The sequence below is a fragment of the Pseudomonas sp. NPDC087598 genome (assembly GCF_044743525.1).
In the GTDB taxonomy this organism is placed as follows: domain Bacteria; phylum Pseudomonadota; class Gammaproteobacteria; order Pseudomonadales; family Pseudomonadaceae; genus Aquipseudomonas.
Genome location: NZ_JBIUWQ010000006.1, coordinates 97348 through 150931 on the forward strand (window position 1 = coordinate 97348; position 53584 = coordinate 150931).

Consider the following 53584-nt stretch of genomic DNA (forward strand, 5'->3'; position numbering starts at 1 on the left):
GAGCGAATGGTGAAAGCGTGGATCATGTTGTTGCTGGCCCTGTCTCTGCCTGTGGCAGCGCTGGCCGAAGAAGCCAAAGAAGGCGAAGCGCCGAAGGTCAACTACATCACCCTGAGCCCGCCATTTGTGGGCAACTACGGGCTGGACGGGACGCCGAAGCTGAAGGTCTACAAGGCCGACGTGGCGCTGCGCGTAACGGGCGAAGAGTCGACCAAACTGGTCAAGGCCAACGAGCCGCTGATTCGCAATCAACTGGTTGCGCTGTTCACCCAGCAGACCACCGAGGCGATGGGCAGCATCGAGGGCAAGGAAAAGCTGCGTCAGGAAGCGCTGAAGCAGACTCAGCAAGTGATGAATGACGAGACCGGCAAACCGGTGGTTGAGGATCTGTTGTTCAACAACCTGATCATTCAATAAGTCATTTGTTGTCCGGGCTGGCCCTATCGCGAGCAGGCTCACTCTTACAATTGGAATGCGTTCCCCTGTAGGAGTGAGCCTGCTCGCGATGGCGATGTTTCAGGCAACATATTCTTCAGGGTTTGAGGGCGATCACCGCCGCCCATTGCTCTGCTGTCACCGGCATCACCGACAACCGCGAGCCCTTCTGCACCAACGGCATCTCGGCCAGCGCCGTCTGCTGCTTCAGATAATCAAGCTTCAACACCCGCGCAAACGTCTCGACGTGTTCGACGTCAATCGCACTCCAGGCATTCTTTTCCGGCGTAGCCTTCGGATCGAAATAATGACTTTCCGGCTCCAGTGCGGTGGGATCCGGGTACGCCGCCTCGATTATTTTTCCGATCCCGGCAATCCCGGGCTCCGGGCAGCTGGAATGGTAGAAAAAGAACTCATCTCCCAACGCCATCGCCCGCAGGAAATTGCGTGCCTGATAGTTGCGAACCCCGTCCCAGCGCGCTTTGCCGAGTTTTTCCAGACCTTTGATCGAGAGCTCGTCCGGCTCGGATTTCATCAGCCAATAGGCCATGCTTTTTGCTCCTGGAGCGTTGATTGGGCAAGTTGTCGGGCAATTTTATGACAAACCGACGGTCGGTTGACGTCAGCGTTTGCGTGCAGGTTCACGTTGCCGCAAAATGCCGGCCTTTAAAGCTTGACGCTGCTGCACGGCCTACGAATGGAAACCGCTGCTGTCATCGTGATGATGTGCCTTGAGGGGGGCAATCGATGAAACGCAAACCGGATTTGCTGTGGACTTTGGTGATTTTGTTCGGCCTCGGTGTCGTGACCACCGGTTATGCGCAGAGCCTGTGGGCCAACAAGGCCGATGCTCCGATTGAAGTGGCGCAACAGGTTCAACAGTCGACAGCCTTCAAGCGCTGAAACTGCCTTCCCGACGCCGCTGATCTGCGCGGCGTCCTATTCCGCGAAATACCATGCCTTGTCGGTGACCGTGCCTTGTAACGGTACATCCCAACTCGCCTGCGCCAGTCGTTCGACTTTCTGACATTCATGGGCCAGCCCCAGCAGCGTCGGCTTGCGCCAGTTCTGGCGCCGCGCCAGGTACGCCAGGCTGCGATCATAAAAGCCGCCGCCCATCCCCAGCCGTCCACCGACGTCGTCAAATCCCACCAGTGGTAACAACACCAGGTCCAGCGTCCAGATTTTCCGCTGGCGCGCCAATTGCGCACGCGGTTCGAGGATTCGGAAGCGATTGGGTTTGAGTTTCTCGCCGGGGCGGATGCGCTGGAAGACCATTTTGGTTCGCGGCCAGGCGCTGAGTACCGGCAAATATGTGGCCTTGCCTCGGCGCTGTGCTTCGCGCAGCAGCAGTCGCGGGTCGATTTCACCGTCGGTGGGCAGGTACAGGGAGATATGTTTTGCCCGGCGAAAATGCGGGTCTTGTGCCAGTTGCCGGAACAGGCCTTTGGCGGCCTGCCGTTGTTCACCGGGAGTCAGTGAACGGCGCGCCTTGCGCAGCAGGCGACGGAGTTGCGGGCGGGGCAGTAGCGCGGGTTCGGTCATGGTTCGGCTTCGGCAGGTTGGACGAAAACGTACGCATAAAAAATCCGATGGCGGTTTTCACCGACATCGGATTCGAATCAGGCTCCCCGGATGAACCGCTGTCAACTTAGCCCTTGAACCCGAAAGTTCAAGGTGGAAGATGCAGTAGACTTTAAGGCTTTCCGTCTGGCGGACATGCACACCAGCCCAACGTGCAACTTCCAGGGTAGTGCGAATCGGCTCAGGGACATCGTCAACTGGCAAGCACCCCAGGGAGTGCCGCGAGTATACCTCAAGCGGCCTGGCGAATCAGCCCTTGCTGATGTCCGGATCGTCGGCCAGCACCAGATCGACACGATCAAGCAAGTCGCGCACCTGTTCACGGGTCGAGCCGCTGGCCTGGATGTCCGAGCGCTCTTCTTTGTGCAAGAGGTCGTGGGTGATGTTCAGCGCGGCCATCACGGCAATACGGTCGGCACCGATGACTTTGCCGCTGCTGCGGATCTCGCGCATCTTGCCGTCCAGGTAGCGTGCGGCACTGACCAGATTGCTGCGTTCTTCCTGCGGGCAGATGATCGAATACTCTTTATCGAGGATCTGCACGGTAACGCTATTGCTTGAACTCATGAGTCTTGCTCCAGGGCCTTGAGGCGCGAAATCATCGATTCGACCTTACGCCGGGCGATTTCGTTTTTTTCAATGAGGTGCGCGCGTTCCTCGCGCCAGGTCTTTTCCTGAGCTAGTAAGAGTCCGTTTTGGCTCTTTAGTTGCTCGACTCGGCCAATCAGCAGTTCGAGTCTGGCCATCAGCGCTTGCAGGTCGTTGTCTTCCATTGTGTTCACTGTCTGATGGGTTAGCTGGCGGACAGCCTTTAATAGTCTTGGCGAGTCTGTCGATGTAGGATACAAGGCCTTCATTCTAGACATAGCGCCGTCTGGCGCCTAGCTGCCCATGACCATTGCGAATTCCCCGTACCAAGCCTTTGCCACCCTGCTGACTTCCAGCGGCCACAACGTCTCGCCTGCCGAACTGCATGGCGTGCTGCTCGGACGCAGTTGCGCCGGTGCCGGCTTCGATAACGAAGGCTGGCTGATCGACGCCGCCGAACTGCTCGAAGGCGACATCCAGGACAACGTCCGCAACGCCCTGATCGGCTTGCAAGAGATGGTCAAAGGCGAGCTGACCGGCGACGACGTCACCGTCGTTCTGCTGCTGCCGACCGATGACGCACCGCTGGCCGACCGCGCCGCTGCATTGGGCGAGTGGTGCCAAGGCTTCCTCAGCGGCTTCGGCCTGAACTGCCGCGACAGCAGCATGCTCAGCACTGAAGCCACCGAAGTGCTGCAGGATCTGGCCGCCATTTCCCAGGTGCAAGACGCCCTGGAAGAATCCGAAGACGGCGAAACCGACTACATGGAAGTCATGGAGTACCTGCGCGTCGCGCCGCTGCTGCTGTTCTCGGAAACCAAGAAAGCCGACGTGCCGCCAGCCGCCAAGCCGTCGCTGCATTAATCGCGTGCCAAGGAAAGCCATCTGCCCATGACCCATATCCCGAAAGCGGAATACAGCCGTCGCCGCAAGGCCTTGATGGCGCAGATGGAACCCAACAGCATCGCGATCCTGCCCGCCGCCGCGGTGGCGATCCGCAACCGCGACGTCGAGCACGTCTACCGCCAGGACAGCGATTTTCAGTACCTCAGCGGGTTTCCCGAGCCACAGGCCGTCATCGTCTTGATGCCCGGCCGCGAGCACGGCGAATACGTGCTGTTCTGCCGTGAGCGCAACGCCGAACGCGAATTGTGGGACGGTCTGCGCGCAGGGCAGGAAGGCGCGATCCGCGACTTCGGCGCCGACGACGCTTTCCCGATCACCGACATCGACGACATTCTCCCGGGCCTGATCGAAGGTCGTGACCGGGTGTACTCGGCGATGGGCAGCAACCCCGAATTCGACCGCCACCTGATGGACTGGATCAACGTGATCCGCTCTAAAGCGCACCTCGGCGCCCAGCCACCGAACGAATTCGTTGCCCTGGATCATCTGCTGCACGACATGCGCCTGTATAAATCGGCGGCAGAAATGAAGGTGATGCGCGAAGCCGCACGCATCTCGGCGCAAGCTCATATCCGCGCGATGCAGGCCAGTCGGGCCGGGCTTTACGAATACAGTCTCGAAGCCGAACTCGACTACGAATTCCGCAAGGGTGGGGCGAAGATGCCGGCCTACGGTTCGATCGTCGCCGCCGGGCGCAACAGCTGCATCCTGCATTACCAGCAGAATGACGCGTTGCTCAAGGACGGCGATCTGGTGCTGATCGACGCCGGTTGCGAGATCGATTGCTACGCCAGCGACATCACTCGCACCTGGCCGGTCAACGGCAAGTTTTCGCCCGAGCAGAAAGCGATCTACGAATTGGTATTGGCTTCGCAGGAAGCCGCTTTCGCCGAAATCGCGCCGAACAAACACTGGAACCAGGCCCATGAAGCTACCGTTCGAGTGATTACCAGCGGATTGCTGAGGTTGGGGCTGCTGGAAGGTGACGTCGACGAGTTGATTGCGACCGAGGCCTATAAAGCGTTTTACATGCACCGTGCCGGCCACTGGCTGGGCATGGATGTGCACGACGTCGGCGAGTACAAGGTCGGCGGCGAATGGCGCGTGCTGGAGGTCGGCATGGCGCTGACCGTGGAGCCGGGTATCTACATTGCCCCGGACAACCAGAACGTAGCGAAGAAATGGCGCGGCATTGGCGTGCGCATTGAGGACGACGTGGTAGTGACCAAAATGGGCTGTGAAATCCTCACCAACGGCGTACCCAAAACCGTCGCCGAGATCGAAGCGCTGATGGCGCAAGCACGGACACACGCAGCATGAGTCGAGTCAATCTGGCAATCATCGGTGGCGGCCTGGTCGGCGCCAGTCTGGCGTTAGCCTTGCAGGCCGGGGCCAAAGCCCGTGGCTGGAAGATCGTGCTGATCGAACCGTTCGCTCCCGGCGACAGCTGGCAGCCGAGCTACGACGCACGTTCGTCAGCGCTGTCCTTTGGCTCGCGGCAGATCTATCAACGGCTGGGCGTGTGGCAGGAGATCTCTCGCCGCGCCGAGCCGATCAAACAGATCCACGTCTCCGACCGTGGCCGCTTCTCCACCGCGCGTTTGTCGGCGATGGAAGAGGGCGTGCCGGCGCTCGGTTACGTGGTGGAAAACGCCTGGCTCGGTCAGTGCCTGTGGCAGCACATCGACAAAGACGTGATCAGTTGGCGTTGTCCGGCGGAAGTCACGCGCATGGAGCCGCTGCCGGATGGCTATCGCCTGACCCTCAACGATGAAACCACGCTTGAATGCGACCTCGCGGTGCTCGCCGATGGCGGGCGCTCAGGGCTGCGCGAGCAATTGGGCATCAACGTGCGCAAGCGTCCGTACAACCAGAGTGCGCTGATCGCCAACATCACCCCGAGTGAAGCGCACAACGGCATGGCCTTCGAGCGCTTCACCGATGAAGGGCCGATGGCGCTGCTGCCGCTGCCGGAAAATCGCTGCGCGCTGGTCTGGACGCGTCTGGGTATGGACGCGCAGCGACTGGCGGACTTGAGCGAGCGTGATTTTCTCAGCGAATTGCAGGGTGTGTTCGGTTATCGCCTTGGCACCTTGAAACAAGTCGGTGCGCGACATTTGTATCCGTTGTCGCTGGTCGAAGCTGAAGAACAAGTGCGCTCGCATCTGGCCGTGCTCGGCAACGCAGCACATAGCCTGCATCCGATTGCCGGGCAGGGTTTCAACCTGTCTCTGCGCGATGCCGATGCCTTGGCCGTCGCTCTGTTGACCAGCGACAAACCGCTCGGCGATTTCGCCACGTTGCAGGCGTATCGCGAGCGTCAGCGTCTCGATCAGGACCTCACCGTCGGCTTCTCCGATCAGGTCACGCGGCTGTTTGGCAGCACGCAGCCGCTGGTCTCGCTGGGCCGCAACATCGGGCTGCTCGGCCTCGATCTGCTGCCGCCGGCCAAGCGCTGGTTTGCGCGTCAGGCCATGGGGTTGGGAACACGTCCGGATGCGTAACTGGTTGATGCGTTCGTTCGGCAAGGCGCGGTTGATGCGCTGGGTGATGACTTTCTATCCGCCATACCTTGGCGCCGGTGTGCGGGTGCGGCACATCAGTGATGACTTCCGCGACATTCAGGTGTCGATGGGGTTGGGCTGGTACAACCGCAATTACGTCGGCACGCAGTTCGGCGGCAGTCTGTATTCGATGGTCGATCCGTTTTTCATGCTGATGCTCATGGAAAACCTCGGCTCGCGTTACATCGTCTGGGACAAGGCCGCCGATATCGACTTTATTGCACCGGGCAAAGGCCCGGTGTTCGCCCGCTTCACCATCGACGACACCTTGCTCGACGAGGTCCGCCGGCAAACTGCCAGTGGAGAGAAATACCTGCCGCAGTTGCAGGTCGACATTCATGACGGCGCCGGCAACCTTGTGGCGCGGGTCGGTAAAACCCTTTACGTGCGGCTCAAGCCGCAAGCGAGACAGGCTTAAAGCATGGAAATGCGCGCAGATCTGCTGATTGTCGGAGCCGGAATGGTCGGCAGCGCCCTGGCGCTGGCGTTGCAGGACAGCGGGCTGGAAGTGTTGCTGCTCGACGGCAGTCCGTTGAGCGTCAAGCCGTTCGATGCCGACGCGGCGTTTGAACCGCGTGTCAGTGCGCTGTCGGCGGCCAGCCAGCGAATCCTCGAACGTCTCGGCGTCTGGGATGGCATCGCCAAGCGCCGCAGCAGTCCGTACACCGACATGCACGTGTGGGACGGCAGCGGCACCGGGCAGATTCACTTTTCAGCAAGCAGCGTGCACGCCGATGTCCTCGGCCATATCGTCGAGAACCGCGTGGTCCAGGATGCTTTGCTCGACCGTTTGCACGACTGCGATCTGGGCATGCTGGCCAATGCGCGGCTGGAACAGATGCGTCGTTCCGGCGATGACTGGCTGCTGACCCTGGCCGATGGTCGGCAATTGCGTGCGCCGCTGGTGATTGCTGCGGATGGCGCCAATTCGGCCGTACGCCGTCTGACCGGCGTGGCGACCCGCGAATGGGATTATCTGCATCACGCCATCGTCACCAGCGTGCGCAGCAGCAAACCGCACCAGATGACCGCATGGCAGCGCTTCACCGATCACGGTCCGCTGGCGTTTCTGCCGCTGGAGCGCGACGGCCAGCAGGATTGGTGCTCGATCGTCTGGTCGACCACACCGAGCGAGGCCGAGCGTTTGATGGCGCTGGATGAAGCGGATTTCTGCCGTGAACTGGAGCGCGCCTTTGAGGGGCGTCTCGGCGAAGTGATCAGCGCTGATCCACGGCTGTGTGTGCCGCTGCGCCAGCGCCACGCCAAGCGTTATGTCGCCGAAGGGCTGGCGCTGATTGGTGACGCCGCGCACACCATTCACCCGTTGGCGGGGCAGGGTGTGAACCTCGGTTTCCTTGACGCCGCCGTTCTGGCCGAGGTGCTGCTGCAAGCCGCTGAACGCGGTGAGCGTCTGGCGGACGTGAAAGTGCTGAGCCGCTACGAGCGTCGGCGCATGCCACACAATCTGGCGCTGATGGCGGCGATGGAAGGGTTTGAGCGGTTGTTCCAGGCGGATCCGCTGCCGCTGCGCTGGTTGCGTAACACTGGTTTGAAACTGGTCGAGCAGATGCCGGAGGCCAAGGCTCTCTTTGTGCGTGAAGCTCTCGGGTTGACCGGTGATCTTCCAGCTCTCGCCAAACCCTGAGATCGACAGGGCCTTGTGGCGAGGGAGCTTGCTCCCGCTGGGCTGCGCAGCAGCCCCAAATTCAGCGCTTGCCAAAATGGGGAGTCCTTCGGCCTCCAGCGGGAGCAAGCTCCCTCGCCACAGAGGCCGGTGATTTCAGGCTGTGCAACATCTGGTAACTCCTTCAAAAAGTGTTCGATTGAGATGGTAAATGTGAGTCCTTATCATTTGGCCCACATTTCCCGACCGAGAGACCACTCCCATGTTGGCACCCAAGCGTCTTCTGACCGCACTGGCCTTGACCCTGATCGGCAGCACCACGGCCCAGGCCGCGGATGAGGTGGTGGTTTACTCGTCGCGCATCGATGAGCTGATCAAACCGGTGTTCGATGCCTACACCGCCAAGACCGGGGTGAAGATCAAGTTCATCACCGACAAGGAAGCGCCGCTGATGCAGCGCATCAAGGCCGAAGGCGAGAACGCCACCGCCGACCTGCTGCTGACCGTCGATGCCGGCAACCTCTGGCAGGCCGAGCAGATGGGCATCCTCCAGCCGTTCACCTCGAAGACCATCGACACCAACATTCCCGCTCAATACCGCTCGTCGAGCCATGCCTGGACCGGCTTGAGCCTGCGCGCGCGGACCATCGCCTATTCCACTGATCGGGTGAAGCCGGGTGAGTTGACCACCTACGAAGCGCTGGCCGACAAGAACTGGGAAGGGCGCCTGTGCCTGCGCACGGCGAAGAAGGTCTACAACCAGTCGCTGACCGCAACCATGATCGAAGTCCATGGTGCCGAGAAGACCGAGAAGATCCTCAAGGGCTGGGTCAACAACCTGTCCACCGACGTGTTCTCCGATGACGTCGCGGTGCTTGAAGCGATCAACGCTGGCCAGTGCGACGTCGGCATCGTCAACACTTACTACTACGGTCGTCTGCACAAGCAGAAGCCGGATCTGCCAGTGAAACTGTTCTGGCCGAATCAGGCGGATCGCGGCGTTCACGTCAACCTGTCGGGTATCGGCCTGACCAAACACGCGCCGCACCCGGAAGCCGCCAAAGCTTTGGTTGAGTGGATGACTACGCCTGAGGCGCAGAAAATCTTCGCCGACGTAAACCAGGAATTCCCGGCCAACCCGGCGGTGAAACCTTCGGAAGAAGTAGCGGCGTGGGGCCAGTTCGTGGCGGATACCTTGCCGGTGGAAGTGGCGGGCAAGCGTCAGGCCGAGGCGATCCGCATGATGGATCGGGCGGGTTGGAACTGAGTCTGCTGTTGTAAAGATCAAAAGATCGCAGCCTTCGGCAGCTCCTACATGAGATCACCTGTAGGAGCTGCCGGAGGCTGCGATCTTTTTGCTTTTTTCCCTACACTCCACGATTTTCCCGCGAGACCTTCGAAGTGGCCCACCCCGCCCAACGCCGCTGGTACCCCATCGTCTTCGCCATCGCCGCGTTGGTGCTGTTACCCCTGAGCGTCCTGCTGCTCTCCTGGCAGACCATCGATCAGCAGATCTGGTCACACCTGTGGGAAACCCAGATGCCGCGCCTGCTCGGCAACACCTTGACGCTGGTCGTCGGCGTCGGTGTCGGCGTGACGCTGCTCGGCGTCAGTCTTGCCTGGCTCACCAGCCTCTGCGAATTCCCCGGGCGGCGCTGGCTCGACTGGGCGTTGATGCTGCCGTTCGCCATCCCGGCCTACGTGCTGGCCTTCGTCTTCGTCGGCTTGCTGGATTTCGCCGGCCCGGTGCAAACGCTGCTGCGCGAATGGTTCGGCTCAGGCCTGCGGCTACCGCGAGTGCGCTCCACTGGCGGGGTGATTGTGGTGTTGGTGCTGGTCTTTTATCCCTACGTCTATCTGCTGGCGCGCACCGCGTTCCTTGCACAGGGCAAAGGCCTGATGGAAGCCGCACGGGTGCTCGGGCAATCGCCGTGGCAAGCGTTCTGGCGCGTGGCGTTGCCGATGGCGCGACCGGCGATCGGCGCGGGTGTAGCGCTGGCACTGATGGAAACCCTGGCGGACTTCGGTGCGGTTTCGGTATTCAATTTCGACACCTTCACCACGGCGATCTACAAAACCTGGTACGGCTTCTTCAGCCTGCCGAGCGCGGCGCAACTGGCCAGCCTGTTGTTGCTGGTGGTGATGCTGGTGCTGTACGGCGAGCGCCGAGCGCGCGGGGCCAACCGGGCGAGCAACGAGCGGCCACGGGTCAAGGCCCTGTACCACTTGCGCGGGCTCAAGGCGTTCGCGGCGATGAGCTGGTGCGGTCTGGTCTTCGCTTGCGCGTTCGTGATTCCGCTGCTGCAACTGATTGTCTGGTTCTGGCAGCGTGGGCGCTTCGATCTGGATGAACGCTACGCCGGGCTGATTCTGCACACCCTGTATCTGGGCGGCATGGCGGCGCTGATCACGGTCAGCGTCGCGTTGTTGCTGGCGTTTGCCCGACGGTTGGCGCCGACACGGGCGATCCGCTCCGGGGTCAGTCTGGCCAACCTCGGTTATGCCTTGCCGGGCTCGGTGCTGGCGGTGTCGATCATGCTGGCGTTCAGTTATCTGGATCGCGAACTGGTGATCCCGCTCTCGGGCTGGCTCGGTGGCGCCGGCAAACCCTTGCTGCTGGGCAGTCTGGCGGCGCTGCTGATGGCTTATCTGGTGCGATTCATCGCTGTTGCCTACGGGCCGCTGGAAAACAGTCTGGCGCGTATACGGCCATCTTTGCCCGAAGCGGCACGTAGCCTGGGTGTCAGTGGGCCGCGACTGTTTTTCAAAGTGTATCTGCCACTTTTGCTGCCCGGCACGTTGAGCGCTGCGTTGCTGGTGTTCGTCGATGTCCTCAAGGAAATGCCCGCGACCCTGCTGATGCGCCCGTTTGGCTGGGACACGCTGGCAGTACGCATCTTCGAAATGACCAGCGAAGGTGAATGGGCGCGGGCGTCGCTGCCGGCATTGACGCTGGTATTGGTCGGGTTATTGCCAGTCATTGGCCTGATCCGCCGCTCGGCGCATCGAAACACTTAGTCGTCAGTCCTGAATCATGCGGCTACAATGCGCGGCATTCGGTGCGGTTCGTCTGACAGATCCATTCGCTGGAATCGGCTGAGAGCCTTCTATTTCAAGGCTTTCAGCCGTGCAGCGGCTGTCCGCACCTTCGCCACGCCCGGAAGGAGAAACCCATGGGACAGCGTACGCCTCTGTATGACCTGCATCTCGCCCTCGGCGCGAAGATGGTCGATTTTGGCGGTTGGGACATGCCACTGCATTACGGCTCGCAGGTCGAGGAGCACCACGAAGTGCGCCGCGATTGCGGGGTGTTCGATGTTTCCCACATGACCGTAATTGATGTCACCGGTGTTCAGGCCAAAGCCTGGCTGCAGCATTTGCTGGCCAATAACGTCGAGCGCCTGCACCGCCCCGGCCGTGCGTTGTACAGCACCATGCTCAACGAGCGCGGCGGCATCGTCGACGACATGATCGTCTACCGTCTCGAGGACGGTTATCGGCTGGTGGTCAACGCCTCCACCCGTGATCAGGACCTGGCCTGGATGAACGCGCAACTGGGCGGTTACGACGTGCAACTGCACGAGCGCTCCGAGCTGGCCATGCTCGCCATTCAAGGCCCGCAGGCCCGGCACAAGATTGCCGAACTGGTCACCCAGTCTCGCGCCTCGCTGATCCAGCACCTCAAACCTTTCGAAGCGCACGTCGACGGCGACTGGTTCATTGCCCGTACCGGTTACACCGGTGAGGACGGTCTGGAAATCGCCTTGCCGGCGGATCAGGCTCCGGCGTTCTTCAACGATCTGGTCGGTGCCGGCATTTCACCGATCGGCCTCGGTGCCCGCGACACCCTGCGCGTTGAGGCCGGGATGAATCTCTACGGTCAGGACATTCATCAGGACGTTTCACCGCTCGCCTCGAACATGGCCTGGAGCATTGCCTGGGAACCGGCCACGCGCCAGTTCATCGGCCGCGCCGCGCTGGAAGCGGAAAAAACCGCCGGGGTTGCGCACAAACTGGTCGGTCTGGTGCTGGAAGAACGCGGTGTTTTGCGTGCTCATCAGGTGGTTCGCATCGCCGATGTTGGCGAAGGAGAGATCACCAGTGGTAGTTTCTCTCCTACGCTAAGCAAATCGATTGCCCTGGCGCGTGTTCCGATGGCAACCGCCGACCGCGCCGAAGTGGAAATCCGTGGCAAGTGGTATCCGGTACGTGTGGTCAAACCGACCTTCGTACGCCATGGCAAAACTTTGATCTAACCTTTTTCGGCGGGCTCGACCGCTGACCTATTTCCTGAGGACACCGAACATGAGCAATATCCCCGCTGAACTGCGTTTTGCCGAAAGTCATGAATGGGCACGTCTGGAAGCCGACGGCACCGTCACCGTGGGCATCAGCGATCACGCGCAAGAAGCGCTGGGTGATGTGGTGTTCGTCGAGTTGACCGAAGTCGGCAAGGTATTCGCCGCCGAAGATCAGGCCGGTGTGGTTGAGTCGGTGAAAGCCGCTTCCGACATCTATTCGCCGATTGGCGGTGAAGTGATTGCAGTCAACGAAGAACTGAGCGCTTCGCCAGAGCAGCTGAACTCCGACCCGTATGGCGCGTGGATCTTCAAGCTCAAGCCAGCTAACGCAGCTGATCTGGACAAGCTGCTCGACGCCGCTGCCTACAAAGCCGCTATCGGCGAATAACCCTGTGGCGAGGGGATTTATCCCCGATGGGGGGCGTAGCCGCCCCCAAATGCTGCTCGCGGATTATCCAGCAGACCCAACGCGGTGGAATACGACGGCTACGCCGCCGATCGGGGATAAATCCCCTCGCCACAGTTGGGTGTGCCTGCCTGTCAGGCTTCGCGCAGGACGGTTTTTACTGCGGCCACCGAACGCTCGACATCGTCCTTGTTCATCGCGGTGAACATCGGCAGTGACACGATCAGCCGACCGACACGCTCGGCCACCGGCAACATCCCTTCTTTGAAACCGCGCTCTCGGTACAAACTCAGCAAGTGAATCGGCGGGTAGTGATAGCCGATGCCGATACCCTGCGCCTGCATTTGCTCCATGAACGTCGCCCGTGCCGGCCGACCGTCCTTGCGCTCCGGCAGCACCAGTTGGAACAGATGCCAGTTGCTGTTGGTGAAATCCGCCGGCGGCAGTTGTGCGCCATAAACAGCTTCGAAATCCTCGCCAAAGCATTTGAAGTAGTGCCGGGCCAGTTCACGGCGATGAGCGGTCAGCGTTTCAATGTGAGCGAATTGCCCGAGGCCGATGGTGGCTGCAACATCGGTCATGTTGAACTTGCCGCCCAACACATCGACGTCCAGACCATCAAAACCGTTACGGGTAACGCCTTGCAGACGGTACTTCTCGGCCAGCCCTGCCTCCTCAGGCGTGTTCAACACCAGGCATCCGCCTTCGGAACAGGTGACATTCTTGTTCGCCTGAAAACTGAACGACACGAAGTCGCCGGTGGCGCCAATGCGCTGGCCGTTCCAGCTCGATCCCAAGGCTTGAGCGGCGTCTTCGACAATGCGCAGATTGTGTTTGCGGGCAATGGCGTAGAGACGATCCATGTCCACCGGTAATCCGGCGAGGTACACCGGAATCAGCGCTTTGGTGCGTGGCGTAATCACCGCTTCCAGCTTGTTCAGATCGATGTTGCGGGTGACCGGATCGATATCGGCAAACACCGGCGTCGCGCCGACTTCCAGGATCACGTTGGCGGTGGCGACCCAGGAAATCGGCGTGGTGATGACCTCGTCCCCCGGGCCGACGCCGGCGATGCGCAAGGCGATTTCCATGGTGCAGGTGCCGGAATTGAACGTGCGCACCGGACGGCCGCCGAAGTATTCCGAGAGCTGCGCTTCAAAGGCCTGCACCTTCGGCCCGCTGGTGATCCAGCCGGAGCGCAGCACGTCGCCCACAGCGGCAATCGTGGCTTCATCGATAACAGGTTTGGAAAAAGGCAGGAATGGCAGTTGGCTCATGAAATTTCAATCATCCGTGCGTTGGACGCCTGAAGCAGGCGCTACAGCATGGCCCGGAACAGCCTCCGCCGCCAAGCCGTGCGCGCCGGCATCGGCTGCTATGCTGGTTTGACCGTGTTGCATTGACGCCGAGCGCCAGCCAAGAGAGAGCCCGTCATGTCCCAGTTGCCGTCCCTGAGCCAGTTACGCGATCCCGATGCCTTCCTGCGCCGCCACCTCGGCCCCGATGCCGCCGAGCAACAAGCCATGCTCGACAGTCTCGGCCTCGGCAGCCGGGTCGAACTGATCGAGCAGACCGTGCCGCCGGGCATTCGCTTCAATCGCGCGCTCGATCTGCCGCCGGCGCTGGATGAGCAAGCCGCACTGGCCAGACTGCGCGGGTACGCCGAGCAGAATCAGGTCTGGACCAGCCTCATCGGCATGGGCTATCACGGCACCCTCACACCGACCGTTATCTTGCGCAACGTCCTGGAAAACCCCGGTTGGTACACCGCGTACACGCCCTATCAACCGGAGATCGCCCAAGGCCGGCTCGAAGCCTTGCTGAATTTCCAGCAAATGACCATCGACCTCACCGGCCTCGAACTGGCCAACGCTTCGTTGCTCGATGAAGCCACCGCCGCTGCCGAAGCCATGGCATTGGCCAAGCGTGTCGCCAAGTCGAAGAGCAATCTGTTTTTCGTCGACGAGAACTGCCACCCGCAGACCATTTCCGTGGTGCAGACCCGTGCGGAAGGCTTCGGCTTCGAGTTGATCATCGATGCTGTGGATAACTTGAAGCAGCACCAGGTGTTCGGCGCGCTGCTGCAATATCCCGACACCCACGGCGAAATCCGTGATTTGCAGCCGTTGATTGATCATCTGCACGCGCAGCAAGCGCTGGCCTGCGTCGCCACTGATCTGTTGAGTCTGTTATTGCTGACCCCGCCGGGGGAATTGGGCGCCGATGTGGTGTTCGGCTCCTCCCAGCGTTTCGGCGTGCCCATGGGCTACGGCGGCCCACATGCGGCGTTTTTCGCCAGTCGCGAGGAATACAAACGGGCAATTCCCGGGCGGATCATCGGCGTGTCGAAAGACGCTCGGGGCAACGTCGCATTGCGCATGGCCCTGCAAACCCGCGAGCAGCATATCCGCCGCGAGAAGGCCAACTCGAACATCTGCACCGCGCAGGTGCTGCTGGCCAATATCGCCAGTTTCTACGCGGTGTATCACGGGCCGGAAGGCTTGAAACGGATCGCCCAACGAGTGCATCGACTGACCTGCATTTTGGCTGCGGGTCTTCAGCGTCACGGGATCAACCGGATCAACGCGCAGTTTTTCGACACCCTCACCCTGGATGTCGGCGGCGCACAAACGGCGATCATCGAAAGCGCCCAGGCCGCACGGATCAACCTGCGGATTCTCGGCCGTGGTCGTGTCGGTCTGAGCCTTGATGAGACGAGTGATGAAAATACCGTGGCGAAGCTGTTCGATGTCCTGCTCGGCGCCGATCATGGTTTGAACGTCGACGATCTCGACGCTGAAGTTTTGGCGTCGGGCATTCCCGACAATCTCCAGCGCAAGACGCCCTACCTGCGCCATCCGGTGTTCAACGCTCATCACAGCGAAACCGAGATGCTGCGTTATCTCAAGCAACTGGAGAACAAGGACCTGGCGCTGAACCAGTCGATGATCCCGCTGGGCTCCTGCACCATGAAACTCAACGCCACCAGCGAAATGATCCCGATCACCTGGCCGCAATTCGCCAATCTGCATCCGTTTGTGCCCCGAGAGCAGGCAGTCGGCTACACCTTGATGATCGAAGAACTCGAGCGCTGGCTCTGCGCGATCACCGGGTTCGACGCGATCTGCATGCAGCCCAACTCCGGTGCCCAAGGGGAGTACGCCGGACTGCTGGCGATCCGCAAATATCACGAGAGCCGCCAGCAGGGTGCGCGGGATATCTGCCTGATTCCGTCCTCGGCCCACGGCACCAACCCGGCCTCGGCGCAGATGGCCGGGATGCGCGTGGTGATCGTCGAGTGCGACGAGGCCGGCAACGTTGATCTCGATGACCTGAAAAGCAAAGCCGCCGAGTCGGGGGATAGGTTGTCGTGTCTGATGGCGACCTATCCGTCGACTCATGGCGTCTATGAAGAAGGCATCAGCGAGATCTGTGAAGTTATCCACAAGCATGGCGGTCAGGTGTACATGGATGGCGCCAACCTCAACGCGCAGGTCGGGCTGGCGCGGCCGGCGGACATCGGCGCCGACGTGTCACACATGAATCTGCACAAGACTTTTTGCATTCCTCACGGCGGTGGCGGGCCGGGCATGGGGCCGATCGGCATTCGCGCGCATCTGGCGCCATTTGTTGCCAACCATCCGGTGGTACCGATTGACGGGCCGTTGGCGCAGAACGGTGCGGTCAGCGCGGCGCCGTGGGGCAGCGCAAGTATTCTGCCGATCAGCTGGATGTACATCGCCATGATGGGCCCGCAACTGGCGGATGCCAGCGAGGTGGCGATTCTGGCGGCTAACTATCTGGCGCAACATTTATCCGGCGCGTTCCCGGTGCTGTACACCGGGCGCAACGGGCGAGTGGCGCATGAATGCATTCTTGATCTGCGGCCGCTGAAGGCGCAGACCGGGATCAGCGAGGAAGACGTCGCCAAGCGTCTGATGGATTACGGTTTCCATGCCCCGACCATGTCATTCCCGGTGCCGGGGACATTGATGGTCGAGCCGACAGAGAGCGAATCCAAGGCAGAACTGGACCGCTTTATCGGCGCGATGCTAAGCATCCGTGCGGAAATCACCGAGGTACAGAACGGCAACTGGCCGGCCGAAGACAACCCGCTCAAGCGTGCGCCGCATACGTTGGCGGATGTCACCGGGGTGTGGGAGCGGCCTTACAGCATCGAGCAGGGTATTACCCCGGATGCACACACCAAGGCACACAAATATTGGCCGGCGGTGAATCGGGTGGATAACGTCTATGGCGATCGCAATCTGTTTTGCGCCTGCGTCCCGGTGGACGATTACCGCTGATCTCCCTATGCACCCCAGTCCAAATGTGGGAGCGAGCCTGCTCGCGAAAGCGTCGTGTCAGAAGGCATACATGTATCTGACCCACCGCATTCGCGAGCAGGCTCGCTCCCACAGGGTTATGTGGTGGATTTGAAATTACGAACAAAAAAATGCCGCTCATATGAGCGGCATTTTTGCCGGTGAGAGGCTTATTCGGATTCCACCGCGTTCTTCGCCAGAATCGCGTTGGCCAATTCCATGTCCGTCGCCTGCAGGCCCGGGTTGTCGGCGCGGACTTTCTGCATCGCCGCTTCCAGGTACGGGCCACGAATACCGCCATCACTGGCTACGAAACTGCCGGCATCGTCCTGTGCGGCGACGATCAGCTTGTGATCCTTGAAGGTCAGGTAAGTCGAGCCGGTGGTAGCGCCGGACGAAATGACGTTACGCCAAAAGCTGTCGGCCATCGCTGAACCAACAGGGAGGGACAGCAAGGCAAGGGTGGCGACAGCAAGTTTGAGACGCATGATGAGATGACTCCTGGGGGTTAACTACGGCGTTGGATCGTTATTTCCCCGATCCGGTTCCGTACCGGGCTATTCGGCGTGTTCCACTAGCAAAACCGCGCCCTGCTGCCCGGTCACGCGCACGCGTTCGCCGAGCGCTGTGTCCGGCCCGCGAGCGATCCACACGCTATCGGCCACCTTGATCTTGCCGCGACCGTCGACAATCGCCTCACTGACCACGAACACTTTGCCGATCAATTCCTGACCGCGCAGGTTCAGCAGTGGTTGATCGCTGCTGCGCACTGCCGTGCGCTGACGGCGCCACCAATACAGCGCCGTGAGAATTGAAAACACGGCAAACAGCAGCAGTTGAATCTCCCACGGCAGGGTTGGCAACACGAACGTAGTGACGCCCACAGCGGCCGCTGCCATGCCGATCCACAACAGGTAGCCGCCCGCCCCGAACACTTCGAGGATCAGCAACACGGTGCCCAGCCCCAGCCAGCTCCAGAAGGTGAACAGTTCGGTTGGCATGACTCAGGCCTTCTTGCCGTCGAAGGTCGCCTTGACGATTTCGCCGATCCCGCCCACGGCGCCGATCATCGAACTGGCTTCCAGCGGCATCAGGATCACTTTGCTGTTGTTGGCCGACGCCAGTTTGCCCAGCGCGTCGATGTATTTCTGTGCAACGAAATAGTTGACCGCCTGAACGTTACCGCCAGCGATGGCCTCGGACACCACTTTGGTCGCCTGAGCTTCGGCTTCGGCCTGACGCTCACGGGCTTCCGACTCGAGGAATGCGGCCTGACGACTACCTTCGGCTTCGAGAATCTGTGCCTGCTTCTTGCCCTCGGCGGTGAGGATCGCCGAGGCGCGCAGGCCTTCGGCTTCGAGGATTTGCGCGCGTTTGATCCGCTCGGCTTTCATCTGCCCGGACATTGCCGCCATCAGATCGGCAGGCGGGCTGATGTCCTTGATTTCGATCCGGGTGATCTTGATGCCCCACGGCGCGGTGGCTTCGTCGACGGTGCGCAGCAGACGTTCGTTGATGTTGTCACGCTGGCTGAGCATCGCATCGAGTTCCATCGAGCCGAGAACGGTGCGGATGTTGGTTTGCAGCAGATTACGAATGGCGTGCTCAAGGTTGTTCACCTCGTACGCGGCCTGGGCGGTGTTCACTACCTGGAAAAAGCACACCGCATCGATCTGCACCGTGGCGTTGTCGGCGGTGATGACTTCCTGCGGCGGGATATCCAGCACGCTTTCCATCACGTTGATCTTGCGCCCGATCCGGTCCATCACCGGAATGATGATGTTCAGCCCAGGCTTGAGGGTGTTGGTGTAGCGACCGAAGCGCTCGACCGTCCACTCGAACCCTTGCGGCACGACTTTGAAGCCCATGAACAGGATGGCGACGGCCAGGGCCACAAACAGTAAAAGTACACTTCCGGTCTGCATAACGATTCCTTGTTGGATAGATCAGTGGCGCAAGTGTAACGGCGTGGCTCGGGGTTAAGAACTGATTGATGGCAATTTGCTCATTTCTGCTCGCTCTGCGGCGTTACGCGCAGCACTTCTTCAACGGTCGTCAGCCCCGCCGCGACTTTCTGCGCACCGGACAGGCGCAGGCTGCGCATGCCTTCCTTGAACGCTTGCCGGCGGATGGCCGTGAGGTCGGTGTCGGGGGTAATGAAAGCCTTGAGGCTGTCGGTCAGTTGCATGATTTCGTAGACCCCGGCGCGACCGCGATAACCGGTATCGCGGCATTCCAGACAGCCAATCGCGCGTTGCGCATTAGTCGGCAACGGTGCTTGCCAGGGGCGGGTCAGGGTTTGCCAGTCTTGCTCTTCCAGTGTCAGCGGCGCCTTGCAGTGCGGGCATAAGGTGCGCACCAAACGCTGGGCCATGACACCGAGCACGGTGGCCTTGATCAGGTAATGCGGCACGCCAAGTTCGAGCAAACGGCTGATCGCGCTGGGCGCATCGTTGGTGTGCAGCGTCGACAGCACCAGGTGCCCGGTCAGCGCTGCCTGAATCGCCATTTCGGCGGTTTCGAGGTCGCGGATCTCGCCGATCATGATGATGTCCGGGTCTTGCCGCATCAACGCACGTACCCCGGCGGCGAAGCTCAGGTCGATGTTGTGCTGCACCTGCATCTGGTTGAAGGCCGGTTCGACCATTTCGATCGGGTCTTCGATGGTGCAGAGGTTGACCTCCGGCGTCGCCAGTTTTTTCAGCGTGGTGTAGAGCGTGGTGGTCTTGCCCGAACCGGTCGGCCCGGTGACCAGAATGATGCCGTTGGGCTGGCGGGTCATGTCCTGCCAGCGGCGCAGGTCGTCAGCGGAAAAGCCGAGCTGATCGAAATCCTTGAGCAGCACTTCCGGGTCAAAAATCCGCATGACCATTTTCTCGCCGAACGCAGTGGGCAAGGTCGACAGCCGCAACTCGACTTCGCCGCCGTCCGGGGTCTTGGTCTTGACCCTGCCATCCTGGGGTTTGCGCTTCTCGGCGACATTCATCCGGCCGAGGCTTTTCAGGCGACTGACAATCGCCATGGTCACCTGCGGCGGGAATTGATAGACGTTGTGCAGCACGCCGTCGATGCGAAAACGCACGGTGCCTTGCTCGCGGCGCGGCTCTATATGGATATCACTGGCGCGCTGCTGAAAGGCGTACTGGAACAGCCAGTCGACAATGTTGACGATGTGCGCATCGTTGGCGTCCGGCTCCTGATCGCTGGCGCCGAGGTTGAGCAGTTGTTCGAAGTTGCCGAGGTTGCCACCTTGCTGATCGGCATTGCTGGCGCCGCTGACCGATTTGGCCAGGCGGAAGAACTCGACACTGAAACGCTGGATATCCGCCGGGTTGGCCACCACTCGCTTGATCGGCAGCTTCAAGACGTGGGTCAGATCGGCTTCCCAGCCGTTCACATAGGGCTGGGCACTGGCCACTGTCACCGAGTCGCGGTCGACCGCGACCGCGAGAATCTTGTGCCGTTGGGCAAAGGCGTAGGACATCAGCGGGGTGATGGCGGCGACGTTGATTTTCAGCGGGTCGATGCGCAAATACGGCTGCCCGGCCTGCTGTGCCAGCCACAACGTCAGACTTTCCAGATCGAGGTGTTTGCCCGGACGGCTGAGGTCGTCGAGCTGTTGGCTGGCGATGAATTCCAGTGGATGCATCTGGCCGTGGGCGGCGTGGCGACGACGCGCGTTCAGCGCCTGTTCTGCCGAGTCCTGGCAGATAAAGCCTTGGGCGACCAGTTCGCGCAACACATCGTTGAGTTCCAGCCAGCGGTCCTGAGTGGCGAGTTGAACGGACATGCGGGCTCCTTTTGAACGACTGTGCGCAAAGGATAGTCGTGGCCCCGCAGACTGTTGGGCCACTACCCGACGAAGCCGTTGCCGGATTTGTCAGCCGGCCGCTTGCGCCTGTGCATCCCACGCCGAGTCGGCGTTTTGCAGATGCACCGAGCAGACGCTGATCAGGTTACGAAGTTTTTCCGCAATCACTTGCGCGCGATGCCAGCTCAGGCCGCCCATGACAAGGTCGATGGACAGCAGATCATTCATTCGCTGCACGTTGACCTGCTCGGGCGTCAGGAACTGCAGCGCAAACAGGTTCAGCACCCGCACCAGCAAATCCGGCTCGGCCTCGGCGAGGATTTGATACTGCGCCAGGCAATGGGCATTGCTGACGTTCCAGACGTCGGCGCGGGTGGGGGCGCTGTTCACGGCTTCAAGGGGCGGCATGGCTTGTCTCCAAAATTACTGGAGGAATTTTTACATTCGCTGGCGGGTATTTCTTGGCTATGATCGGCGTTATTCAAGGGTTGGCGAATAGATCAATTCGCCAAGTTATCTGTTTGAGGTTTTTCTATGCATAGCGAACTGGACAGCTACGACCGCAAGATTCTCGCCCTGCTGCAAGAGGATGCGTCGTTATCAAGCGCACAGATCGCCGAACAGGTGGGCTTGTCGCAATCGCCGTGCTGGCGGCGGATTCAGCGGATGAAGGAGGAGGGCATCATTCGCGGGCAGGTGACGTTGCTGGATCGCAAGAAGATCGGCCTGAACACGCAGATTTTTGCCGAGATCAAACTCAACGCGCACGGACGTTCGAACTTCACCGAGTTTACCGAGGCGATTCGAGGCTTTCCGGAAGTGCTGGAGTGTTATGTGCTGATGGGCGCGGTGGACTTTTTGCTGCGCATTGTCGCGGCTGACATCGAGGCGTATGAGCGGTTCTTCTTCGAGAAGCTATCGCTGGTGCCGGGAATTCAGGAAGTGAACTCGATTGTGGCGTTGTCGGAGATCAAGTCGACAACCAGCCTGCCGGTGTAGCGCTGATTCGCTTTTTGTGGCGAGGGAGCTTGCTCCCGCTGGGCTGCGAAGCGGCCCCAAACCGGTGTTTGCCGGAATCGGGAGTTCTTCGGCCTCCAGCGGGAGCAAGCTCCCTCGCCACAGTTTTCAGGTGCTGCTGACAATTACATGCGCAGAAGCATTTTCCAGGCGCGATTCTGGTAAACCGCAATCGCCTGCTGCTTGCGCGCATCGAGCAGTTCGTCAGTGATCGTCGGCTCGTTGGCCAGTTGCGCCAGTTTGTTCAGCTCGCCGTACAGGCGATCCATTTCAGGGATCTCCAGCACGTTACGCGCGTGGTGCAACCAGACCTGAATACGCTCGATACGCGGCAGCTGTTCGGCCAGATCTTCCGGCTGCTGCTGGTAACGCTGCAATTGCAGCGCCGTGGCTTCTTCGCCCAGCAGACGCGGCAACCAGCTGTGCAACTGCGCGCCGCCCTGACGGTTGCCACGAACGTTGCGCTCGGCGGTCCAGCTGCGAGCCAGCAGCCAGCGCGAAGCGTTCAGCGAGAACAGGCCCCAGCGCGGGTCTTCCAGTTCTTCGAGGAACTGCTCCGGCGCGGCTTTGCGCACGTCTTCGTCTTCGATGCCGACCTGCACCAGCGGGCGCCAGTCTTCCAGCAATGCATCCAGCGCCACGCGCAGGTCGTGGGTCGACGGACGCGGCGCGGCCTGGCCGAGACTGCTGAGCAGGGCGCGCATTTCAGCGAGGTTCTCGACCCAGTCCAGCAACAGGCGCCAGTGACCGTTGAAACGGTACTGTTCGGCCAAGCGCTGGCTGCTGCCGAGCAAGTGCCAGCACAGTGCGGCGAAGGCGTCGTCGAGTTGGGTTTCCGGCGTCAGCTCCGGCGCCGGCAGGCTCAGCGAGTAGCTGTTGGCGTCGTACAGACGATAACCGCGCTCGGCCTTGCTGATGTCACACGGCATCAGTGCCAGGGTTTCGGCCAGTTCAGCGGCCAGTTCCAGCAGCGCGGCAGGCTCGCCTTCGCGCAATTCCAGTTCCAGCTCGCAGATTTCTTCCTTTTGCTTGCCGACCACCACGTGGCCCAGGTCCAGCGCGGCTTCGATGACCACTTTGGCCTTGCCACGGCCCCAAGCGATTTCGGCGCGCTCGCGGACGAAATCGGTGGTGAAGATCGGCTTCAGGGTTTTCTTGTCCAGCTCGGCCAGCGACTCGGGCCAGCATTCGCCGTCGAGTTTCTTCACGTCGAGTTTGGCTTTCGGCAGTTTCCAGTCGTACTCGTTACGCTCGGACAGACCGGCGACGCTCTGGCCGCGAGTCTTGAGGGTCTGAATCACTTCGTCGCCATCCTTGCGCAGGCGCAGGGCCACTTTGGCCTGAGCCAGATCGCGCTCAGGGGTGTCGAAGTACTGGTTCATCAACTCACGGCGTTCCCAGCCATTTTTGTTGCGTTTTTTCAGGAGCGGGTGCTCGCGCAGGGCGGCGAGGGTTTCGCGGCTGACGCGGAGTTTGATTTCGGTTTCTTTCTGCATGGCCGGAAAATCCAGGATCGGGAGCGCAGCCGGGGGAATGTGTGGCTGCCAAGGTCGTGCAGTGTACAGGACTCAAACTTCCTACGCCCTGCGGCGGTTTATTCCTGACGCCGGATGGCTCTATGATGGACTTCAAATCGGGAGTGGGAGTCAGCGATGCCTTTGCCGTCCATGAAAGACCAGTTCGCTGCGCTGATTGCCGCGCCGTCGGTCAGCTGTACGCAACCGAGCCTGGATCAGTCCAACCGGGCGGTAATAGATCTGCTCGCCGGATGGCTCGGTGATCTGGGTTTCAGTTGCGACATCCAGCAGGTCAGCCCCGGCAAATTCAATCTGCTCGCCAGCTTCGGCAGCGGCCCCGGCGGGCTGGTGCTGGCCGGGCATAGCGATACGGTGCCGTACGACGATGCGTTGTGGCAGACCGATCCGCTGAAACTCACCGAAGTCGATGGTCGTTGGGTCGGGCTCGGCAGTTGCGACATGAAGGGCTTTTTCGCCCTGATCATCGAAGCCGTGCAACCGCTGCTTGACCAGCCGTTCAAGCAACCGCTGCTGATCCTCGCCACCTGCGACGAAGAAAGCTCGATGTCCGGCGCCCGTGCGCTGGCTGAGGCCGGGCGCCCGCTGGGCCGTGCGGCGGTAATCGGTGAGCCGACCGGGCTCAAGCCGATTCGTATGCACAAAGGCATCATGATGGAGCGCATCGACATTCTCGGGCAGAGCGGCCACTCGTCGGATCCACGCCTGGGCCACAGCGCTCTCGAAGCCATGCACGACGCCATCGGCGAGCTGCGTGGCTTGCGTCTGTTATGGCAGCGCGAGTTCAACAATCCACAATTCAGCGTGCCGCAGCCGACGATGAACTTCGGCTGCATCCATGGCGGCGACAACCCCAACCGCATTTGCGGCCAGTGTTCGCTGGAGTTCGACTTGCGCCCGTTGCCGGGCATGGACCCGAAAGTCCTGCGTGCGGAAATTCTGCGCAAGCTCAACCCGGTTGCCGAGCGGCATCAGGTGAAAATCGACTACAAACCGTTGTTCCCGGAAGTGCCGCCGTTCGAGCAGTCCGAAGACGCCGAACTGGTGCGCATCGCCGAAAAGCTCACTGGTCATGCGGCCGAAGCAGTAGCGTTCGGCACCGAAGCGCCTTATCTTCAGCGCCTTGGCTGCGAAACCATTGTGCTCGGCCCCGGCGACATTGCCTGTGCGCATCAGCCGGGCGAGTACCTTGAAATGTCACGTTTGCAGCCTACCGTGCATCTATTGCGACAGTTGATTGAACATTACTGCCTGAAGAATTGAACGCATCCCTTGTAGGAGCTGCCGAAGGCTGCGATCTTTTGATCTTGTTTTTTGAAGTCAAAGTCAAAAGATCGCAGCCTGCGGCAGCTCCTACAGGGGGTTGCACTTAAATCGCAGATGCCCAAACCCGTATTCATGAGGAGAGCGCGCGTGTCGCCAAGCCTGTTCCGACGATAACCATCAGCCCGCTGTGCGTTTTCCGTTTCGCCCCTTTTTAGGCTGCTATTTATTACAGGCCCAGGTTCATGCCCGAATACGTTAACTGGCTTCGTCACGCGTCTCCTTATATCAATGCCCACCGCGACTGCACCTTCGTCGTCATGCTGCCCGGCGACGGCGTGGAGCATCCGAATTTCGGCAACATCGTCCACGACATCGTCTTGCTGCACAGCCTCGGCGTGCGCCTGGTGCTGGTGCACGGTTCGCGCCCACAGATTGAAACCCGCCTCGCTGCCCGTGGCCTGACGCCGCATTACCACCACGGCATGCGCATTACCGATGCTGCGACGCTTGAGTGTGTGATCGACGCCGTCGGCCAGTTGCGCATTGCCATCGAGGCTCGGCTGTCGATGGACATGGCTTCTTCGCCGATGCAGGGCTCGCGTCTGCGGGTGGCCAGCGGCAACCTCGTCACGGCGCGGCCGATCGGCGTGCTTGAAGGTGTCGACTATCACCATACCGGCGAAGTGCGCCGGGTCGATCGCAAAGGCATCAACCGTCTGCTCGACGAGCGCTCGATTGTGCTGCTGTCGCCGCTGGGCTACTCGCCGACCGGTGAAATCTTCAACCTCGCTTGCGAAGACGTCGCCACCCGCGCCGCCATCGACCTGGGCGCCGATAAACTACTGCTGTTCGGTGCCGACCTCGGCCTGATCGACGAAAACGGCAGGCTGGTGCGCGAACTGCGTCCGCAACAAGTGCCGGCGCACCTGCAGCGTCTGGGCAGCAACTATCAGGCGGAGCTGCTGGATGCCGCTGCCGAGGCTTGCCGTGGTGGTGTGGCGCGTAGCCACATCGTCAGTTATGCCGAGGATGGCGCGCTGCTGACTGAACTGTTCACCCGTGACGGTGGCGGTACGCTGGTGGCCCAGGAGCAATTCGAGCTGGTGCGCGAAGCGGCGATTGAAGACGTCGGTGGCTTGCTCGACCTGATCAGTCCGCTTGAAGAGCAGGGGATTCTGGTGCGCCGTTCGCGTGAAGTGCTGGAGCGTGAGATCGAGCAATTCAGCGTGGTCGAGCGTGAGGGGATGATCATCGCCTGTGCGGCGCTGTATCAGATTGCCGATTCGGATGCCGGTGAACTGGCGTGTCTGGCGGTGAACCCGGAGTACCGCCACGGCGGTCGCGGCGATGAGTTGCTGGAACGCATCGAAACCCGTGCCCGCGCGCAGGGCTTGAAGACGCTATTCGTGCTCACCACCCGCACCGCGCACTGGTTCCGCGAGCGTGGATTCGAGCCGAGCAGCGTCGAGCGTCTGCCAGCGGCACGGGCGTCGCTGTACAACTATCAGCGCAACTCGAAGATCTTCGAAAAGACCCTCTGAGATTATGTGAGGAGCCTTTGTGGCGAGGGAGCTTGCTCCCGCTGGGCTGCGAAGCGGCCCCAAAACCTGTGGTTGCAGGAATAGGGAGCCCTTCGGCCTCCAGCGGGAGCAAGCTCCCTCGCCACAGAGACTATTCAGTGATGAATTTCGCGCTGACGTACGGCGAATAATCCGGCAGCACCGTTTCAACCTTGCCCTGTTCCTTCAAAAACTTCGCCGTCTCCCCAATAGCCTTCGCCGTGCCGCCGTCCAGCAGCGCGGTGGTCTGTTGCGCCTTGGCGTCCGGGAATGCCGAACCGGCCAGTAATTCCGGTACATCGGCGGCATTGGCACCGGTCAATTTGGCGATTTTTTGCACAGGCTCGGAATCGGCGGTCCAGCTGTCTTTATGGCTGGCGTAATCGGCGAACGCGTCTAGAGTGACCTTGGCAAATTTGGCCACGACGTTCGGATGCTTCTCGGCGAAGTCCTTGCGCGCCACCCAGACTTCGAAGGTGGGAGCGCCCCATTGGCCAACCTGTGCGGCATCGGTCAGGGTCTTGCCGGTCTTGCGGATTTCACCGAGGGCCGGTGACCAGACAAACGCTCCGTCAATGTCGCCACGCTTCCACGCCGCTGCTATTTCCGCTGGTTGCAGGTTCACCACTTTGACTTTCGAGGTGTCCAGGCCCCAGTGCTTGAGCGCGCCGAGCAGGCTGTAGTGGGAGGTGGAAACGAAAGGCGTGGCGATGGTTTTGCCGACCAGATCCTGTGGCGTGTTGATCCCGCTGCCATTGCGCACCACCAGTGCTTCGGCGGCATTGATCTGTGCGGAAACGATGAACGCCACAATTGGCAGGTTTCGCGAAGCGGCAGCGGCCAATGGGCTGGAACCAAGGTTGCCGATCTGTACATCACCGGAAGCAATGGCTGTCACAACTTCCGGGCCACTGTTGAAACGGCGCCAGTCGATTTTCTCGCCGATGGTTTTCTCGTAGATGCCATCGGCCTGGGGCACTTTGCTTGGGTCGATACCGGTTTGATAACCAACGGTAAGGTTTGCCGCGTGGGCGGAGAAAGAAATCAGAGCTGACACACAAACTGTAACAAATTGACTAGATAGTGCGCGTTTGGCCATCATGGCGTCGCCTTTTTGATAGGGTTTGACGAATCGGGGTTGCGCCAAAGCTAATCGATCTAAAAAAAGGCTCACAAATACCATTTAGGAATGAGCTTAGTCGCCGATACGCTTTATCCCGGCGGAGATGGCCAGATGATGGCTATATTTCGAAATGATATGAAAAAGAATGAATAAATTCTTTTTGGATTTATCAGGAAATCTTTACTCTGCACGGACCAAATAACTGCGATTAGACCTTGGTCGTAGACACACAAGGTTACGATTGACTTGTCAGTCACGAACTGGCGCTAATCGCGCATCTTAGGATCCAGGCATTCGACCCGGACCAGGAATACAAAAATTAGAAACGAGAGGAGCTTTACATGAACAAGTCCACCTTGGCCCTGGCTGTGGCCGTAGGGGTTTTGGCGCAGCAGGCAGGCGCCGCCGGTTTCATCGAAGACAGCAAAGCTACTTTGGGGCTGCGTAACTTCTACATCAACACTGATAACCGTGACGGCGACGTCAACGCTCCTGCCAACAAGCGCGCTGGTGTTCAGAGCAAGCAAGAAGAATGGGGCCAAGGCTTCGATCTGCGCTTCATCTCTGGTTACACCCAAGGCACCGTAGGCTTCGGTATCGATGCTATCGGCCTGTTGGGCGTGCGTCTGGACTCCGGTGGTGGCACTAACGGCGCTTCTCCAGCGACCACAACCAACTACGGCTCCTACGGCGGTACTGTTTTCCCAAGCAAACACAATGGCGAAGCGGTTGATAACTTCTCCAGCCTGGGCCTGACTGCCAAGGCCAAGATCTCCCAGACCGAACTGAAGCTGGGTACTTTGCAGCCGAAGAACCCTGTGATCATCACCAACGATGGTCGTTTGCTGCCGCAAACCTTCCAGGGTGGCCAGATCACTTCGGGCGAGATCAAGGATCTGACCCTTGTTGGTGGCCAGATCGAGCACGTAAAAGGTCGTAACTCCAGCAACAACGAAGAACTGTCGATCGCAGGTGCCAACGGCCGTACTGCGTCTGGCCGCGACAGCAACAAGTTCATCTATGCCGGTGGTGACTACAAGATCACCAAAGATCTGACCGCTCAGTACTACTACGGCAATCTGGATCAGTTCTACAAGCAACACTTCCTCGGTCTGGTTCACAACTGGGCAATCGGCCCGGGCGTGTTGAAGTCGGACTTCCGTTATTTCAACAGCCGTGACGACGGTGCTAACGGTCACGATGCCAACTATTTCACCACCGGTGATTACGGTACTGGCATCACCAAAGGCAAAGTCGACAACAACCTGTACAGCGGCCTGTTCCTGTACACCGTTGAAGGTCACACCTTCGGTGGCGGTTACCAGGTTTCCAACGGTAACAGCGACTTCCCGTGGCTGAACCAGGGTGACGGTTCGTCGAACTACACCATTACCGACATGCAAATCCAGAAGTTCGGCCGTGCTGGCGAGCGTACCTGGCAGGCTCGCTACTCCTATGACTTCGCTAAAGTGGGCATTCCTGGCCTGACCGCCGGTATGGTTTACCTGCGTGGCGATAACATCGACACCACTGGCAAAGTCGGTTACAGCCAGGTTTCCGTCAACGCCACTGGCCGCTCCGAGTGGGAACGCGACCTGACCGTTGGTTACGTCGTACCTGAAGGCCCGCTGAAGAACCTGGGCCTGATGTGGAAAAACGCTACCTGGCGCAACGACATCCCAGGTCAGCGCGACCAGGATGAAAACCGCCTGATCGTCAGCTACTCGATCCCGCTGCTGTAATAGCGCGCTCCTGCACCTGATGTAAAAAAAGCCCCGTCCGGCATCGCGCCGGACGGGGCTTTTGCGTTTCCGAGTCAGACTCACCCCCGTAAGTCCTCCCCGAATTTCCCTCTTTGCAGCAACTCAAGGCCTTCTCGAACCTTGCGGCCGATGTTCGTCGCGATGGCGCCGAGCGTCCAGTGAACAGATGTTTAATATTCTTTATAGATCTAAATATCTATTTATTTATTCTTTTTCATGATGGCAAAACCCGAGCTACAGTTGAGTTCTCCAACAACTCATCAGGAGCAGCACCATGAGCCTCAGACTCGGCGACATCGCCCCCGATTTCGAACAGGATTCCAGCGCCGGCAAGATTCGTTTCCACGAGTGGCTGGGCGATAGCTGGGGCGTGCTGTTCTCCCATCCGGCGGACTTTACCCCGGTGTGCACTACCGAACTGGGCTTCACCGCCAAGCTCAAGGATGAATTCAGCAAGCGCGGCGTCAAAGCCATCGCGCTGTCGGTCGATCCGGTGGATTCGCACCACAAGTGGATCGAAGATATCAACGAAACCCAGAACACCCTCGTCAACTTCCCGATCCTGGCCGATGCCGATCGCAAGGTGTCCGACCTCTACGACCTGATCCACCCGAACGCCAGCGACACGCTGACCGTGCGTTCGCTGTTCGTGATTGATCCGAACAAGAAGATTCGTCTGACCATCACCTATCCGGCGAGCACCGGGCGCAACTTCCACGAAATCCTGCGGGTGATCGATTCGCTGCAGCTCACCGACAACTACAAGGTGGCCACCCCGGCCAACTGGCAGGACGGTGACGAGGTGGTGATCGTGCCTTCGTTGAAGGATGAGGAAGAGATCAAGCAGCGCTTCCCGAAAGGCTATCGCGCCGTGAAGCCGTACCTGCGCCTGACGCCACAGCCCAACAAATAAAGTTCTCGGTGTAGCCACCACCGTCATCGCGAGCAGGCTCACTCCTACATTTGAAATGCATTGCCCTGTAGGAGTGAGCCTGCTCGCGATGGCGTTAGTCCAGTCACTAAAGAACCACGATGCAGGGGATTTCAGGCCGTTTCGACGGCCTTTTTTTCGTCCGAAAAAACGTGACTCGTATATCTCTTAATCGAATAACCAAATGAATAAATATGATTTATGGATATATAAATCAGCTGGTAAGGTCACTTCCATCGAAGCGAGATCGCAACCCGCGAATCGCCTGTAACGCTTAAGGAATTGTCTCAATGCTGGTCGTCTCACTCGGTGGCAGTCCCAGCCTGCGCTCCCGTTCCGGGGTGCTGCTGGAGCGCTCGCAACGCTGGTTGCAGGAGCAAGGGGTGGAAGTGGTGAGTTATCAGGTACGGGATTTCCCGGCCGAAGACTTGCTCCACGCCCGCTTCGACAGCCCGAAGGTGCTCGACCTGCTGGCGCAGATTGAAAATGCCGATGGCTTGTTGATTGCCACCCCGGTTTACAAGGCCTCGTTCTCCGGCGCGTTGAAAACCGTGCTGGATCTGCTGCCGGAGCGCGCCTTGAGCCACAAGATTGTTCTGCCGATGGCCACGGGCGGCAGCATCGCCCACATGCTGGTGGTCGATTACGCCCTCAAGCCTGTGCTGTCGGCGTTGAAGGCCCAGGAAATGCTCCAGGGGATTTTCGCCGAGGACAGCCAGATCGCTTACGGCGAAGGCAGCGCGGCGGCGCAATTGGCGCCGGCACTGGAGCAACGCCTGCATGAAGCGCTCGACCAGTTTGTCAGTGCCATGGCCCGTCGGCCGAAACCGCTGGAACCGGGCCTGTTGAACGAACGTTTGTTGAGTGCTCGCTGGAGCATTTAAGCCTCACCGAAACTTGAAGTACTGGCCTTACTCGCCCGCCAACGGGCAAGCAGGTGCAGCCAAAACCCAACAGCAAAAAGGAGAGCGCTATGCGCACTGTATTTTTGCGTCGTGGTCTGGTCGCTCTGTTTGCTGCGGCTGTCACCTTCGGCGCCATCACTCAAGCTCAAGCCGAGACATTGCGAATCGGTTATCAGAAGTACGGCACGCTGGTGCTGCTCAAAGCCAAAGGCACCCTGGAAAAACGTCTGGCTGCCCAAGGCGTCGACGTGCAATGGACTGAATTCCCCGGTGGCCCGCAACTGCTCGAAGGCCTGAACGTCGGCTCGATCGATTTCGGTGTCACCGGCGAAACCCCGCCCGTGTTTGCCCAGGCTGCTGGCGCTGATCTGCTCTACGTTGCCTATGAACCGCCAGCGCCGAACAGCGAAGCGATCCTCGTGCCGAAAGATTCGCCGATCAAATCGGTGGCCGATCTCAAAGGCAAGAAAGTCGCCTTGAACAAAGGCTCCAACGTCCACTACCTGCTGGTGCGCGCACTGGAAGACGCCGGCCTCAAATACACCGATATCCAGACTGTATTCCTGCCGCCGGCCGATGCCCGCGCCGCGTTTGAACGTGGCAGCGTCGATGCCTGGGTCATCTGGGACCCGTACCAGGCCGCCGCCGAGCAACAACTGCAAGCGCACACCCTGCGCGACGGCAAAGGCATCGTCGACAACCACCAGTTCTATCTGGCGACCAAACCTTATGCACAGAAAAATCCCGAGGTCATCAAGACTCTCGTCGAGGAAGTGCGCGCCGTTGGCGAATGGTCGAAAGCCAACCCTGAAGACGTGACTCAACAAGTCGCGCCACTGCTCGGCCTGCCGGCGGACATCACCCTGACCTCGGTGAAACGCCAGGGCTATGGCGCGCTGTTCCTGACTCCGGAAGTGGTCGCCGCGCAACAGAAAATCGCTGACACGTTCTTCCAGCTCAAGCTGATTCCCAAGCCGCTGAGCATCAAGGATGTGATCTGGACACCACCGGCCGCTGTGGCTAAAGCGCAGTAATTCGAATCCCCAAGGAGACCACTCCATGAGCCTCAATATCTTTTGGTTCCTGCCTACCCACGGTGACGGCCATTACCTTGGCACCGCCGAAGGCGCCCGCGCCGTCGACCACGGTTATCTGCAACAGGTCGCGCAAGCGGCTGATCGTCTGGGCTTCGGCGGTGTGCTGATTCCCACCGGGCGCTCCTGCGAAGACTCGTGGCTGGTGGCGGCGTCGCTGATCCCGGTGACCCAGCGTCTGAAATTCCTCGTCGCCCTGCGCCCCGGGATCATTTCCCCGACGGTGGCGGCGCGGCAGGCGGCGACCCTGGATCGTCTGTCCGGTGGTCGTGCGCTGTTCAACCTGGTGACTGGTGGCGATCCGGAAGAATTGGCCGGCGACGGTCTGTTCCTCAGTCACGAAGAGCGCTATCAGGCCTCGGTGGAATTCACCCGCATCTGGCGTCGCGTGCTGGAAGGCGAAACCGTGGATTACGACGGTCAGCACATCAGCGTGAAGGGCGCAAAATTGCTCTATCCGCCGATCCAGCAACCGCGTCCGCCGCTGTACTTCGGTGGCTCGTCGGAAGCGGCGCAGGATCTGGCTGCCGAACAAGTGGAGATGGTTCTGACCTGGGGCGAACCGCCCGCAGCGGTGGCCGAGAAGATCGAGCAGGTGCGCGCCAAAGCCGCCAAGCTCGGCCGCACCGTACGCTTCGGCATTCGTCTGCATGTGATCGTCCGTGAAACCAACGCCGAAGCCTGGCAAGCGGCGGATCGCCTGATCTCGCATCTGGATGACGACACCATCAAGCGTGCGCAAGCCTCGCTGGCGCGCTTTGATTCGGTCGGCCAGCAACGCATGGCCGCGTTGCACGGTGGCAGCCGCGACAACCTCGAAGTCAGCCCGAACCTCTGGGCTGGCGTTGGTCTGGTGCGTGGCGGCGCCGGCACTGCGCTGGTCGGCGACGGCCCGACCGTGGCTGCTCGGGTCAAGGAATACGCCGATCTGGGCATCGACACCTTTATCTTCTCCGGTTATCCACACCTCGAAGAGTCCTATCGCGTCGCCGAGCTGCTGTTCCCGCACCTCGATATCGAGCGCCCGGAGCTGCCGAAAAGCGCCGGTTATGTCAGTCCGTTCGGCGAGATGGTCGCCAACGACATTCTTCCCAAAGCCGCGTCGCAGAGCTGAGGCGCGCCATGAAGAAGATTATCCACAGCCTCGCGCCTTGGGCGTTGCCGGTGCTCTTGCTGGCGGTGTGGCAGTTGTCGGTGTCGGCGGGCTGGTTGTCGACGCGGATTCTGCCGGCACCAGTGGCGGTGATCGAGGCCGGCGTCAGCCTGGTGCGCAGCGGCGAGATCTGGACGCACCTGGCGATCAGCGGCTGGCGCGCGGCGCTGGGTTTCACCATCGGTGGCAGCATTGGTCTGGCGCTGGGCTTTATCACCGGCCTGTCGAAGTGGGGCGAACGCCTGCTCGACAGTTCGGTGCAGATGATCCGCAACGTACCGCATCTGGCGCTGATTCCGCTGGTGATCCTGTGGTTCGGCATCGATGAGTCGGCGAAGATTTTTCTGGTGGCGCTGGGGACGTTGTTTCCGATCTACCTGAATACCTATCACGGCATCCGCAACGTCGATCCGGCGCTGGTGGAGATGGCGCGCAGTTATGGACTCAGCGGTTTCAGCCTGTTCTGGCAGGTGATTCTGCCGGGCGCGCTGCCTTCGATTCTGGTCGGCGTGCGCTTCGCGCTGGGCTTCATGTGGCTGACGTTGATCGTCGCGGAAACCATTTCGGCCAGCTCCGGCATCGGCTATCTGGCGATGAACGCCCGGGAGTTTTTGCAGACCGACGTGGTGGTGCTGGCGATCCTGCTTTATGCGGTGCTGGGCAAACTCGCTGACCTCGCGGCTCGCGGACTTGAACGTGTGTGGTTGCGCTGGCATCCGGCCTATCAGGTTGCCAAGGGAGGTGCGGCATGACCGCTCAACAACCTCCACGCCTGCTGCGCGGGATTCCGCTGGCGGTGCGCAATCTGCAAAAGACTTTCGGTGCGCGGCAAGTATTGCGTGATATCGACCTGCACATCCCGGCGGGGCAATTCGTCGCCGTGGTCGGGCGCAGCGGTTGCGGCAAAAGCACTTTGCTGCGGCTGCTCGCCGGTCTCGACCAGCCGACTGGCGGTGACTTGCTGGCCGGCGCCGCACCGCTCAGCGATGCGCGGGAAGACACCCGATTGATGTTCCAGGAAGCACGGCTGCTGCCGTGGAAAAAGATCATCGACAACGTCGGCCTCGGTCTCAAGGGTAACTGGCGTCCGCAAGCACTGGACGCACTGGAAGCGGTCGGTCTGGCGGATCGCGCCAATGAATGGCCGGCGGCGTTGTCCGGAGGCCAAAAGCAGCGAGTCGCGCTGGCCCGGGCGTTAATCCATCAGCCGCGTCTGCTGTTGCTCGACGAACCGCTCGGCGCACTGGATGCGCTGACCCGAATTGAAATGCAGCAACTGATCGAACGTCTCTGGCAGCAACACGGTTTCACCGTGCTGCTGGTGACCCACGACGTCAGCGAAGCGGTAGCGATTGCCGACCGGGTGATTCTGATCGAGGACGGCGAAGTCGGCCTCGACCTGCATGTGGAGCTGCCCCGCCCGCGAGTGCGCGGATCGCATCGACTGGCGGCGCTGGAAACCGAAGTGCTCAACCGTGTTCTGTCCCTGCCCGGCGAGCCGCCGGAGCCGGAACCTGTTTCACCACTGCCTACGCAACTGCGTTGGGCGCAATAACTCAAGTTCTATCAACGACAGGAATCAATGCCATGACTATCAAAGCCATCAACGTGCGCAACCAGTTCAAAGGCTCGATCAAGGAAATCGTCCTCGGCGACGTGCTGTCGGAAATCGACGTGCAGACCGCTTCGGGCATCGTCACTTCGGTGATCACCACCCGTTCGGTCAAGGAGCTGGAACTGGTGGTCGGCAGCGAAGTGATCGCCTTTGTGAAATCCACCGAGGTGTCGATCGCCAAGTTGTAATCGATGCTGTACACAAGGCCCCGGACGGCTTGAGCCCTCCGGGGTTTTTTCATGCGCGCTTTTCAACAGGTATTCGGGTAGACGGTTGTCGGTTTGGAGGCGCCGGGCAGATCTGCTATGTTCCGGCTTTTGTCAGGGCGCCTACAGGAAGATTATGACGACGAAGCAGAATGCCGCAGGGCATTCGCCCGCTCACCGCGAGTACCGGGAATTCACTCGCGAGCAATGGTCTGCCTTCCGGGACGATGCGGCGCAGAGCCTGTCGTCTGCGCAAATGAATGCGCTGATCAGTCCGACCCAGCCCATGACGCGTGAGGAGGTAGAAACCATTCTGCTGCCTTTGGCGCGCCTGCTGAATCTGCACGCAGCCGCGGCGCGGTCGCTGGGTCAGGTGCATAGCGAGTTTTTGGGCGAACCGGCGCACAAACCACCCTTTGTCATTGGCATCTCCGGCAGTGTCGCGGTGGGTAAAAGCAGTTTTGCCCGAGTATTGTCGGCGCTTCTGTCGTCGTGGCCGGGTTCGCCTGATGTACAGCTGGTGACCACTGACTCGTTTCTGTTGCCGCTGGCGACCCTCGAAAAGAACAACCTTTTGCACCGCAAAGGCTTTCCCGAGTCCTACGACCGGGCACTGCTTCTCGACTTTTTGCACGCCGTGCGCAACGAAGGAAAACCGGTGCAGATTCCGGTCTACTCGCACGTCCAGTACGACATTCTTGCCGATGAAACGCAGACCATTCAGTCGCCCGATATCATCGTTCTGGAAGGCCTGAATGTGCTGCAAGAGGACAAGCGCGACAGTTTGAACGTCCTCGATTTCGTCGACTTTTCGATCTACGTCGATGCCGCGCAAGAGGACATCAAGAAGTGGTACCTCGAACGCTTTGTCTACTTGAAGAACACCGCGTTCCAGTCTGACGAGTCGTACTTCAACAAGTACAAAACCCTGTCGAACGACGAAGCGCTGTCAGTGGCGTCCGGCACCTGGGACCGGGTCAACCTGAAAAACCTCGTCGAAAACATCCTGCCCACCCGCGACAAGGCCAGCCTGATTCTCAACAAGTCGGCCGATCATTCCATCGACAGGATTCTGCTCCGGGCGATCTGAACAGGTCGCCCTGAAATGCGCGGTTGTCGGTCAGACGGCAGTTGTGCGCTTGGGCAGGTAAAGCGGCAGGTACAAACCCAGGTAGGCATCGAATACGCGCATGCCTTCCTCCGCCATGCGCGGGGTGATCTGCCCGTGTTGCTGGACTGATCGAGCGTAGACGCGGTCGCCCAGTTCCATCGCCAGCGCAAAGACATCGACGTCGGTTGGCAGTCGCGGCAATTCGAAATGGTGGTCGAACAGCTTGTGCATCAGGTCGCCCAGCTCGATGTCGTGCTGACGGTCAGCCTGCGTCACTTCGGTGAGCCCGTGCTGGGCAAGGATCAACTGGCGGGCGGCGGTGTCTTCGTCGTAGATCTCCAGCATCCGCCGTTCGACCAGTCGCGACAGATCACGCCAGTCACGCAAGGCCTCGTGATCGATCGGCGCTTGCAGGCAGGCGCGAAACGCGGCGTGAACGTCTGCGGTTAGCGCTTCGAGCAATGCCGGGACGCTGGCGAAGAAGTGATACACGGAGGAGGGCGGAATCTGCGCGCGCTCGGCCACGCTGTAGATCGACAGACTGGCCACACCCTCGGAGGCCAGCAGCGTACGCGCGGCGTCGAGTATCGAATCAATTCGCGCCTGACTGCGGGCACGGGGTTTGCGGACGGGGGCGGGACGCGTCATGAAAGTCTCCTGCGGGGCAGCGGGCATTGTACGAGCCGGCTGGTGTGTTGTCTGCCATGGCGCTTTCGCGAGCAGGCTCGCTCCCACAGGGAGTTTCTGTGAACGCAGCATTCATGTTCACTGGAGATCAACTGTGGGAGCGAGCCTGCTCGCGATCCGCCACAGAGGCCATAAAAAAACGCCGCTGGCTGAATCAGCCAACGGCGTTTTTTTGCAGCTGCAATCCGCTTAAACGGTATGCAGATACCAGTTGTACTCAAGGTCGGAGATGGAGTGTTCGAACTCCTCCAGCTCGCTTTCCTTACAGGCAACGAAGATATCGATGTATTTCGGATCGATGTACTTGGCCATGACCTCGCTGTCGTCCAGCTCACGCAGGGCGTCGCGCAAGTTGTTCGGCAGGCTTTGCTCGTTCTGCTCGTAGCTGTTGCCTTCGACCGGCGCGCCCGGTTCGATCTTGTTGGTCAGACCGTGATGCACACCGGCCAGGACCGAAGCCATCAGCAGATACGGGTTGGCATCGGCACCGGCAACGCGGTGCTCGATACGCACGGCATCGGACGAGCCGGTCGGTACGCGAATTGCCACGGTGCGGTTGTCCAGGCCCCAGCACGGCGAGTTCGGCACGTAGAACTGTGCGCCGAAACGACGGTACGAGTTGACGTTCGGGCAGAGGAAAGCCATCTGCGCGGGCAGGGTCTCGAGCACACCGCCGATCGCGTGACGCAGCGCGGCGTTCTGCTCGGGATCCTCGCTGGCAAAAATGTTTTTGCCATCTTTATCCAGAATCGAAATGTGTACGTGCAGACCATTACCTGCCTGGCCCGGGTACGGCTTGGCCATGAAGGTGGTGTCCATTTCATGGTCGTAGGCGATGTTCTTGATCAGACGCTTGAGCAGTACCGCGTAGTCGCACGCCTTGATCGGGTCGGAGACGTGATGCAGGTTGACTTCGAATTGCGCCGGGGCGCTTTCCTTGACGATGGCGTCAGCCGGGATGCCCTGCTCTTTCGCACCTTCGAGGATGTCTTGCAGGCAGTCGACGTACTCGTCGAGGTCGTCGATCAGATAAACCTGAGTCGACACCGGACGCTTGCCGGACACCGGTGAACGTGGCGACTGCGGACGACCGTTCACGTTGTCCTGGTCGATCAGATAAAACTCGAGTTCGAACGCTGCGCAAATGGTCAGGCCCAACTCGTCGAACTTGCGCACGACGTTGGCCAGCACTTCACGCGGGTCAGCGAAGAACGGCTCGCCCTCGATTTCGTGCATGGTCATCAACAATTGTGCGGTTGGGCGCTTCTGCCACGGCTCGATGCTCAGGGTGCCGGGGATCGGGTAGCAAATGCGGTCAGCGTCGCCGATGTCCAGACCCAGGCCGGTGCTTTCCACCGTGGAGCCATTGATGTCGAGAGCGAAGAGCGAGGCCGGCAGGTTGATGCCTTTCTCGTAAACCTTATGAAGACTGGTGCGTTCGATGCGCTTGCCGCGCACCACACCGTTCATATCCGCAATCAGAAGGTCGACGTACAAAACCTCAGGATATTTCTTAAGGAATGCGTTTGCTTCGTTGAGTTGAACGGTACGCAGAGGGACCGACATGATGCACCTATTTAGCTGTTAATTATTATGTTCACTGCTGTTTCGCCGAGCCAGTCAACCCGAACGGCAAAGTGAAGTCAATAGCGAACAGCTGGCCGCTCAGCCTTTATTTTTGCGGTCTTTTTTAACACTCTTGTGCCAACACAGGCGCTAGACGCACGGAAACCATGAAGATTTGATGAACGGCGTTTAGAATTTTTTACATGGCAGTTGTTAATTAAAATCAACGAGGCTAAGCTCCGGAAAAGCTCGTTCAAGTGTCAAACTTCGAGGTGAATAAAAATGGCATTCAAGCCATTGATCGGCGTTACTGCGTGCGTCAAACAGATTGGCCTGCACCCCTATCACATCAGCGGCGACAAATACGTTCGCGCTGTCAGCGTTGCGGCGCTGGGGTTGCCAGTGGTCATTCCTTCCCTTGGCAACCTGACTGAAATCGAAGACCTGCTCGGTCAACTCGACGGTCTGTTGCTGACCGGCTCGCCATCGAATGTGGAACCCTTCCACTATCAAGGCCCGGCCAGCGCCCCCGGCACGGATCACGATCCGGCGCGGGATGCCACTACCCTTCCTTTATTGCGTGCAGCCATCACGGCGGGCGTTCCGGTGCTCGGCATTTGCCGTGGTTTCCAGGAAATGAACGTCGCGTTCGGCGGCAGCCTGCACCAGAAGGTGCATGAGCTGCCGGGCATGCTCGATCATCGCGAAGCCGACAGCCCGGATGTCGCCGTGCAGTACGCACCGGCTCACGTCGTTACCGTGCTGGGCGGCGGCGTATTCGAAGCGCTGGCGTTGCCGGGCGAGTTCCAGGTCAACTCGATTCACAGTCAGGGCATCGACCGCCTCGCTCCCGGCCTGCGCGCCGAAGCGGTGGCGCCGGACGGTCTGATCGAAGCGATCTCGGTCGAGCACAGCCCGACGTTTGCCCTCGGCGTGCAATGGCACCCGGAATGGCAAGTACTCGACAACCCGAACTACCTGAAAATTTTCCAGGCATTCGGCGAGGCTTGCCGGCAAAGGGCGGCGCGACGCAACAAGCGCTGACACCACCCAGGATTTCATCACTGTTTACTGCCCCCACGGGGTCGGCGGCTGCGCGTGTGCGCATCCGTCATCCGTGAAAACAACAAACCGTAATAACAACAAGTACGACCCAGGCAGCCAGGACGGCGGCGCCGACCAAGCCGGATCGATGAGTGCAATACCTGTCAGAACAATGCAAAACCCTGTGGGAGCTGGCTTGCCAGCGATGAGGCCGTCACCTTCAACATTAATGGTGACTGACCCACCGCCATCGCTGGCAAGCCAGCTCCCACAGGGGATGTGATCCGACCGGGAATGCACTTACAGGCTTGCAATCCACTTAAGCCCGGCCACATTGGCCGCGCGACTGAAACCTGTTGGGAGTTTCACATGGCTAACGCCTCCAGCACTTACAGGAAGGCACTTGAAGGTCATCAGCAACCGAAAAAGGTTCTGGTGAAAGTCGATCGTGTCACCAAGAAGTTCGACGAAACCACAGCGGTGGACGATGTGTCCCTGGAGATCCATCAGGGCGAAATCTTCGCGCTGCTGGGTGGCTCCGGTTCGGGCAAATCGACCCTGCTGCGCATGCTCGCCGGTTTCGAGCGGCCGACCGAAGGGCGGATTCTGCTCGACGGCGTGGACATCACTGATATGCCGCCGTACGAGCGGCCGATCAACATGATGTTCCAGTCCTACGCGCTGTTCCCACACATGACCGTCGCGCAGAACATCGCCTTCGGCTTGAAGCAGGACCGTTTGCCGGCCAGTGAAATCGACGCCCGCGTCGAAGAGATGCTGCGCCTGGTGCACATGACCCAGTACGCCAAACGCAAGCCGCATCAGTTGTCCGGCGGTCAGCGTCAGCGCGTCGCCCTCGCCCGCTCGCTGGCCAAGCGGCCGAAGCTGTTGCTGCTCGACGAGCCAATGGGTGCGCTGGATAAAAAACTGCGTTCGCAGATGCAGCTTGAGCTGGTTGAGATCATCGAGCGCGTTGGCGTGACCTGCGTGATGGTGACCCATGACCAGGAAGAAGCCATGACCATGGCCGAGCGCATCGCGATCATGCACCTCGGCTGGATCGCGCAGATCGGCAGCCCGGTCGATATCTATGAAGCGCCGGTCAGCCGTATGGTCTGCGAGTTCATCGGCAACGTGAACGCCTTCGACGGCACGGTTGTTGAAGACCTTGAAGGTCACGCCATCATCCACAGCCCGGACTTGCAGCAGAAGATCTACGTCGGCCACGGCGTCAGCACCTCGGTGCAGGACAAGTCGATCACCTACGCGATCCGTCCGGAAAAAATGCTCGTCAGCACCCTCAAACCCGAGCACCGCTACAACTGGTCCGAAGGCAAGGTGCATGACATCGCCTACCTCGGCGGTCACTCGGTGTTCTACGTCGAACTGCCCGGCGGCAAGATCGTCCAGTCGTTCATGGCCAACGCCGAACGCCGTGGTGCGCGTCCGACCTGGGACGACAAGGTTTACGTCTGGTGGGAAGACGACAGCGGCGTGGTACTGCGCTCATGAGAACCTTCAATCAGCAATTCCTGCGCCTGGTGCCCAGCGGACGAAAACTGGTGATCGGCATCCCGTTCATCTGGCTGTTCCTGTTCTTCATGCTGCCGTTCTTTCTGGTGATGAAGATCAGTTTCTCGGAAGCCGCGCTGTCAATCCCGCCGTATTCGGAGATCTACACCTACGCCGAACAGAAATTCCAGCTGCTGCTGAACATCGGCAACTACACCATGCTCGGCGAAGACGAGTTGTACCTGTCGGCCTACCTCGGTTCGTTGAAGGTTGCAGCGCTGAGCACGCTGATGTGCCTGGTGATCGGTTTCCCGATGGCCTACGCGATCACCAAAACCGGCAAGGAAACGCAAAACGTCCTGCTGCTGTTGATCATGATGCCGACCTGGACCGCCATCCTGATCCGCGTATATGCGTGGATGGGCATCCTCAGCAACAACGGTTTGCTCAACGCATTCCTGATGTGGACGGGGCTGACCGATCACCCGATCGAGATCCTCAACACCAACACCGCGGTGTACATCGGCGTGGTTTATGCGTATCTGCCGTTCATGGTGCTGCCGCTGTACGCCAACCTCGTGAAGCACGACGGCAGCCTGCTGGAAGCCGCGTCGGATCTGGGCTCGAGCAACTTCAACAACTTCTGGAAAATCACCGTGCCGCTGGCCAAGAACGGCATTATTGCCGGCTGCATGCTGGTGTTCATTCCAGTGGTCGGCGAGTTCGTGATTCCGGAACTGCTGGGTGGCCCGGAGACCTTGATGATCGGTCGCGTGCTGTGGCAAGAGTTCTTCAATAACCGCGACTGGCCGGTGGCGTCCGCGCTGGCGGTGGTGATGCTGTTGATCCTGATTGTGCCGATTCTGCTGTTCAACCGCAGCCAGGCCAAAGAGATGGAGGCACGGGGATGAAACGCTTCGGTTTTGCTAAGTTCATGCTGGTCTTCGGTCTGGTGTTCATCTATCTGCCGATGCTGATCCTGGTGATCTACTCGTTCAACGCATCCAAACTGGTGACGGTGTGGGGCGGCTGGTCGGTGAAGTGGTACGTCGGTTTGCTCGACAACACGCAACTGATGGGCTCGGTGGTGCGCTCGCTGGAAATCGCCTGCTACACGGCCGTCGCTGCGGTGGCACTGGGTACGCTGGCGGCGTTCGTGCTGACCCGTGTTACCCGCTTCAAGGGTCGCACGCTGTTCGGTGGTCTGGTGACGGCGCCGTTGGTGATGCCGGAAGTGATCACCGGTCTGTCGCTGTTGCTGCTGTTCGTGGCGATGGCGCAACTGATCGGCTGGCCGCAGGAGCGTGGCATCGTCACGATCTGGATCGCCCACACGACGTTTTGTGCAGCCTATGTGGCGGTGGTAGTCTCCGCCCGCCTGCGTGAGCTGGACCTGTCGATTGAAGAAGCGGCGATGGATCTGGGCGCGAAGCCGTTCAAGGTTTTCTTCCTGATCACCATTCCGATGATCGCGCCGTCACTGGCAGCGGGCGGGATGATGTCGTTCGCGCTTTCGCTGGATGATTTGGTGTTGGCGAGCTTCGTCTCCGGCCCGGGTTCGACCACGTTGCCGATGGAAGTGTTCTCGGCGGTGCGTCTGGGCGTGAAACCTGAGATCAACGCCGTGGCCAGCCTGATTCTGCTGGCGGTGTCGCTGGTGACTTTCCTCGTCTGGTACTTCGGCCGCAAGGCAGAGGCCAGCCGCAAGAAGGCGATTCAGGAAGCGATGGATCAGACGGCGAACGAGTCGTGGCAGCCTCAGCGTGCCGCCACTGTTTAAGCACCAACGATGAACAACTGTGGCGAGGGAGCTTGCTCCCGCTGGGCTGCGCAGCAGACCCAAAAAGTTTGTGAGCGCTGCGCACTCAAGCGGGAGCAAGCTCCCTCGCCACAGGGTTTTATGTACATCTGTAGGAGCTGTGTTAGTCGATAAGGTTTTGGCTTTGTGTTTTTGAATAAGAAGAATGGAGTTTCACCGATGAAAATGTTTGGCAGGACTCTGCTGACACTGTCCTTAATGGGCGCAATCGTCATGGGCGCCCAGGCCAACGACAAGGTGCTGCGTGTTTACAACTGGTCCGATTACATCGCGCCGGACACCGTCAAGAAGTTCGAAGACGAGACCGGCATCCGCGTGACCTACGACGTCTTCGACAGCAACGAGACCCTTGAGGCGCGTTTGCTGGCGGGCAAATCCGGCTACGACCTGGTCGTGCCGTCCAACAGTTTCCTGGCCAAGCAGATCAAGGCCGGCGTCTATCAGACGCTGGACAAATCGAAGCTGCCGAACTGGAAGAATCTCAACCCGGTGCTGCTGAAAAACGCCGCCGCCAGTGATCCGGACAACGCTCATGCGTTCCCGTACATGTGGGGCTCGATCGGCATCGGCTTCAACCCGGCCAAGGTCAAGGAAGTGCTCGGCGCCAATGCCCCGACCAATTCCTGGGACTTGCTGTTCAAACCGGAAAACGCTGAAAAACTCAAAGCCTGCGGCATCAGTTTCCTCGATTCGCCGACCGAGATGATCCCGGCCGCCCTGCACTACCTGGGCTATCCGGTGAACGACAAGGACACCGCGCACATCAAGGAGGCCGAGGCGCTGTTCATGAAGATCCGCCCGAACGTGGCGTACTTCCATTCCTCGAAATACATCTCGGATCTGGCCAACGGCAACATTTGCGTGGCGGTCGGTTACTCCGGTGACGTGCTGCAGGCCAAGGCTCGCGCCGTGGAGTCGGGCAACAACGTGGTGATCGACTACAGCATTCCGAAGGAAGGTGCCGGCAGCTTCTACGACATGGTCGCCATCCCTCGCGATGCAGCGAACGTCGAGAACGCTTACCTGTTCATGGACTTCCTGATGCGCCCGGACATCATCGCCGAAATCACCAACAGCAACGGCTACAGCAACGCTAACTCGGCGGCCACGCCATTGGTGGACGAAGCGATCCGCAACGACCCAGGCTCGTACCCGTCGCAAGCGGTGATGGCAACGTTGTATGCGGTGCCGGATCAGCCGATCGCCACCCAACGCATCATGACCCGTGGCTGGACCCGAGTGAAACTCGGCAAGTAATCCCAGCACAAATCGGAAATGTGGGAGCGAGCCTGCTCGCGAAAGCGATACGTCAGGCAGTGAAGATATTGGATGTTCCGACGTCTTCGCGAGCAGGCTCGCTCCCACAATAAAGAGATGCAGTGCTCAAGGTTTCCCGTTCAAGTAGCGCCTTACCACCGCTGCACCCTGCAGATGAACGGCCTCACCTGGCTCCCTCGGCTCAGGTGAACTTCAGGCGCCCTCGGGCGCCTTTTTTTGTTTCTTCAGATCAGCGGCCAATCCTGCAGGATCCGGTAGCGGCCCTTGTGTGATTCGAACAGGGCAAAACGTTCGGCACGCAGGAAAAACTCTGGCGGCGTCGCCGATTCCGGCTCCGGCGCGCGGTAGTCACGCGCCAATGTCAGATGCGGGCGAAACTCGCGGGCCGTCTCTTCAAAACCGAAAGGCAACATGGCCTGCTCCAGCGCGTAAACCAGACGCAGCAACTCCGGCGGCGCCTGCTCGGGTGCCAGTGACAACACCCCGGCACGGTGCCAGACCTGCAAGCGATCCAGTGAAATGCGCAACGCCTGCCCCGGCGTGCGCACTTTGCCGGCGGCTTCGCAGACTTCGCCGATCTGCGCCAGCGGCACGGCGCCGAGGAACAATAGCGTCAGATGAAAATTATCCGCCGGTACCGGTTTGCCGGTCCGCAAACCCAACTCCGCACGCCACTGAGCAATTGCCTTGCGTTGCGCCGTTGGGCAGTCCAGTGCAAAGAACAGCCGCTTGAACGGTTCATCCCTGTGCGTTTCAACGGTCATGGCCTGCTCCTTCACGGGTTGATCGGCAGATTCTACACAGCCTGATCTGACGACTCGCAACGCAGGTCTATAGTTCAAGGATTGCTATCAACCGGAGGTCGCCATGCGCGAGATCCTCAGCAAAGAGCCATGGTGGGCCCGGCCACCGAATCCCGGGCAGGATGAACAGGAACTGGAATGGGGCTGGCTGGTGCATTACAGCGAGGGGGAGCCGCGTTTCGAATTCATCCGTGAGCGGCCGACGGACGAACAGATCCGCCAGCGCAAAAGCTGCCGGATTACCCCCCCATCTGAGTGAACACAATACCTGTAGGAGTGAGCCTGCTCGCGATGGCGGTGGGTCTGACTATGAGGTTTTGAACCTGCAGACGCCATCGCGAGCAGGCTCACTTCTACAAGAGATTTGTGCGGGGTTCAGGGTTCAAGGAGGTTCTTGAAGCCACCAAAGATCATGCGTTGGCCATCAAATCCCATCGGGTTGACGTCCGGTTGCATGCGCGGATCTTCCATCATCTTCGCCATGCCGGCGTCGCGCGTGGCTTTGTCTGGCCAGATCAACCAGCCGGATGAAACCGTCTCACCCTCCTTGAGTTTCACGGCCATCGGGAATGACGTGATCTTGCCATCCGGCACGTCATCGCCCCAACACTGAACCACGTCCTTTGCACCGTATTCCTTGAACAGCCTGGCAGCAATTTCACAGTGTTTTTTGTACTGTTCGCGATTGGCAGTCGGCACAGGCGCTACGAAAATATCGATGTAAGCCATGTTTATTCTCCTTTTACGGTGGGTTCGATCTGCTGATTAGTCGATTGCGGTGGCTGCCATTCGACACGATTCACGCCCAACCCGACCGACGGTTCCTCGCCCTCACCCAGATTGCGCTCGACCTGCCCGGCGATGTGCAGTGTGCCGGCCATGACACCGGTGGTCGGGTTCTGCACCAGTTTCAGCCAGGCCTTGTCGAAGGTGTTGCCGAGGCTGCTGCGGATCAATGCTTCGCTGTCGGGCCGGTCGTTGGCCTGGAGGATGGCGCGGATACCCACCACGCCCACCGATATCAGCCTGCCGACCAGTTTGCCGGCGGCTGCGGCCACAGCGCTGGCCGCACCGCGCGGGGCCATTTCCGCCTCCATGCGTTGGCTGGCCCGTTTGGCGACAGGGGCCATGCCCGCGTCAGTCGACGCGATCCCCTTGGCGCCACCGTCGGTATGGATCTTGTCGATCAGGGCGGCATAAGCCGGCAGTGTGTTCAACGGCTCAGTGCTGATTATTTGATACAGCGACGCGTCCCGAGCGCTGGGCGGGCCGAGTGCGATTGCGGGAATTTTCTGTAAATGTCCATTGAGTTGTGCGACCGGCACGCCGTGGCGCTGGGCGATGAGCGGCATCTGTTTGGCCATTTGCTGCGCGTAGAACTCCGTCGACTGGCCGAGGATCGCGTCCGGATCGATCTCGACCGCCACTGGCGCCAGCACTCTTTCCTGATATTGCTCAAGCAGATACGCCGCCAGACGCTTGGCCGATGCGTCCTGTTCACCGCTGGCGCTGATCGTGTACCAGCTGACCTTCATCGACAGCCATTCCTGGGTCCAGTAGCTGCTGAACCACGGGATGAAATTTTCTTCAGTTTGCTGATAGACGCGAGTGCGCCAATGTTCCATCGAGCCACGGGCGAAAAGCTTGACCTGCTCAGTGGACTGTTGCGAAGCACTGACGATCTCGCGGTCGATCTGCTGCCAGGTTGCGGGCGACACCACCACTGCCGGCGCTGGTGCAGGGGCCCGCACCGAGGAGGCGCAGCCGGCCAGCAGAAACAGTGCGGCAAGGGCTAGCGCACGCAGGGTCACGGTGGCGGTTTCCTTCAAATCAGGAGATAGGCAGATTTGAGTATAGGTGGATCAGTAGAGCCTGATGGTGGAGGTACCGGCCCCATCGCTGGCAAGCCAGCTCCCACAATGATCTCCAGCGAACGTGGATTTTGCGAGCACCCGCGCTTCCTGTGGGAGCTGGCTTGCCAGCGATGGGGCCAGCAAATCCACCACCGAACTCGCAACCATCAATGCCGTCGATATTCACCATCGCGACGATTGCCTTCCACCCGCCGCTCACGAAAGGCACGATTGCCCCATCCGAGACGCAACGAGGAGTTCACATCATGATTCACACCATCGCACTCTCCGTGAGTTTCCCGGTGTTCGGCAGCAACTACTACGAACAACACGTCGTTAACCGCAAGGCGCAGGCACTGGTGTTCAACGAAGATTTCGAAGATCTGCTGATGCCCGCCGCCACCAATCATTTCAGCAATGAAGTGGTCGGCATCAACGATCAGTTCCGTTTTCTGAGCGACATTCTCGCCACCCATTTGCTGGACATCGAGGCCTCTGTGCCTGCGCGATCCAGCGTCCGGGCGAGCGCTCACTTTTCTTGAGTGGTCGAGGGCGTTCCTTTGCGGGAACGCCCTCTATGTTCAATCAGTCATCATCGCGATCACGGTAGTAGCGACGCCCGTCGCGGCGGTCGTCATCGCGGTCATCCCAGCGTCGGTCATGGTCGTAATTGCGCCCATGATCGCGGTCGTAATGCCGACCGTGGCGGTGGTCATCATCAAAATCCGCCACACAGCCACCGAGCATTACGGCGGCGGTCACGGTCAGCAACATCGTTGTAGCGCGCTTCATTCAACACTTCCCTAAAACCAAGGTCTTGACGACGGAACGGCCAACGCTGCCTGCGCCTTCAGGACGCAGTGCGCGCAGCCGCCCATACGACCGGGTAAAAGCGCTTTGATTCAGTGGCCATCGATGACCGTTTATCGCCTCAATCGCCCTGGCCGAACAGCGGCGTAATGCCACCTATACTGCTTCTTGACGACACCCACGCAACGGACCTGCGCCCTCAAGAATAAAAAGCAGAGGTGCACCATGGTCTGGCAGCAAATCTATGATCCGTTCGGCAACCCGGTGATCTCCACGCTCATGGCCGCCGTGCCGGTGGTGGTGATGCTCGCGGCGCTGGCCTTCTTCCACGTCAAGGCGCATCTGGCCGCCCTGCTCGCCCTCGGTTCGGCGCTGCTGATCTCGATTTTCGCCTTTGGCATGCCGGCGAGCATGGCCGGTTCCGCGGCGTTGTTCGGCGCGGCTAACGGCTTATTGCCGATCGGCTGGATCGTGCTCAACATCATCTTCCTGCATCGCCTGACCACCGAAAACGGCTCGTTCAAGGTGCTGCAGGATTCACTGGCGCGGATCACCGACGATCGACGCTTGCAGTTGCTGTTGATCGCCTTCTGCTTCGGGGCGTTCTTCGAAGGCGCGGCAGGCTTCGGCACACCCGTGGCGGTGACCGGGGCGATTTTGATCGGCCTCGGTTTTTCGCCGCTGGCCGCGTCAGGCCTGGCCCTGATCGCCAACACCGCACCGGTGGCGTTCGGCGCGCTCGGCACGCCAATCATCACCCTGGCCAAAGTCACCGGCCTGGATGAAATGGAACTGTCGATGATGGTCGGTAGGCAACTGCCGTTCTTCTCCGTGCTGGTGCCGTTCTGGTTGATCTGGGCCTTCGCCGGGTGGCGCAAGATGCTGGAAATCTGGCCGGCGATTCTGGTGGCCGGGGTCAGCTTCGCCGTGCCGCAATTCCTCGTGTCCAACTACCACGGGCCGATGCTGGTGGACGTGATCGCCGCGCTGATTTCCATGGCGTGCCTGACGCTGTTTTTGAAGGTGTGGAAACCGGCGACGATTCACACCTCGGCGGCGCTGTCGGGGCGCGTCGACAACTCTAAAGTCGAGGAAGAAAAAGTCACCGCGAGCGCTGCGTTCAGCGATCAGGCGCGTCCGGCAGTGATGCGTGCGTGGATGCCGTGGATCATCCTCACCGTATTTGTGTTTGCCTGGGGCACCCAAGGCTTCAAGAATATTTTCGACGTGCGCCCGGCCATCGATCCGGTCACGCATTCGGCCAAACTCGATCCGCAGGGCAAACCGCTCAACGAGGCCAACCCGATTTTCGCCCCGGCCGTGACCTTCACCACACTGCACCTGCAAATCGAAAAAGTCCCGCCTGTGGTTCCCGCGCCGAAAGCCGAGGAAGCGGTGTACAAATTCACCTGGTTCACCGCCACCGGCAGCGGAATTCTGCTGGCGGCGATTGTCGGTGGATTGCTGATGGGCTACTCGATCCCGCAACTGATCAAGCAATACCTGCGCACCCTGTGGGTGGTGCGCTTTTCGCTGATCACCATTGCGGCGATGTTGGCGCTGGGGTTCCTCACGCGCTACTCGGGGCTGGACGCGACCATGGGCCTGGCGTTTGCGGCGACGGGGATTTTCTATCCGATGTTCGGCACCTTGCTCGGTTGGCTCGGCGTGGCGTTGACGGGTTCGGATACCGCCTCGAACGTGCTGTTCGGTGGCTTGCAACGAGTGACATCGGAGCAGCTCGGGATCAGCCCGATCCTCATGGCGGCGGCGAACAGTTCGGGCGGGGTGATGGGCAAGATGGTCGATGCACAATCGATTGTGGTCGCCTCCACCGCGACCCGCTGGTATGGGCATGAGGGCGAGATTTTGCGCTATGTGTTCTTCCACTCGATTGTGCTGGCAATACTGGTTGGCGGGTTGGTGACCTTGCAGGCCTACGTCGCACCGTTCACCTCGATGGTGGTTGGCGGGCATTGAGGCTGGATGTTCTGGCCTCATCGCTGGCAAGCCAGCTCCCACAGGTTTCTATGTTGTGAACCAGATTGTGTTTACAGCATAAGCCCCTGTGGGAGCTGGCTTGCCAGCGATGAGGCCCTGTCATTCAACACTTATATTGGCTGACACCCCGCCATTGCGAGCAGGCGAAGGCCTACATTGGATATGTGTCGGCCAGACCATTGATGAACCCTGCGCATAACTCTATAGCGCAAATCAGCAAAAACCTTTTGCTCTTCCCAGCGGTCACTCCTTAACGAGACCGGCGATCACGCTGGCTGCCCGTTTGGGCCGTGCAACCACCGCTGCCCTGATGAAGAGAAAAGGAATCGAACCATGACGATTTCCCGACGCAGATTTCTGATCCTCGGCGCCGTGACCGCGACCGCGTTTGCGATGCCACCGTTTATCAGTCTCAGGGCCTACGCCGCCAACCTGGAGCAACCGGCCATGAACAAAGTAACCCTGCAAATCAATGGCAAACCCCGCGCCCTTGAAGTCGACAACCGCACCACCCTGCTCGACGCCTTGCGCGAACATCTGCAACTGACCGGCAGCAAAAAAGGCTGCGACCACGGCCAGTGCGGAGCGTGCACAGTCATCGCCGACGGCCGACGGATCAACGCCTGTCTGACCCTGGCGGTCATGCACGAAGGCTCCGAGATCACCACCATCGAAGGCCTCGGCATGCCGGACAACCTGCACCCGATGCAAGCCGCATTCATCAAGCATGACGGCTATCAGTGCGGTTATTGCACGCCGGGGCAGATCTGCTCGGCGGTTGCTGTCATCAAGGAAATCCGCGACGGCATCCCCAGCCACGTCAGCCCTAGCCTGACCGAATCACCACAACTGATCGGTGCCGAGTTCCAGGAACGCATGAGCGGCAACATCTGCCGCTGCGGGGCCTACTCGAACATCATCGAAGCCATCAGCGAAGTCGCGCAGGTGCAATCATGAGACCGTTCAACTACAGCCGCGCCGACTCCCCTGCCGCCGCAGCACAAGCGGCGCAGATCGAAGGCGCGAAGTTCATCGCCGGCGGCACCAATCTGCTCGATCTGATGAAGCTCGACATCGAAACCCCGTTGCATCTGATCGACGTCAATCATCTCGGCCTGGATCAGATCGAGGCCACGCCCGAGGGTGGTCTGCGCATCGGCGCGCTGGTGCGCAACACCGATCTGGCTGCCGACGCCCGCGTGCGCAAGGACTACGCGCTACTATCTCGCGCCCTGCTCGCTGGTGCCTCGGGACAATTACGCAACATGGCGACCACCGCCGGCAACCTGCTGCAACGCACGCGCTGCCCATACTTCTACGACACCCATCAGGCCTGCAACAAACGCAATCCTGGCAGTGGTTGCGCGGCGATTGGCGGGGTCAGTCGGCAGTTGGGAATCATCGGCGTCAGCGACGCGTGCATCGCCACGCACCCGAGCGACATGGCGATTGCGATGCGCGCACTCGATGCGCAGATTGAAACGGTGAAACCCGACGGCAGCACACGCAGCATCGCCATGGCAGATTTCCATCAATTGCCGGGCACTACACCGAACATCGAAACCAGCCTTACGCCAGGCGAATTCATCACCTCGGTGACACTGCCCGCTCCGCTTGGCGGCACGCACATTTACCACAAGGTGCGCGATCGTTCGTCTTACGCGTTTGCACTGGTGTCGGTCGGTCTGATCCTGCAAAAGGACGGCAGTGGCCGCATCGCCGTCGGTGGCATCGCCCCAAAACCCTGGCGCGTCGAAGCGGCTGAAGCACTGCTGCCCAAGGGTGCGAAAGCTGTCAGCGAACGTTTGCTCGACGGCGCCACGCCAACCCACGACAACCAATTCAAACTGACGCTGGTCGAGCGCACGCTCGGTTCGGTGTTGGCGCAAGCGAGGGATGAAGCATGAAATTCGACACGCCCGCCGCCACCAACCCGATCGACCAACTGAAAGTTATCGGTCAACCCACCGACCGCGTCGAAGGCAAATTGAAAACCTGCGGCCAGGCGCCTTACGCCTACGAGCAACATGAAGCGGTGGCCAATCAGGCTTACGGTTTCATGGTCGGTTCGGCCATCGCCAAGGGGCGCATTACCAACATCGATCTGGAAGCAGCCAAAGCCGCGCCCGGTGTCCTGGCAATCGTTACTGCGGCCAACGCCGGCAAGCTCGGCAAGGGCAAATACAACGCCGCGCATCTGCTGGCAGGGCCCGAGGTGCAGCACTATCACCAGGCCGTGGCATTGGTCGTCGCCGAGACCTTTGAACAGGCGCGCGCCGCTGCGCAAATGGTCAAAGTCGATTATGTCGCGGCCAAGGGCGAGTTCGATCTGGCCAGCGTGCGCAATCAGGGCGTCGAGCCGAAAGACGAACTGCCCGACGTCAAACACGGTGATTTCGCTGCAGCGTTTGCTGCCGCGCCGGTGCAGTTCGACCAGACCTACACCACCCCGGATCAGTCCCACGCGATGATGGAACCGCACTCGACATTGGCCGCGTGGAAAGGCGATCAACTGACCTTGTGGACGTCCAACCAGATGATCGCCTGGAGCGTCGGCGACATCGCCACCACCCTTGGCTTGCCGAAGGAAAAAGTCCGCTTGATCTCGCCGTACATTGGCGGTGGTTTCGGCGGCAAGCTGTTTATCCGCGCCGACGCGATCCTCGCCGCCCTTGGCGCACGCATGGCAAGCAGACCGGTGAAAGTCGCCCTCGCCCGCCCGCAGATCGCCAACAACACCACCCATCGCCCCGCAACTATCCAGCGTATCCGCATGGGTGCAACGGCGGACGGCAAACTCACCGCCATCGCTCACGAAGGCTGGTCCGGCAACCTTGAGGACGGCAAGGTCGAGGTCGCGGCGCAACCGAGTCAACTGCTTTACGCCGCACAAAATCGGTTGGTCAGCATGCGTCTGGCGCCGCTGGATCTACCCGAAGGCAACGCCATGCGCGCTCCGGGTGAAACGCCGGGGTTGATGGCGCTGGAAATCGCCATGGATGAAATGGCCGAACAGCTCAAACTTGATCCGATCCAGTTTCGCATCCTCAATGACACTCAGGTCGACCCGGTAAAAACCGAACGGCCGTTCTCCCAGCGGCGCTTGATCGAATGCCTGCAAACCGGCGCCGATAAATTCGGCTGGGACCAGCGCAATGTCAAACCCGGCAGCCGCCGCGAGGGTCGCTGGCTGATCGGCATGGGCGTCGGTGCGGCGATCCGCAATAACCTGTTGATCAAGTCCGGCGCACGGGTGCGGCTGGAGCGCGACGGCAAGGTCACGGTGGAAACCGACATGACCGACATCGGCACCGGCAGCTACACGATCATCGCGCAGACGGCCGCCGAGATGATGGGCATTGGCATCGACGACGTGGTGGTGCGGCTGGGCGACTCCAGCTTCCCGGTATCGGCGGGCTCCGGTGGCCAGTTCGGCGCCAACTGCTCGACCGCAGGCGTCTATGCCGCGTGTGTGAAACTGCGTGAAATGGTCGCCCACAAACTGGGCATGACGGCGGACGAGGTAGCGTTCGCCGACGGTCAAGTACGCGCCGGCGGCAAAACCCTGCCCCTGCGCAATGCCACGCACGACGGTGCCGTGCAAGCGGAGGACAGCATCGAATTCGCCGACCTTGCCAAGCAGTATCAGCAATCGACGTTTGGTGCGCACTTCGTTGAAGTCGCCGTGGATGCAGCGACTGGCGAAGTTCGCGTGCGGCGCATGCTCGCCGTCTGTGCAGCCGGACGGATTCTCAATCCGAAAACCGCGCGCAGCCAGGTGATCGGCGCGATGACCATGGGGGTTGGCGCGGCGTTGATGGAGGAATTGGCGGTAGACAAAAAGCTGGGGTTCTTCGTCAACCATGATCTGGCCGGATACGAGGTGCCGGTGCATGCCGACATTCCGCATCAGGAGGTGATTTTCCTCGATGAGACTGACCCGATTTCTTCGCCGATGAAGGCCAAGGGTGTCGGTGAGTTGGGGATTTGCGGGGTGAGTGCGGCGGTGGCGAATGCGATTTACAACGCCACCGGGGCACGGGTTCGGGAGTATCCGATCACGCTGGACAAGATCCTCTCGTCGTTGCCGGAGATGATTTGATGCATTGAAAAGCTAGAAGCCCCTCACCCTAACCCTCTCCCAAAGGGAGAGGGGACCGATTGGGGGATATTCAAGGGCTGCACCGATTTGAACGTGCGGCTGTGAATCCATGATCGATATGATTTTTCAGGTCGATGGATAGCGTCAGACACCTCAGTCGGCTCCCTCTCCCGTCGGGAGAGGGCTGGGGTGGGTAAAGACCGGGTACATCCTTTACGTTTGAGACCGGGGACATGGTTTACAGGTATCAATCATGGTCAGGAGGTGCTGACCATGCCCTGGAATCA

Annotated in this window: 52 protein-coding genes, 1 other RNA gene and 1 pseudogene; 35 read left to right on the forward strand and 19 right to left on the reverse strand. The window is 60.1% G+C overall.

Going from position 1 to position 53584, the window contains the following annotated elements:
• Positions 1 to 9: 9 nt before the first annotated feature.
• Positions 10 to 417 (forward strand): flagellar basal body-associated protein FliL, encoded by a 408-nt coding sequence (locus tag ACIOWE_RS05635; protein WP_201236357.1) that lies wholly within the window; start codon positions 10 to 12, stop codon positions 415 to 417.
• A 115-nt stretch (positions 418 to 532) separates the two neighbouring features.
• Here ACIOWE_RS05635 and ACIOWE_RS05640 read toward each other — a convergent pair whose 3' ends face one another.
• Positions 533 to 985, reverse strand: a complete 453-nt coding sequence (locus tag ACIOWE_RS05640) for an EVE domain-containing protein (RefSeq protein WP_401388394.1) — start codon at positions 983 to 985, stop codon at positions 533 to 535.
• A gap of 197 nt (positions 986 to 1182) precedes the next feature.
• On the opposite strand from ACIOWE_RS05640, the gene ACIOWE_RS05645 reads away from it, so the two are divergent.
• Positions 1183 to 1338: a hypothetical protein gene (locus ACIOWE_RS05645; RefSeq protein ID WP_007911192.1), complete on the forward strand. Its 156-nt coding sequence runs from the start codon at positions 1183 to 1185 to the stop codon at positions 1336 to 1338.
• A gap of 36 nt (positions 1339 to 1374) precedes the next feature.
• On the opposite strand, the gene ACIOWE_RS05650 is transcribed toward ACIOWE_RS05645, so the two are convergent.
• From ACIOWE_RS05650 to ACIOWE_RS05665, 4 genes are all read right to left on the reverse strand, one after another.
• Positions 1375 to 1980 (reverse strand): 5-formyltetrahydrofolate cyclo-ligase, encoded by a 606-nt coding sequence (locus tag ACIOWE_RS05650; protein ID WP_166221688.1) that lies wholly within the window; start codon positions 1978 to 1980, stop codon positions 1375 to 1377.
• Between the two features lie 79 nt (positions 1981 to 2059).
• Positions 2060 to 2238, reverse strand: a non-coding RNA gene (gene ssrS / locus ACIOWE_RS05655) — 6S RNA.
• Between the two features lie 30 nt (positions 2239 to 2268).
• On the reverse strand, positions 2269 to 2586 hold the full coding sequence (locus ACIOWE_RS05660) for a cell division protein ZapA (RefSeq protein ID WP_401388397.1): 318 nt from the start codon (positions 2584 to 2586) through the stop codon (positions 2269 to 2271).
• Positions 2583 to 2792 carry a TIGR02449 family protein gene (locus tag ACIOWE_RS05665; RefSeq protein ID WP_103302507.1) on the reverse strand — a complete coding sequence of 70 codons (210 nt, stop codon included), beginning with the start codon at positions 2790 to 2792 and terminating at the stop codon, positions 2583 to 2585. The genes ACIOWE_RS05660 and ACIOWE_RS05665 overlap by 4 nt, the downstream gene beginning before the upstream one ends.
• A gap of 118 nt (positions 2793 to 2910) precedes the next feature.
• Here ACIOWE_RS05665 and ACIOWE_RS05670 point away from each other — a divergent pair, with 118 nt between their 5' ends.
• The 9 genes from ACIOWE_RS05670 to gcvH all read left to right on the forward strand — a co-directional run bounded on the left by ACIOWE_RS05670 (position 2911) and on the right by gcvH (position 12390).
• Positions 2911 to 3471: a YecA family protein gene (locus ACIOWE_RS05670; RefSeq protein WP_007911199.1), complete on the forward strand. Its 561-nt coding sequence runs from the start codon at positions 2911 to 2913 to the stop codon at positions 3469 to 3471.
• Positions 3472 to 3498: 27 nt separating this feature from the next.
• A complete protein-coding gene (gene pepP / locus ACIOWE_RS05675; protein WP_401388400.1) occupies positions 3499 to 4833 on the forward strand; it encodes a Xaa-Pro aminopeptidase in 1335 nt (444 codons plus the stop codon).
• Positions 4830 to 6017, forward strand: a complete 1188-nt coding sequence (ubiH, locus tag ACIOWE_RS05680) for a 2-octaprenyl-6-methoxyphenyl hydroxylase (RefSeq protein WP_401388403.1) — start codon at positions 4830 to 4832, stop codon at positions 6015 to 6017. The genes pepP and ubiH overlap by 4 nt, the downstream gene beginning before the upstream one ends.
• Entirely contained in the window at positions 6010 to 6495 is a 486-nt protein-coding gene (locus tag ACIOWE_RS05685) for a DUF4442 domain-containing protein (protein WP_401388405.1), read from the forward strand. The genes ubiH and ACIOWE_RS05685 overlap by 8 nt, the downstream gene beginning before the upstream one ends.
• A 9-nt stretch (positions 6496 to 6504) precedes the next feature.
• Positions 6505 to 7722, forward strand: coding sequence for a 2-octaprenyl-3-methyl-6-methoxy-1,4-benzoquinol hydroxylase (locus ACIOWE_RS05690; protein WP_401388500.1), 1218 nt, complete (start codon positions 6505 to 6507; stop codon positions 7720 to 7722).
• Between the two features lie 241 nt (positions 7723 to 7963).
• Positions 7964 to 8968, forward strand: a complete 1005-nt coding sequence (locus ACIOWE_RS05695) for an extracellular solute-binding protein (RefSeq protein ID WP_401388408.1) — start codon at positions 7964 to 7966, stop codon at positions 8966 to 8968.
• 134 nt (positions 8969 to 9102) lie between these two features.
• Positions 9103 to 10719: an ABC transporter permease gene (locus ACIOWE_RS05700; protein WP_401388411.1), complete on the forward strand. Its 1617-nt coding sequence runs from the start codon at positions 9103 to 9105 to the stop codon at positions 10717 to 10719.
• Between the two features lie 155 nt (positions 10720 to 10874).
• Complete coding sequence (gene gcvT, locus ACIOWE_RS05705; RefSeq protein WP_401388414.1) at positions 10875 to 11957, forward strand: glycine cleavage system aminomethyltransferase GcvT; 1083 nt, start codon at positions 10875 to 10877, stop codon at positions 11955 to 11957.
• Between the two features lie 49 nt (positions 11958 to 12006).
• Positions 12007 to 12390, forward strand: coding sequence for a glycine cleavage system protein GcvH (gene gcvH / locus ACIOWE_RS05710; protein ID WP_401388417.1), 384 nt, complete (start codon positions 12007 to 12009; stop codon positions 12388 to 12390).
• A 152-nt stretch (positions 12391 to 12542) separates the two neighbouring features.
• Here the strand turns inward: gcvH and ACIOWE_RS05715 are convergent, their stop codons facing one another.
• On the reverse strand, positions 12543 to 13685 hold the full coding sequence (locus tag ACIOWE_RS05715; RefSeq protein ID WP_401388420.1) for a DegT/DnrJ/EryC1/StrS family aminotransferase: 1143 nt from the start codon (positions 13683 to 13685) through the stop codon (positions 12543 to 12545).
• Between the two features lie 156 nt (positions 13686 to 13841).
• On the opposite strand from ACIOWE_RS05715, the gene gcvP reads away from it, so the two are divergent.
• Positions 13842 to 16715, forward strand: coding sequence for an aminomethyl-transferring glycine dehydrogenase (gcvP, locus tag ACIOWE_RS05720; protein WP_401388422.1), 2874 nt, complete (start codon positions 13842 to 13844; stop codon positions 16713 to 16715).
• 188 nt (positions 16716 to 16903) lie between these two features.
• Here gcvP and ACIOWE_RS05725 read toward each other — a convergent pair whose 3' ends face one another.
• The 5 genes from ACIOWE_RS05725 to ACIOWE_RS05745 form a co-directional block, all read right to left on the reverse strand.
• Positions 16904 to 17221, reverse strand: a complete 318-nt coding sequence (locus ACIOWE_RS05725) for a DUF2388 domain-containing protein (protein ID WP_207197094.1) — start codon at positions 17219 to 17221, stop codon at positions 16904 to 16906.
• Between the two features lie 69 nt (positions 17222 to 17290).
• The gene (locus ACIOWE_RS05730; protein ID WP_401388425.1) at positions 17291 to 17734 is read right to left on the reverse strand and encodes an NfeD family protein; all 444 of its coding nucleotides are present in this window, start codon (positions 17732 to 17734) and stop codon (positions 17291 to 17293) included.
• Between the two features lie 3 nt (positions 17735 to 17737).
• Positions 17738 to 18658, reverse strand: coding sequence for an SPFH domain-containing protein (locus ACIOWE_RS05735; protein ID WP_016983812.1), 921 nt, complete (start codon positions 18656 to 18658; stop codon positions 17738 to 17740).
• 80 nt (positions 18659 to 18738) lie between these two features.
• The gene (locus tag ACIOWE_RS05740) at positions 18739 to 20523 is read right to left on the reverse strand and encodes a GspE/PulE family protein (RefSeq protein ID WP_401388429.1); all 1785 of its coding nucleotides are present in this window, start codon (positions 20521 to 20523) and stop codon (positions 18739 to 18741) included.
• A 90-nt stretch (positions 20524 to 20613) separates the two neighbouring features.
• A complete protein-coding gene (locus ACIOWE_RS05745) occupies positions 20614 to 20952 on the reverse strand; it encodes a hypothetical protein (RefSeq protein WP_401388432.1) in 339 nt (112 codons plus the stop codon).
• A 126-nt stretch (positions 20953 to 21078) separates the two neighbouring features.
• Here ACIOWE_RS05745 and ACIOWE_RS05750 point away from each other — a divergent pair, with 126 nt between their 5' ends.
• On the forward strand, positions 21079 to 21543 hold the full coding sequence (locus ACIOWE_RS05750; protein ID WP_016983809.1) for an Lrp/AsnC family transcriptional regulator: 465 nt from the start codon (positions 21079 to 21081) through the stop codon (positions 21541 to 21543).
• Positions 21544 to 21686: 143 nt separating this feature from the next.
• Here ACIOWE_RS05750 and ACIOWE_RS05755 read toward each other — a convergent pair whose 3' ends face one another.
• Positions 21687 to 23057: an inorganic triphosphatase gene (locus tag ACIOWE_RS05755; RefSeq protein WP_166221662.1), complete on the reverse strand. Its 1371-nt coding sequence runs from the start codon at positions 23055 to 23057 to the stop codon at positions 21687 to 21689.
• Between the two features lie 156 nt (positions 23058 to 23213).
• On the opposite strand from ACIOWE_RS05755, the gene argE reads away from it, so the two are divergent.
• Positions 23214 to 24359, forward strand: coding sequence for an acetylornithine deacetylase (argE, locus tag ACIOWE_RS05760; protein WP_401388435.1), 1146 nt, complete (start codon positions 23214 to 23216; stop codon positions 24357 to 24359).
• A gap of 245 nt (positions 24360 to 24604) precedes the next feature.
• On the forward strand, positions 24605 to 25903 hold the full coding sequence (argA, locus tag ACIOWE_RS05765) for an amino-acid N-acetyltransferase (protein ID WP_166221659.1): 1299 nt from the start codon (positions 24605 to 24607) through the stop codon (positions 25901 to 25903).
• 130 nt (positions 25904 to 26033) lie between these two features.
• Here argA and tauA read toward each other — a convergent pair whose 3' ends face one another.
• Entirely contained in the window at positions 26034 to 27023 is a 990-nt protein-coding gene (gene tauA / locus ACIOWE_RS05770) for a taurine ABC transporter substrate-binding protein (RefSeq protein ID WP_401388439.1), read from the reverse strand.
• Between the two features lie 362 nt (positions 27024 to 27385).
• Between tauA and ACIOWE_RS05775 the strand changes: the two genes are divergently transcribed.
• The 9 genes from ACIOWE_RS05775 to coaA all read left to right on the forward strand — a co-directional run bounded on the left by ACIOWE_RS05775 (position 27386) and on the right by coaA (position 35801).
• Positions 27386 to 28786 (forward strand): OprD family porin, encoded by a 1401-nt coding sequence (locus ACIOWE_RS05775; protein ID WP_401388442.1) that lies wholly within the window; start codon positions 27386 to 27388, stop codon positions 28784 to 28786.
• 295 nt (positions 28787 to 29081) lie between these two features.
• Positions 29082 to 29720, forward strand: coding sequence for a peroxiredoxin (locus tag ACIOWE_RS05780; protein WP_401388445.1), 639 nt, complete (start codon positions 29082 to 29084; stop codon positions 29718 to 29720).
• Positions 29721 to 30028: 308 nt separating this feature from the next.
• Positions 30029 to 30622, forward strand: coding sequence for an NADPH-dependent FMN reductase (gene ssuE / locus ACIOWE_RS05785; protein WP_201236374.1), 594 nt, complete (start codon positions 30029 to 30031; stop codon positions 30620 to 30622).
• Between the two features lie 89 nt (positions 30623 to 30711).
• Positions 30712 to 31677, forward strand: a complete 966-nt coding sequence (locus ACIOWE_RS05790; protein ID WP_201236375.1) for a sulfonate ABC transporter substrate-binding protein — start codon at positions 30712 to 30714, stop codon at positions 31675 to 31677.
• Positions 31678 to 31702: 25 nt separating this feature from the next.
• Positions 31703 to 32851: an FMNH2-dependent alkanesulfonate monooxygenase gene (ssuD, locus tag ACIOWE_RS05795; RefSeq protein WP_064589716.1), complete on the forward strand. Its 1149-nt coding sequence runs from the start codon at positions 31703 to 31705 to the stop codon at positions 32849 to 32851.
• Between the two features lie 8 nt (positions 32852 to 32859).
• Positions 32860 to 33642: an aliphatic sulfonate ABC transporter permease SsuC gene (ssuC, locus tag ACIOWE_RS05800; protein WP_093429771.1), complete on the forward strand. Its 783-nt coding sequence runs from the start codon at positions 32860 to 32862 to the stop codon at positions 33640 to 33642.
• Entirely contained in the window at positions 33639 to 34445 is an 807-nt protein-coding gene (ssuB, locus tag ACIOWE_RS05805; RefSeq protein ID WP_401388450.1) for an aliphatic sulfonates ABC transporter ATP-binding protein, read from the forward strand. The genes ssuC and ssuB overlap by 4 nt, the downstream gene beginning before the upstream one ends.
• Before the next feature lie 32 nt (positions 34446 to 34477).
• A complete protein-coding gene (locus ACIOWE_RS05810; RefSeq protein ID WP_003229256.1) occupies positions 34478 to 34693 on the forward strand; it encodes a molybdopterin-binding protein in 216 nt (71 codons plus the stop codon).
• Positions 34694 to 34847: 154 nt separating this feature from the next.
• On the forward strand, positions 34848 to 35801 hold the full coding sequence (coaA, locus tag ACIOWE_RS05815; protein ID WP_201236377.1) for a type I pantothenate kinase: 954 nt from the start codon (positions 34848 to 34850) through the stop codon (positions 35799 to 35801).
• A 30-nt stretch (positions 35802 to 35831) separates the two neighbouring features.
• Here the strand turns inward: coaA and ACIOWE_RS05820 are convergent, their stop codons facing one another.
• Together ACIOWE_RS05820 and ACIOWE_RS05825 are read right to left on the reverse strand one after the other, a co-directional pair.
• Positions 35832 to 36470, reverse strand: a complete 639-nt coding sequence (locus ACIOWE_RS05820; protein WP_401388454.1) for a TetR/AcrR family transcriptional regulator — start codon at positions 36468 to 36470, stop codon at positions 35832 to 35834.
• A gap of 228 nt (positions 36471 to 36698) precedes the next feature.
• Entirely contained in the window at positions 36699 to 38075 is a 1377-nt protein-coding gene (locus tag ACIOWE_RS05825) for a glutamine synthetase family protein (protein WP_401388457.1), read from the reverse strand.
• Between the two features lie 282 nt (positions 38076 to 38357).
• On the opposite strand from ACIOWE_RS05825, the gene ACIOWE_RS05830 reads away from it, so the two are divergent.
• From ACIOWE_RS05830 to ACIOWE_RS05850, 5 genes are all read left to right on the forward strand, one after another.
• On the forward strand, positions 38358 to 39119 hold the full coding sequence (locus ACIOWE_RS05830) for a gamma-glutamyl-gamma-aminobutyrate hydrolase family protein (protein WP_401388460.1): 762 nt from the start codon (positions 38358 to 38360) through the stop codon (positions 39117 to 39119).
• A 369-nt stretch (positions 39120 to 39488) separates the two neighbouring features.
• Positions 39489 to 40631, forward strand: coding sequence for a polyamine ABC transporter ATP-binding protein (potA, locus tag ACIOWE_RS05835; protein WP_201237793.1), 1143 nt, complete (start codon positions 39489 to 39491; stop codon positions 40629 to 40631).
• 29 nt (positions 40632 to 40660) lie between these two features.
• Positions 40661 to 41542: an ABC transporter permease subunit gene (locus tag ACIOWE_RS05840; RefSeq protein WP_401388503.1), complete on the forward strand. Its 882-nt coding sequence runs from the start codon at positions 40661 to 40663 to the stop codon at positions 41540 to 41542.
• Complete coding sequence (locus tag ACIOWE_RS05845; RefSeq protein ID WP_401388464.1) at positions 41539 to 42411, forward strand: ABC transporter permease subunit; 873 nt, start codon at positions 41539 to 41541, stop codon at positions 42409 to 42411. The genes ACIOWE_RS05840 and ACIOWE_RS05845 overlap by 4 nt, the downstream gene beginning before the upstream one ends.
• 198 nt (positions 42412 to 42609) lie before the next feature.
• Entirely contained in the window at positions 42610 to 43707 is a 1098-nt protein-coding gene (locus ACIOWE_RS05850) for a polyamine ABC transporter substrate-binding protein (protein WP_315447327.1), read from the forward strand.
• A 245-nt stretch (positions 43708 to 43952) separates the two neighbouring features.
• Here the strand turns inward: ACIOWE_RS05850 and thpR are convergent, their stop codons facing one another.
• Complete coding sequence (gene thpR, locus ACIOWE_RS05855) at positions 43953 to 44492, reverse strand: RNA 2',3'-cyclic phosphodiesterase (protein ID WP_401388468.1); 540 nt, start codon at positions 44490 to 44492, stop codon at positions 43953 to 43955.
• 103 nt (positions 44493 to 44595) lie between these two features.
• Here thpR and ACIOWE_RS05860 point away from each other — a divergent pair, with 103 nt between their 5' ends.
• Positions 44596 to 44790: a hypothetical protein gene (locus ACIOWE_RS05860; protein WP_401388471.1), complete on the forward strand. Its 195-nt coding sequence runs from the start codon at positions 44596 to 44598 to the stop codon at positions 44788 to 44790.
• Between the two features lie 116 nt (positions 44791 to 44906).
• Here ACIOWE_RS05860 and ACIOWE_RS05865 read toward each other — a convergent pair whose 3' ends face one another.
• The gene (locus ACIOWE_RS05865; protein ID WP_401388474.1) at positions 44907 to 45260 is read right to left on the reverse strand and encodes a DUF1428 domain-containing protein; all 354 of its coding nucleotides are present in this window, start codon (positions 45258 to 45260) and stop codon (positions 44907 to 44909) included.
• Between the two features lie 2 nt (positions 45261 to 45262).
• Positions 45263 to 46342, reverse strand: coding sequence for a hypothetical protein (locus ACIOWE_RS05870; RefSeq protein WP_401388476.1), 1080 nt, complete (start codon positions 46340 to 46342; stop codon positions 45263 to 45265).
• A 308-nt stretch (positions 46343 to 46650) separates the two neighbouring features.
• Between ACIOWE_RS05870 and ACIOWE_RS05875 the strand changes: the two genes are divergently transcribed.
• The gene (locus ACIOWE_RS05875; RefSeq protein ID WP_201237786.1) at positions 46651 to 46926 is read left to right on the forward strand and encodes a hypothetical protein; all 276 of its coding nucleotides are present in this window, start codon (positions 46651 to 46653) and stop codon (positions 46924 to 46926) included.
• 43 nt (positions 46927 to 46969) lie between these two features.
• On the opposite strand, the gene ACIOWE_RS05880 is transcribed toward ACIOWE_RS05875, so the two are convergent.
• Positions 46970 to 47176: a hypothetical protein gene (locus tag ACIOWE_RS05880; protein ID WP_212809291.1), complete on the reverse strand. Its 207-nt coding sequence runs from the start codon at positions 47174 to 47176 to the stop codon at positions 46970 to 46972.
• Positions 47177 to 47419: 243 nt separating this feature from the next.
• Here ACIOWE_RS05880 and ACIOWE_RS05885 point away from each other — a divergent pair, with 243 nt between their 5' ends.
• The 4 genes and pseudogenes from ACIOWE_RS05885 to paoC all read left to right on the forward strand — a co-directional run bounded on the left by ACIOWE_RS05885 (position 47420) and on the right by paoC (position 53297).
• Positions 47420 to 49174 carry an L-lactate permease gene (locus ACIOWE_RS05885; protein WP_401388480.1) on the forward strand — a complete coding sequence of 585 codons (1755 nt, stop codon included), beginning with the start codon at positions 47420 to 47422 and terminating at the stop codon, positions 49172 to 49174.
• Positions 49175 to 49525: 351 nt separating this feature from the next.
• Positions 49526 to 50152, forward strand: a pseudogene (paoA, locus tag ACIOWE_RS05890) (aldehyde dehydrogenase iron-sulfur subunit PaoA); the annotation flags it as partial.
• On the forward strand, positions 50149 to 51102 hold the full coding sequence (locus ACIOWE_RS05895; RefSeq protein WP_401388483.1) for an FAD binding domain-containing protein: 954 nt from the start codon (positions 50149 to 50151) through the stop codon (positions 51100 to 51102). The pseudogene paoA and the gene ACIOWE_RS05895, both read left to right, overlap by 4 nt.
• Positions 51099 to 53297 (forward strand): aldehyde oxidoreductase molybdenum-binding subunit PaoC, encoded by a 2199-nt coding sequence (gene paoC / locus ACIOWE_RS05900; protein WP_401388486.1) that lies wholly within the window; start codon positions 51099 to 51101, stop codon positions 53295 to 53297. Before ACIOWE_RS05895 ends, paoC begins: the two co-directional genes overlap by 4 nt.
• Positions 53298 to 53584 lie beyond the last annotated feature (287 nt).

What these genes read in the sequence shown, in the direction of transcription:
- argA (WP_166221659.1), top strand. Translation starts at nt 24,605, where the DNA reads ATGCCCGAATACGTTAACTGGCTTCGTCACGCGTCTCCTTATATCAAT.
- ACIOWE_RS05645 (WP_007911192.1), top strand. Translation starts at nt 1,183, where the DNA reads ATGAAACGCAAACCGGATTTGCTGTGGACTTTGGTGATTTTGTTCGGC.
- gcvP (WP_401388422.1), top strand. Translation starts at nt 13,842, where the DNA reads ATGTCCCAGTTGCCGTCCCTGAGCCAGTTACGCGATCCCGATGCCTTC.
- ACIOWE_RS05745 (WP_401388432.1), bottom strand. Translation starts at nt 20,952, where the DNA reads ATGCCGCCCCTTGAAGCCGTGAACAGCGCCCCCACCCGCGCCGACGTC.
- ACIOWE_RS05670 (WP_007911199.1), top strand. Translation starts at nt 2,911, where the DNA reads ATGACCATTGCGAATTCCCCGTACCAAGCCTTTGCCACCCTGCTGACT.
- tauA (WP_401388439.1), bottom strand. Translation starts at nt 27,023, where the DNA reads ATGATGGCCAAACGCGCACTATCTAGTCAATTTGTTACAGTTTGTGTG.
- ACIOWE_RS05715 (WP_401388420.1), bottom strand. Translation starts at nt 13,685, where the DNA reads ATGAGCCAACTGCCATTCCTGCCTTTTTCCAAACCTGTTATCGATGAA.
- ACIOWE_RS05665 (WP_103302507.1), bottom strand. Translation starts at nt 2,792, where the DNA reads ATGGAAGACAACGACCTGCAAGCGCTGATGGCCAGACTCGAACTGCTG.
- ACIOWE_RS05790 (WP_201236375.1), top strand. Translation starts at nt 30,712, where the DNA reads ATGCGCACTGTATTTTTGCGTCGTGGTCTGGTCGCTCTGTTTGCTGCG.
- thpR (WP_401388468.1), bottom strand. Translation starts at nt 44,492, where the DNA reads ATGACCGTTGAAACGCACAGGGATGAACCGTTCAAGCGGCTGTTCTTT.
- ACIOWE_RS05860 (WP_401388471.1), top strand. Translation starts at nt 44,596, where the DNA reads ATGCGCGAGATCCTCAGCAAAGAGCCATGGTGGGCCCGGCCACCGAAT.
- ACIOWE_RS05780 (WP_401388445.1), top strand. Translation starts at nt 29,082, where the DNA reads ATGAGCCTCAGACTCGGCGACATCGCCCCCGATTTCGAACAGGATTCC.
- ACIOWE_RS05740 (WP_401388429.1), bottom strand. Translation starts at nt 20,523, where the DNA reads ATGTCCGTTCAACTCGCCACTCAGGACCGCTGGCTGGAACTCAACGAT.
- ssuD (WP_064589716.1), top strand. Translation starts at nt 31,703, where the DNA reads ATGAGCCTCAATATCTTTTGGTTCCTGCCTACCCACGGTGACGGCCAT.
- ACIOWE_RS05850 (WP_315447327.1), top strand. Translation starts at nt 42,610, where the DNA reads ATGAAAATGTTTGGCAGGACTCTGCTGACACTGTCCTTAATGGGCGCA.
- ACIOWE_RS05775 (WP_401388442.1), top strand. Translation starts at nt 27,386, where the DNA reads ATGAACAAGTCCACCTTGGCCCTGGCTGTGGCCGTAGGGGTTTTGGCG.
- ACIOWE_RS05695 (WP_401388408.1), top strand. Translation starts at nt 7,964, where the DNA reads ATGTTGGCACCCAAGCGTCTTCTGACCGCACTGGCCTTGACCCTGATC.
- ACIOWE_RS05650 (WP_166221688.1), bottom strand. Translation starts at nt 1,980, where the DNA reads ATGACCGAACCCGCGCTACTGCCCCGCCCGCAACTCCGTCGCCTGCTG.
- ACIOWE_RS05880 (WP_212809291.1), bottom strand. Translation starts at nt 47,176, where the DNA reads ATGAAGCGCGCTACAACGATGTTGCTGACCGTGACCGCCGCCGTAATG.
- ACIOWE_RS05875 (WP_201237786.1), top strand. Translation starts at nt 46,651, where the DNA reads ATGATTCACACCATCGCACTCTCCGTGAGTTTCCCGGTGTTCGGCAGC.
- ACIOWE_RS05660 (WP_401388397.1), bottom strand. Translation starts at nt 2,586, where the DNA reads ATGAGTTCAAGCAATAGCGTTACCGTGCAGATCCTCGATAAAGAGTAT.
- gcvT (WP_401388414.1), top strand. Translation starts at nt 10,875, where the DNA reads ATGGGACAGCGTACGCCTCTGTATGACCTGCATCTCGCCCTCGGCGCG.
- ACIOWE_RS05730 (WP_401388425.1), bottom strand. Translation starts at nt 17,734, where the DNA reads ATGCCAACCGAACTGTTCACCTTCTGGAGCTGGCTGGGGCTGGGCACC.
- ACIOWE_RS05895 (WP_401388483.1), top strand. Translation starts at nt 50,149, where the DNA reads ATGAGACCGTTCAACTACAGCCGCGCCGACTCCCCTGCCGCCGCAGCA.
- ssuC (WP_093429771.1), top strand. Translation starts at nt 32,860, where the DNA reads ATGAAGAAGATTATCCACAGCCTCGCGCCTTGGGCGTTGCCGGTGCTC.
- ACIOWE_RS05825 (WP_401388457.1), bottom strand. Translation starts at nt 38,075, where the DNA reads ATGTCGGTCCCTCTGCGTACCGTTCAACTCAACGAAGCAAACGCATTC.
- ubiH (WP_401388403.1), top strand. Translation starts at nt 4,830, where the DNA reads ATGAGTCGAGTCAATCTGGCAATCATCGGTGGCGGCCTGGTCGGCGCC.
- ACIOWE_RS05725 (WP_207197094.1), bottom strand. Translation starts at nt 17,221, where the DNA reads ATGCGTCTCAAACTTGCTGTCGCCACCCTTGCCTTGCTGTCCCTCCCT.
- ACIOWE_RS05845 (WP_401388464.1), top strand. Translation starts at nt 41,539, where the DNA reads ATGAAACGCTTCGGTTTTGCTAAGTTCATGCTGGTCTTCGGTCTGGTG.
- ssuE (WP_201236374.1), top strand. Translation starts at nt 30,029, where the DNA reads ATGCTGGTCGTCTCACTCGGTGGCAGTCCCAGCCTGCGCTCCCGTTCC.
- ACIOWE_RS05885 (WP_401388480.1), top strand. Translation starts at nt 47,420, where the DNA reads ATGGTCTGGCAGCAAATCTATGATCCGTTCGGCAACCCGGTGATCTCC.
- ACIOWE_RS05690 (WP_401388500.1), top strand. Translation starts at nt 6,505, where the DNA reads ATGCGCGCAGATCTGCTGATTGTCGGAGCCGGAATGGTCGGCAGCGCC.
- ACIOWE_RS05810 (WP_003229256.1), top strand. Translation starts at nt 34,478, where the DNA reads ATGACTATCAAAGCCATCAACGTGCGCAACCAGTTCAAAGGCTCGATC.
- potA (WP_201237793.1), top strand. Translation starts at nt 39,489, where the DNA reads ATGGCTAACGCCTCCAGCACTTACAGGAAGGCACTTGAAGGTCATCAG.
- ACIOWE_RS05735 (WP_016983812.1), bottom strand. Translation starts at nt 18,658, where the DNA reads ATGCAGACCGGAAGTGTACTTTTACTGTTTGTGGCCCTGGCCGTCGCC.
- ACIOWE_RS05820 (WP_401388454.1), bottom strand. Translation starts at nt 36,470, where the DNA reads ATGACGCGTCCCGCCCCCGTCCGCAAACCCCGTGCCCGCAGTCAGGCG.
- ACIOWE_RS05750 (WP_016983809.1), top strand. Translation starts at nt 21,079, where the DNA reads ATGCATAGCGAACTGGACAGCTACGACCGCAAGATTCTCGCCCTGCTG.
- gcvH (WP_401388417.1), top strand. Translation starts at nt 12,007, where the DNA reads ATGAGCAATATCCCCGCTGAACTGCGTTTTGCCGAAAGTCATGAATGG.
- ACIOWE_RS05755 (WP_166221662.1), bottom strand. Translation starts at nt 23,057, where the DNA reads ATGCAGAAAGAAACCGAAATCAAACTCCGCGTCAGCCGCGAAACCCTC.
- paoC (WP_401388486.1), top strand. Translation starts at nt 51,099, where the DNA reads ATGAAATTCGACACGCCCGCCGCCACCAACCCGATCGACCAACTGAAA.
- ACIOWE_RS05865 (WP_401388474.1), bottom strand. Translation starts at nt 45,260, where the DNA reads ATGGCTTACATCGATATTTTCGTAGCGCCTGTGCCGACTGCCAATCGC.
- ACIOWE_RS05830 (WP_401388460.1), top strand. Translation starts at nt 38,358, where the DNA reads ATGGCATTCAAGCCATTGATCGGCGTTACTGCGTGCGTCAAACAGATT.
- ACIOWE_RS05640 (WP_401388394.1), bottom strand. Translation starts at nt 985, where the DNA reads ATGGCCTATTGGCTGATGAAATCCGAGCCGGACGAGCTCTCGATCAAA.
- argE (WP_401388435.1), top strand. Translation starts at nt 23,214, where the DNA reads ATGCCTTTGCCGTCCATGAAAGACCAGTTCGCTGCGCTGATTGCCGCG.
- ssuB (WP_401388450.1), top strand. Translation starts at nt 33,639, where the DNA reads ATGACCGCTCAACAACCTCCACGCCTGCTGCGCGGGATTCCGCTGGCG.
- ACIOWE_RS05685 (WP_401388405.1), top strand. Translation starts at nt 6,010, where the DNA reads ATGCGTAACTGGTTGATGCGTTCGTTCGGCAAGGCGCGGTTGATGCGC.
- pepP (WP_401388400.1), top strand. Translation starts at nt 3,499, where the DNA reads ATGACCCATATCCCGAAAGCGGAATACAGCCGTCGCCGCAAGGCCTTG.
- coaA (WP_201236377.1), top strand. Translation starts at nt 34,848, where the DNA reads ATGACGACGAAGCAGAATGCCGCAGGGCATTCGCCCGCTCACCGCGAG.